Here is a 57,671-nt window from a genome sequence, read left to right as displayed (position 1 = left end):
AATTAAACCACGCGCATTGTCTTCATTAAAACGCGGATTATCAAATCTTTGTAGTTCCTCAATTGCTATCGTTTTTGTCATAGCTTTGCTCCTTAGTGTAATATATCAAAATGACATTGCTACTTTACAAAAAAAAACAAATCAAGGGTAAATGTATAAAATGCATAATAAATATGAAAAGTAGAAAATGTGAGATTCTATATCTCAATCTTATCATAGCTTCATGCTAGGGGAAATGTCAAAAATAATGTTTAGAATCAAAGCGACATAAAGCAATCTTTAAGTTATCAAAAATAAATAATTTTTTGTTAGAATAACATGAGTTTCAGTATGTGCAAACTATATTTTTATATAAGATATAAATTTTATAATTTATTATATATAAAAATATAAATTTGAGAGTTTTATAAAAAGGATTTCTATGCAAAGCACACTTGATACCACACTAATCCACGCAGGAGCAACCACAGACCCACGCACAGGGGCGGTAAATACGCCTATTTACCAAACCTCCACTTACGCTCAAGATGAGTTAGGTAAGCACAAAGGCTATGAATACTCTCGCACCAAAAACCCCACAAGAGATGGGATTGAAAGTCTTATAGCCGAATGTGAGGGCGGGAAATATGGCTTTGCCTTTGCCTCTGGTATGGCAGCCCTTGGCACGATTTTGAGCCTATTTAAAAGCGGAGATTCTATCATCATCTCACAAAATGTCTATGGTGGGACTTTTAGAATCTTAGATAAAGTCTTTAAAAACTTTAACATTGGCTATAAAATCGTGGATACAAGGGACTTAGACGCTTTGGATTCTGCCCTAACCCCTGAAGTCAAAGCCGTGCTGATTGAAAGCCCAGCAAACCCACTTCTAAGCGTTACGCCTTTGGCAAAAGTCGCTGAAATTTGCAAGAAAAAAGGAGTGCTAAGTATCGTGGATAATACCTTTATGACGCCCTATCTCCAGCAGCCCTTAAGGCTTGGCATTGACATTGTGGTGCATTCTGCGACAAAGTATCTCGGCGGACATAGCGACCTTGTAGCCGGGCTTGTGGTGGTAGATGATGAGAATCTAGCTGAGCGAATAGGATTTTTGCAAAATAGCATTGGTGGTGTATTGGCTCCATTTGATAGCTTTTTGCTTATCCGCGGTATGAAAACACTAGGCTTACGAATGCAGCGACATTGTGAAAACGCCTTGTTTCTAGCAGAATCTTTAAGCGAACACAAAGCGGTGGAAAAGGTGTATTACCCCGGGCTAAAAAGCGATAGCGAATATGAAGTGCAAAGCTCTCAAGCACGCGGTGGCGGGGGAATGCTAAGCTTTATATTAAAGCCAGAATATGATTATAGAATCTTTTTTAAATCCACGCGTATCATCGTTTTAGCCGAAAGTTTAGGGGGCGTGGAGAGTTTGCTTTGCCACCCTGCGAGTATGACCCACGCCTCTATCCCTAAAGATTTGCGTGAATCTATGGGGATAGCTGAAAATCTTATCCGCCTATCCGTTGGCATTGAGTATGCTAAGGACTTGCTTGAAGATATAAATCAAGCGATTGAAAAAAGTCGTGTGTAAGCGTGTCGTCGCCTACATACTTCATATTTAGCTATTTCCAGTCACTTGTGTTTTTAACCATGTGACCAACACTTATTGAAAATGGTTTAGTGTACTAGCATCTAATTTTCACGCCGAAAACTTAGCCGACTTTTTTACTTGCCAACTTGCTTTATATACTCTAATTTGAAATAGAAGATTAGGGTTAGTAAAATATTACATGCTCATCTCATTACTATTCGCAAACCTCCAAATTCCCAAAAAAACCGAAATGGATACAAATTCGCTTATTGTGTTTAAAAAACCGCTTTTAAGATTCTAAGTTGCTAAATTTTACAAAGATACTCTAACTTATGGTTGTATGTTTGAATCCCTAAAGATTGTGATACATAGCATAATGCTATAAAAATTACTCTCAAAATGCCAATAAGCTATTTTTCAGAATCTCTAGGCTTTGTTTGCTTTTTTGGCGGTGGATTCCATAATCTTAGCTTCATTGTTGTGCTATTAAATGCTCTCTCCATTCTGCCTTCTGCTTGATAGTCGATGCTAAATCCAGCTTTAATATCGACTTGCCCATCTTTATCGACTTTTAAGGCGTAGATTCCATGTGTGCCAATGGGTATGGTATTAATATTTGTGATAGTTGTGCCAGCAGGGATTGTGAGTGGCTTTTGACTACTTGCGATTAAGTTACCATTAAGATATAAGCCTGTATTAAAGATAACCAAAGGCTCATTTGTAAGATTTCTAATATTAAAAATAACCGCACTATTTGTGATTTTAAACGCACTTGCACTTACCGCAAGATTGTAGTCTTCAATGATTATTGGGGGGATTGTAATCTCTCTCATTGCAATTTGAGCGGGAGTTATGCCCTGAAAATTTGGAGTATTCATATCGCCTTGTGCGTTTGTAAGGATATTAAGCGTTTGTCTATCGCTATTTAATGCCGCATAATGCAAGGGCGTGTTACCATCACTCTCATCTTGTATATTTACTTTTGCCCCAGCGGTTACTAAGAGTTGCGTTATGTAGGCATTTTTATTGCGTGCTGCTTCGTGTAATGCAGTTTTGCCATGATTTATCGCATTTACATCAGCCCCACCCATGATAAGCAGGTAAGCGATTTCTAAATGATTATTTTTTACTGCGGTATATAGCGGCGTGTTTCCCTGCCATCTCGCATTGACATCAGCTTTTAAGTCAAAGCCACTTTCCACATCGCTTAAAACATGGCTAAACAGCAAATAATCATATTGATTTGCCTTTAAGATTCCAAAAATAAAACATAAACAAACATAGATTTTTTTCATTTTATTCCCTTTTAGTTATATAAATGCTTCTTTGCAAGAGATGAAATTTTATCATAAATAGAATCAAAATCAACACCATACACACGACTATTTGCAATGCTGGTAATAAAATTTGTATCGCCTATAAAACGCGGGACAAAATGCAGGTGTAAATGCTCTGGGATACCTGCCCCTGCTGCTTTTTTGATATTTATCCCCATGTTTATACCGCTTGCCCCATACTCTTCTAGCATGGCGATAGCCTTTTGTGATAAGGTATTTAAATGCTGCCATTCTTCTTGTGATAGAAGTGTTGGGGTATCAATATGTTTATGCGGGATAAGCATGAAATGTCCGGGCATATATGGATATAGATTCATAACGCCAAAGCATATAGAATCTCTATAAAAGACACGATTATTTGTATCATTATGTGGATTATGTGCTATATTACAAAATACGCATTCTTCGCTGCAATCTGATGAAAAGTAGCCACTTCGCCATGGTGAATAAATATGTGATAGCACAACAACCCCTTAACTTTATAATTTATTGTGTTTTAGCAAATGTTATTCCATATTTAAGTTTTAATGGAATGCTAATTGCTTAAGTTGTTGCTAATACTCTAAACAGAGATAAACACAAGCTGATTAGCCTTGTGAAAATTAAGAGAAGGTTGCGATAATGAGAGTAACATTTGGGACAAAATACAATCAAATGCTAAATAATAATGGCAAGATTACCTCAAACCTTAATGATATGAATACAAAGATTGCAAGTGGCAAAAAGATTCAATATGGTTGGCAAGATGCAAGTGTGTCAAATCAGAATCTAAAGCTAGAATATGATGAGACGACTTTGCAGCAAGGCATAGATGTAGCACGCACAGCAGAAACTCAAACTCTAAATACAGATAAGGCTTTGCAAGAGATTTCACTTGCGATGGTGCAGTTTAAAACAAAGCTTTTACACGCGGCAAATGACTTGCATACGCCAACTTCAAGGGAAGCATTAGCAAGAGATTTAGAGGCTACAAAAGCACATATTATCAGCATTGCAAATACTTCTGTGGGTGGGAAGTTTATCTTTGCGGGAAGTAAAGTCGATGTGCAGCCTTTTGATTCTGTGGGGAATTATTATGGCAATGATGAAGAGTTAAGCGCACTTGTGAGTTCTAAGAATCTAGTCCCATTTAATATTACAGGTGAAGAGCTTTTCTATGGTTTTGATAATGATAAACACAGACTCATAACAACAAATGGGCGAATGCTTAATCAAACGCGACTTCACCCAGCAATTATGGATAATTCCGAAAAGCATAGTGAGCCAACTGAAGTGTATATTAAAGAAGATGATACGCTTAGAGACTTAATAGGCGATAATGATAATAATCCACGAAATAACGGAAAAGAGTATTTCTATGTGCAAGGGGTAAATAGTCGCGGTCAAAGCTTTAAAGAGAAGTTTGCCCTAGATGTGGGCTTTACAAATCCAAAGAATGCTACGACGGTTAGAGATTTACTCGATAGAATCGGCAAGGCATTTGGCAATACACATGCGACAAAAGTCGTTGATGTGCGGTTGAATAACTGGGGGCAAATTGAGATTAAAGATTTGAAGCCCGGTAGCTCTAGTATTGACTTTCACATGATTTCTAGTGAAGCTGATGTAGAGAATCTAGCCGACCTTGAGAAGCTTGGGGCAAGAGTGCAGGTATATAGCAGTCAGAATCTTACTTCAGAATTTAGTGCGAGTAATCTTAAAGGTGTGAATGATTTATATGATAATCGCCTTACACATATCCCAACGACACTTATCCGCAAAGATAATGTAATGACAGAGATAGACACAAAGCTAGAGGATATTCTATCCGTGCCAACAAGATATATTAAAATCACAGGCACACCGCCAAATGAAAAAGATGGCACGATTAGCAATAGAGAGTTAGGTGAGCCTTTATTGTTTGATATAAGAGGGCAGGAAGTAAGAGATTTATTTGATGCGATTAAAGAGTATTTTGGTGGTAATATTGATGTGGAATTAGACCATGGGCAAATAAATATCTATGATAGAAATGTGCGAAATAAAAGCACAGATACACTGAAGCCGCCATTTGATGGAGAAAGGGGCTTTTCTATACGCCTTGAAACGCTTGGTGAGAGTGAAGAGGAAGTAAATGGCTTTACCTCAAGTCTTGGTGTGAGTTATACAAAGACTGGATTCCAACAACTAGGCTCAAAGATTAGAGGCAATATCTCACAATCTTTATCTGGGACTTCTGTGCTTGCAAATGATCACACAAAGCTTATTGAAGTAACAGATGGATCACTTAATGGCAAAACCTATGGCTTTAAACTGCACGATCATAATGGCATAGAGCTTGAAGCAAGTATTACTTTCACAAAGCAAGGAAGCTTTTTAGAGTTACCCGCACAACATAGCGATAAAACTATAAAGATTCCATTATTTGATCCCTATGATGAGCCACCAGCAGTAACTATTAGCGATGGAGATTCTGTAACTTATAGGCAGCTTATGGACGCTATGTCTATTGCACTAAATTATAGTAATGAAGATGATAAATCTCTTAGTGCAGCACAAGTGAAAGGCGGAAAGCCCACTCAAGCACAAAAAGATGCCTATGAAGAATTGCTAGATAGAGCAAAATCAAACATTACCATTGATTTTGATAGTGAAGGAAAAATTGAAATACAAGATAATTTGCGTGCAATTACTCGTATGACAATGATGTTTTATGACAAAGCACAAGATGATTTTAGCCCGGAAGCTATCCGTTATTCAAATGCGAATGTAAGGCTTAATGCAAATGGCTCTCTTGTAGTAGATGACCCAAAGATTCACTTCTTTAGAGGGCTAGATGATGCGATTCAGTCTGTAAGAGATGGAATCTATCGTGCAGGGGCATTGCATGGGCAAAGATATGATGATACGATGAAAAGTCTTGGTATCCAAAACTGCATTGAATTAATCGATCATTTAAGCGATCATATAGAAAAAGTCATATCTAAAAATGGAGCACACACTCGCACATTCCAAAACTCTGTGGCAAGAAATGAGATTATTAAAACGCAAGTAAGCGGTATTAAAGGCGATACAATAGGAGCAGATTTAGCAGAAACTTATAATAAATTTACAAATCTAAGTAATAACTATCAAGCCGTGCTATCATCAACAAATCGCATTAATAACCTTTCACTTGTGAATTATCTTAATTAAGATTCTAAACACTGCTAATCACAAGGAAGTGAAGGGTAAGGAAATGCAAAGGTGAGGACATATATGTATAAAGCCATATTATTAAGCATAGGCACGCCAACGACACTTGGAATCTATTATGAAGATATGAGTCAAAATAAAGAGAATCTGGAAGAAGCGGTATATACTGCTAAAGTGGATAATGAAAGCACACTAGAAAATAAAGCCCCAAAGCTTATTTTCATTTTGCGTATAGATGGGAAGACAAGCGATGTTTTACCCTTACTTTTTTTATCACATAATTTAGATAAAAAGACTGCTTATAAAAGTTTAGAATCTTTACTCACACCTGAAGTGCTATCTAAATGCAGTTTAGCTGAATGCTTGATTGATTCTAGTTTTTTAAAAGAGAATAAAGAGATAAAGCACATTTTAGAATCTCTTGATATAAAAGATTCCATAGATTCTATATATAGTAATCAAACTAATTCAGCCAATCGCTCAAATTATATAGACAAAGGTGCGAATTTAGAGAATCTAGACACTAAACACAATATATACTTTAATGAAAAAATAGATTCTAAAACTAACATAGATTTTATAAAACTTGATTGTAGTCTCACTAAAGCCTTATATCTACTTTCATATTTTATGCCTTTAAATGCGATCTATTATTCCCGTGGGGTTGGGAGTTTGAGTGCTATAAAGCTTACGCATGTATTTTTACATACCCTTGCTTTAAGTAGTGATATTAAGATATATGCTACAAATAGCTTTTACTTCAGTCAAACAAATGAGATAAAGGCATTTGCAAATATGTCTTTTTATCTTAAACCAGATTCTAAACATGTGGTTATCACGGATTCTAATGTTAAAGATTATATTCATATTGCCCCAAGTAACATAAATGATAGTTTAGATTTATCAACACTATTTTTACCACACAGACTTATACATGATGATTTTTTAGAATCTTGCACACCACTTTATGTAACCCCAGCAGTTTGAAGCAATACCCATAAACTCACAAAAACATGCTAAAATCACACAATACTTTACATATATAAGGCAAATTCATGCAAAGCGTAAATACACAGCAAACAACAAAGCCAGATTCTCTAACACTTAATAATAAGACAATACTAATCACAGGGGCAGCAGGATTTATAGGCAGTAATCTTGTAGAATATTTTGCTACACATCATAAAGACTGCAAGATTCTAGCCCTTGATTATTTTCGAGATTCAAAGACTTTTCCTAATGGCAATCCTACAACACTAGGGCATTTTAAGAATCTCTCTCTTTACCCAAATGTTGAGGTCTTATCGCTTGATATTGCAAATGAAAAAGAGTTAAAATCATTGCAAAGAGACTATGGTAAGATAGATTATATCCTGCATGAAGCCGCAGTATCAGATACCACTTGCATGGATATGCGGCATGTTATGCAGGTAAATTTCAATGCGTTTAAAGCCCTAATCAAACTTGCTATGAAGCACGAAGCACATATTATATACGCAAGTTCAGCCGCAGTCTATGGTAATACAGAGATTCCAAATAGCGTTGGGACAAATGAGATTCCAGAAAATATCTATGGCTTCTCAAAGCTTTGCATGGATAAGGAAAATGTGAGACTACAGAAGAGTTTGCAAGAAAAAGGCATAGGGCTTATAGGTTTGCGTTATTTTAATGTATATGGCAGATCTGAGTTTTATAAATATAAGACTTCATCTATGATACTTCAGCTATCATTGCAAGCATTAAATGATAGAGTAGTCAAGCTATTTGAGTTTGGAGAACAACAAAGAGATTTTGTCTGTATCCATGATGTCGTGCAGGCAAATGTAAGGGCTATGGAGCTACTTATGCTAACCTATGGTTTAAGAGATAAAAATAAACAAGCAAAAGAATGGCATAGAATCCACAAGACCTTCAACGACATAAACATGCAGCAAACACCACAAACACAAGATATTGTATTGCAAAAGTTATTTGGGCATGACTTCTTAGCAGAATCACAAAATATTATGCAGTCATGGCTAGAGCATGGGGCAATATATAATGTCGGCAGTGGAATCTCGCGTAGTTATAATGATATTGTTGAGATTCTAAAAGAGAATCTAAAAGTAAGCTTTGAAGTGCAGTATATTAAAAACCCATATCCATTTTTTCAAAATCACACTTTAGCAGATAGCACAAACTTTTTACCAAACTACACACCAAACTACACATTAGAATCTGGGATAAAAGACTATATTCCATATATAGAATCTATCTATAATGACATAAAAGAAGGGAAGAAAACATGGCAGTAGAAAGAATAAAAATCCTTGTTATCGGGGATTTAATGCTTGATAAATATATATGGGGAAGTGCGAATAGACTCTCCCCTGAAGCCCCTGTGCCTGTTGTGCGAATAGAAGAAGAGAATTTTAGTCTAGGTGGGGCATGTAATGTAGCAAATAACCTAATCGCAATGGGGGCATTTGTATCTATATATGGCGTTGTAGGCAATGATGCAGAGGGCAGTTTATTACATGATTTTCTTGTGAATAAAGGCATAGATTCTCACTGCTATAAATCAAACCGCCCAACGACTACAAAAATGCGTATCATGGCATCAAAACACCAAATGCTAAGACTTGATAAGGAGAGTAATATCCCTTTAGAATCTAATATATATGAAGCCATGTTTGAAGATATACAAGGAAATATTACAGCATATCATTGCATGATTCTAAGCGATTATTTAAAAGGTGTGCTAAGTCCAGCTTTCACACAAAAGCTAATCAAACTTGCAAATAGCTTTGATATACCAGTATTATGCGACCCAAAAGGCAGCGACTATGCAAAATACAAGCACGCTGCACTGCTTACACCAAATAAAAAGGAAGCAATGGAAGCCACACATGTAAATATACATAACGATAAAACCCTGCTTGAAGCCCTGCAAAAAATGCGTAAAATCTGCAATTTAACTTATCCTTTAATCACGCTTAGCGAAGAGGGCATTGCCTATCTTGATAGCGATCTAGCATTACATAAAAAGCCCACAATCGCAAAAGAAGTCTATGATGTAAGCGGGGCCGGTGATACCGTTATTGCCGCCCTTGCCTTGCAACTTGCAAAAGGTGAGAGTATAGAAGAGGCTACAAAATTTGCAAATGCTGCCGCTGCTGTTGTGATTGGCAAAATTGGCTCTGCTACTGCCACACTTAAAGAAATACAAGACTATCTCGCCCCAAAAAGAATATTAAAAGACGCACAAACAAAGATTATTACAAACTTTTTAGAGATAAAAGAAAATGTAAATGGTAAGAAAATAGTCTTTACAAATGGCTGCTTTGATATACTGCATTACGGACATGTAAGCTATTTAGAAAAGGCTAGAAAGCTAGGCGATGTGCTCATAGTCGGCTTAAATAGCGATGATTCTATAAAAAGGCTAAAAGGGGAAAATAGACCTATTAACTCACAAATTGATAGAGCATTTATCCTAGCAAGTCTTGCATGTGTGAGTTATGTCATTATCTTTGATGAAGACACGCCCAAAAATCTTATCTCACAAATTAAACCAGATATTTTAGTCAAAGGTGCAGATTATAAAGACAAAGTTGTAATTGGAGCAGAATATGCAAAGTCCGTGCAACTCATTGACTTTATTGATAACAAAAGCACGACAAATATTATAGATAAGATTCAAAAGCAGGTAAAAGAATGAAACAATGTATCTCACGCAACAAGTATTATAAAATATGAAAATATTGCAAAAAAGATCACAATAAATCGCTTTGTTAAATTCATTTGTGTAATAAAGAAACATATTTTGTAGATTTATAAACTTTATAAATAAAACTTTACGAAATTTAAAAATAATTTAAACTCATCTTATAGAATACACTCTTGGTTTATCGCGTAGGCTACAAAGATACTGCTTCATCTACTCACAATATATTATGTTTATTCAGTCTCAAAAAACATTCATTGTGAAAAAGTAAGTTGATAGCATACAAGAAAATATTTCATTGTGAAGGGAGATAATTGTGAATTTAGCTGTTAAAACTCGGGTGGCCCTCATTGCTAGTTTTATTATTGCTGTGGCGATTATAGGACTTAGTATCGGCAATATGATAATGAATAAAAAGGTGTCAATGGGGAATACCCTGCATGCACAAGCAGATCAGCTACATACCGTTGATTTAATGTTGCAAGATGTAAATATTCGATCTGCTACCGCACTGAAGGGACTTGCTACCATGATAGAATCTATGCCTTATGAAAAACTAGATTCTAAAGAAAAGATTATTGCCAATGTTGGACCATTATTAAGGGGACACAGAATCACTGCAGGACTACTTGGAAGTTATATTGGTTTGCCAACGGGTGAAATTATAGAAGATAATATTACAAATACAACCAAGCTTTTTGGCGTAAGGGGTGGTCAAGGGCAAAGCTATAATGCCGCACAACGCAGCTGGTATATCGGGGCAGTAAAAAATAATGGATTATTTCAAACAGAAGTGTATCAAGATGATATTACAGGAGAACCAAGCATTACCTATGCTATACCAATACATAAAAATGGACAGCTAGTAGGTGTTGTTGGTATTGATATCTTACTGACTTCATTACAAAAAGTCTTTGATGATCTTAGTGCCACAGGTAGCAATATATTTGCGTTAGATAATGCAAATATCCCCTATGTTGCCACAAATAAGGACATTATTTTAAAAGAACTTCCTATTTTTAAACAGATTGCTACAATATCAAGTCAAACAAAAGATTATGAAGATTTTGTAGTTAATGACAATGGCGTTGATAAAATAACACAATGTAAGACAAGCAAAAGCAATGAGTTTGCCACATATACGCTATGTTCTTTTGAGCCTATCGAAAATATAGAGGGTCCTATCACTCGTATAGGCTATATTCAAATAGGCGTTGGACTTGTATCAGCATTAGTTATTAGCCTTATGTTATATGCTGCTGTTGGATACTATCTTAAACCGCTTACGCAAATTTCTCGTGGTTTAGTTGATTTCTTTGCCTTTCTTAATCATGAAAAAAGTCATGCCGCAAAGATTGGAATCACAGCAAATAATGAGTTTGGTTTGATGGCTCAAGCCATAGATTCTAATATTGAGAAGACACAACATTCACTGAAGCAAGATTCTATGCTTGTTGATGAAGTTATGGAGATTGTCAATGAAGCAAAAGAAGGGAGATTTGGCAAAAATGTAACACATGAAAGCCATAATCCACAAATAAATAAGCTAAAAGATTCTCTAAATGAAATGTCTCATACACTTTTCTTGCTTGTGGGCGACAATCTTGCTGAAGCGAAAAAGGTATTTGAATCATTTGAGCAAAATGACTTCACACCAAGGATTGAGAACGCACAGGGGCTAGAAGCAGGATTAAATCAGCTTGGAGATTCTATTGTGTCTATGTTACAAGTATCAGCACAATATGCAAAAGAGCTAGATTCTAAGTCAAAAGAGTTAGAAGAATCAGTGCATACACTCTCACAAGGTGCTACAACACAAGCAAGCTCCCTGCAACAAACAGCAACTGCAATCGAACAAATCACTTCATCAATGCAAAATGTATCAGGCAGAACGGGTGAAGTTATCAATCAAAGCGAAGATATTAAAAATGTTATAAGCATTATTAGAGATATAGCTGACCAGACTAACTTACTAGCACTTAATGCAGCAATTGAAGCAGCAAGGGCTGGAGAGCATGGCAGGGGCTTTGCAGTCGTAGCTGATGAGGTAAGAAAACTAGCAGAAAGAACACAAAAGTCTTTAGGTGAAATCGAAGCAAATACAAATATACTCGTCCAAAGCATAAATGACATGGCAGAATCTATAAAGGAACAAGCACAAGGCATAGAACAGATTAATGAATCTGTCTCACAACTAGAGAGTATTACACAACAAAATGTAAGCATTGCAAATCACTCACAAGAAATAGGTGTAGCTCTTGATGAAGTGGCAAAAAAGATTCTAGAAGATGTCAATAGAAAGAAATTTTAGATAGCTTATAAATCATGTATTTAAGGTTTGATATTATAATGCTAACCATTTTTAGTTTTATAATATAGTATTAAATAAATTTCTTATACAAGGACAAAATATGCAAAGAAGAACCTTTATTAAATATAATACATTAGCTGCTATAAGCTTTATGCCACTTTTTTCAAATCCACATAACCATCATATAACACATGCAAATCATCATCAACACAATATGCAAAATACACCTATTGATACCTCTTTTATCACCCTTGAAAATGAGAAAATAGCCCTTCTTAATGATAAAGATTTTCCGCAAAATAATACACACAAAGAATTGCCACTATTATCAAATCAAAATAAGCAAAAAGGTGTATTTGAAGCAATTATTGAGATAAGAGAAATGGATATTGAAATCATTAAAAATAAAAAGACAAAGTGTTATGTATATAACGATGGCAATAAAAAAATACAAAGCAGGGTTGCTCCAAAAATTGAGGTATATGAGGGAGATAGAGTAAAAATTTGGGTGAAAAATAGATTAAAAAGCCCTACAACAATCCATTGGCATGGGCTTCCTGTGCCGCCACTTGAAGATGGGAATCCAATGGATATAATCCCTGCAAATGGTGATAGAATCTATTCATTTCAGTTACCAGATAATTGTGCGGGAACATATTGGTATCATCCACATCCGCATAATATCACAGGCAAACAGGTTTATATGGGATTAGCTGGGGCATTTGTCGTAAAATCTAGAAATGATCCTTTAGATAAATTTATAGAATCCGATTGGTTTATCACTGACTTAAGGCTTGATTCTAAAGCGCAAATACCACCAAATACTTTAGCTGACTGGCTTGATGGCAGAGAGGGTGAATTTGTGCTTATTAATGGTGAGTATAAGCCTAAGATTACAATAGATTCTATGCAGAGAATCCGCATTTACAATGCTTGTTCTGCAAGATATTTAAACCTAGAAATACAAGGGGCAAAGTTTATTATCGTTGGCACAGACGGGGGATTAATAGAAAAGCCTATTGTAAAACAAAAGCTTTTTATAAGTCCAGCCTCAAGGCTAGAAGTCTTCATAAAAAATGATAAAAAAGGAAGTTTTAGTCTAGTAAGCCATTTTTATGATAGAGATAAAATGATGCCAAAAAGTGAGCCAAAGGAATTGAGACTTGCTACAATAGAATTAAATGCGATTTTTAATCAAAATGAAATACCAAATACCTTGAGAATCTTACCTATACACAAACATATAACACAAGAATCTCCAACACCAAAAAATCCAATACAACAACTTGAAATAACCATGAGTGAAGACCATAGTAAAATGCACAATCTAACAAAGAAAGACAAGAAAAGCATAAGAGAGAATCTAGCGAGTATGTTTTTAATGAATAATAAAACTTTTGATATGAATCGCATTGATTTGCGTGTAGATATTGGAATCGTCCATGATATTATCGTTACAAATAAATCGCATATGGACCATCCATTTCATATACATGGCACACAATTTGAAGTGATTGAGAGAAAGCTTGGGAGTGTAAATGAAAAGATTGAGTTTAGAGCCTTGCAAGATACTATTAATGTAAGACCAAATGAAGTAATTAGACTTAGAATGAGACAGGATTTTAAAGGGGTAAGAATGTTTCACTGCCATATCTTAGAGCATGAAGATTTAGGCATGATGGGGAATTTATTAGTTGATTAGTCTTTAAAAAATGAATTTCTTTGATAATTCTAGCTTATAAGCTAGACGCACTTAAACGCCATATTTATGCAAGCTTGCTATAATAGCAGACATTTTACTCACAAAGGATAGATATGCGTATTACCACACTAAAGCCTTTTAATAAGCAAGAATTTGAACATATGGGACTACTCTGGCACACAGACCCCGATAACACAGATTACATTAGTAATGAACTCATACATGTAAGCGAAGCAGAAGCTGATGCCTATTATGAAGCGTGTAATGAGCTATATGATATGTATGTGGAAGCGGCAGGTTATGTCATTGAAAATAATCTTTTCTATGAGCTTGATATACCAAACTCACTTGTTGATACAATCGTGCAGAGTTTTGAAGAAGATGTGCATTGGCATATTTATGGTCGATTTGACTTAGCTGGTGGGCTTGATGGTAGCCCTATTAAGCTTTTAGAGTTTAATGCTGATACGCCGACCATGCTATATGAAAGTGCAGCGGTGCAATATGCGCTTTTAAAGGCGAATGGCTATGATAGCGATGCACAATTTAATAATATCTATACAGCAATTTCACAAAATTTTCAACGCCTTATTACATTGAGTGATGATGTGAGTAATTTCCATGAGATATATGAGGGCTGGAAGATTCTATTCTCAAGTATCCGCGGTAGTGATGAAGAAGAAAAGACTATTAGATTCCTGCAAGATATGGCACATGATGCAGGTTTGCATACAGATTTTTGCTATGTTGATGAAGTGCAGCTAAGCCCTACTGATGGAATCTTTTATAATGATACAAACTTTGAATTTTGGTTTAAGTTTATCCCATGGGAGAATATCAGCATTGATGAGCCAGAACTAGCCTTGATTATCAATGATATTATGGCAAATCAAAAAGCGATTTTTCTAAATCCAGCTTACACTATCCTTTTTCAAAGCAAACGCATTTTAAAGATTCTGTGGGATTTATATCCAAATCACCCGCTATTACTTGAGACAAGTTATAACCCACTCAATAAAAAGCAGGTTAAAAAACATGCCTTTGGTAGAGAAGGGGCAAATGTCAGCATTCTCGATGCAAATGGTAAGCCTATCAGCTCAAAAGATGGGGAATACGCTAATCACAAGGCAATCTATCAAGAGTTTTATCCACTTAATACGCATAATGGCTCATTTTATCAAGCAAATGTATTTTTTGCGTATGAAGCATGTGGCTTAGGCTTTAGGAAAGGCAGTGAAATTATTGATAATTATTCAAAATTTGTAAGTCATGTGATTGATTAGATATGATTAGACATGTTTTAATGGCTTTGCAACAAGTTTTGTGTATAAGACCATTAAGTGGCAATCACAACAAGGTATTCTAAAAGGCAATATGCCATTAAAATCATAAATTCAAATATATGAGATTTGCCAATACAGAATCTACGCATTAAAACCCATAAAAAAGTAAAAAAACTATAAAAGTTTGCTAGAATAAAAACTTATTGCAAAAATTACGCATAAGGAACTGAATGCAAAAAGATTTTGGAAAGATTGGATTTATTTTGGCAGCACTTGGTAGCTCTATTGGCTTAGGACATATTTGGCGGTTTCCTACAACTGCGGGTATGAATGGTGGCGGGGCATTTGTGTTGCTTTTCTTAGGTATTGCCTTGTTTGTGGGTGTAGCTATGCTTGTAGCAGAAATGCTTGTAGGGCAGCAAGGTAGAAAAAATGTGCCTGATAGTTTTAAAGAGATTGCGCAAAATCCTAAGACTTCATGGCGTTTTGTGGGCATTACTTTATTTGCTGGTCCCTTTATTTTGACATTTTATTGTGCGGTGCTAGGCTGGGTTTTATACTATCTTGTGTCAGTCAGTTTTAATCTACCCGCAGATTTTGCACAAAGCAAGGCTATCTTTGAGACTTTTAGCTCACATACAGAACAGATTTCCTATCAGATTCTCTGTTTTGCTATCATTCTAGCGATTACTGCATATAGCATTGTGTATGGGATTAAGAGTATTGAGAGATTAAACTATGTATTAATGCCCCTGCTTTTTATTATCTTTTTTGGATTGCTGTTTTATGCGATGAGTTTGCCTAGCTTTGGTGAGAGTGTGGAGTTTATGTTTAAGCCTGATTTTTCAAAACTCACTTCAAATACTATTATTGATGCTATGGGACAGGTCTTTTTCTCTCTCTCGCTTGGGGCTGGGACAATCATCACTTATTCATCACATGTGAATAGAAATCAGAATCTTTTTGCAAGTGCATTATGGATTGTTATCCCGGGTATTATTATCTCTATTGTAGCAGGGCTTATGATATTTACATTTGTATTTGCCTATGGTAGCAAGGCTGATGTGGCTGGTGGTCCGGGGCTAATCTTTATTGTATTGCCTGTTATGTTTGGGCATCTTGGCGCGCTTGGTGGCTTTTTGTGTGCGTTATTTATGATTGGGCTATTATTTGCTGGATTATCTTCTACCGTGTCCTTGCTTGAGCCATGTATAAAATATCTTACTGATAAGACAAAGTATAGTCGTGCAACTCTTACATATATGGTGAGTTTTGGTATATTTTTAGTAGGTATTATTGTGATTTTATCGATGAATACGAATTATCAAGCAACTCTTACTTTCTTTGAGAAGAATCTATTTGATTGGATTGATTGGATAAGTGCGAATATGCTACTTACTTGGGGGAGCTTCTTTAGCTCTTTATTTATTGGCTATTTTGTATCAAAGGATAAATTGCGTGAATGGACTAAAGGCTATCTTAAAAGCGATGTTACCTTTTACTTTTGGCTGTATAGTTTGCGTGTATTAGCACCATTGATGGTTATTGTGATTTTTATTAATCGTATTCAAAGATTCTAGGGATATGTATGGAAGTAAAAGATTTTATCACTCGTGATGAAAGCACTATGTATTATCTGTGTGGTTATAGTGCGGATAATGCCATTCTTATGCGTTTTGGCAGTGAGTTTAAGTTTATAACAGATGCGCGTTATAGCACAGAGGCAAATGAATTATGTAAGAAAAATATCGCATTAGAGATTATTGAATCTAGCGATCTTTTGGGAGAGGCAAAACGGCAAATCACACAGCATAATATTAAGAATCTTAGCTTTGATCCTATGCGTATGTGTGTGGAAGAATATCATAACTTAAAAGATATTGTATCACTTACACCCATGCCAAACTTTACACAAATCATGCGTATGAAAAAAAGCGATGAAGAACTCAAGATTCTACAACAAGCACAGATTCTAAACTTAGAGGCAATACATACTTTTAGTAAATATGTATCAAAAGAGGGCAGGAAAAAAAGTGAGAAATTTTTATGGTATAAAATCGCTGATACTTTGAGTAACTATGGGCAGTATCCACTAAGTTTTGAGCCGATTGTAGGCATTGAAGGAAATGCAGCAAAGCCACATGCCCTGCCAAGCGATACGACTTTTTTACAAAATGGCGATACACTTTTGCTTGATTGCGGATTGAAGTATAAAAGGTATTGTGCTGATTGCACTCGCACCGCACTTTTCTTTGATGATTCTATAATTTTTCAAAAAGACCAAGATTTTATGGTATTAGATGAAAGCACAAATAAGGATAGACTAAGCATACATGAAAAGCAAAAGATTTATGATCTTGTCAAAAAAGCACAAGTAGCTACAATTGAGAATCTCCGCTCTGGTATGAGTGGCAAAGAGATAGATTCTATCGCAAGAGATATTATTGAAAAAGGTGGATATGGCAAGTATTTCACACATAGCACAGGGCATGGCATAGGGCTAGATATACATGAGATGCCCTTTATCTCTCGCCGCTCTGAAACAATCATTGAAGATGGCATGGTTTTTTCTATTGAACCCGGAATCTATATCCCACAAACCTTTGGTGTGCGTATTGAAGACTTAGTCATGGTAAAGCAAGGCAGGGCTGTTGTGCTTGGGTAGGCTACATTGTGTCTTTGTGTATTTTAGAGCTACATATTAAACGAAACTTTCACCACAAGAACTGCACTCAATTTTATTGTCATCAATTGTTGAATATGTATCTTAAAATCTAGAAAATATATCCCAAATTCGACAACCTACTTAAAGTTTAAGAATAAGGCATAATCTACTAAAAATATGCCAAAAATGCTTTTAATAAGGATTGTATAGCTTGTCCGCGGTGTGAAATCTTTGTTTTTTCTTCTAATGGGAGTGTGGCAAGGGAGTGTTGCAAAGATTCTAAAATTGTTATTTTGTTATTAGTGTTATTGGTAGGCAATGTGAAGTCAAGTGTTAGAATCTCATCTTGCGAGAAATCTCTATAAAACATAGAATCATATCCAAATCCATGCGTTCCACTCTCTTTAATCGCTACAATGCCATGACATTGTCCGCTGACAACATTTTGTATATTTTTCTGCTTTGCTTCATCATGTATAATGTAGGCAATGCTGCATTGAAAATAGGCTTTGCTACCCCAGATTCCATGCTCTTTTAATGCAGCTTTTAGGGCTTCTCTATTATCCGCATCACTTGAGTTTCCACATTCTGTATTGCCATTTTGCATATGTGCATATCGTGCAGAGAATATACCGGGCAGCCCCTGCAGTGCTTCTACGCATAGTCCGCTATCATCAGCGATAACAATGTAGTGTTGGGGTATATTTACATGTGTTTGTAGTATGTAATAGAGTGCTTCTGCTTTAATCATTGCGTTTGCTTCAAATGTCTCTCCGCACTCAATAGGATCAAAGTCTAATATACCCAAATCATTTGGGGTTAGAATCTCTGTGTTTAGGGTATGTGTAAATTCTTGTTTTTTATGCTTATTATTTGTAGCTAAAATTATACATGGGATATTCATAAATAGTATTCCTTGCTAAGGCTATAAAGCCTTAGACTTAAGTAGGGATTAGTTGGATAGAATCTTAATTAGTGTAAGTCTCTCCAAATCTTGCTTTTCCACATATATGCAAGGGCTGAGAGTAATACAAAGAAGCCAACAATCCATAATCCAAGAGAATCTCTTTGAGCTTTTTTGCTATCGCCGATTGTCTCAAGGTAGTTTATAACTTGTGTTTCTGCTTCTTTTGTAAGACCTACTCTAGGCATAGCTTTGCCTTGTGGCATTACACCCATATCTTTTGCCATATTTGTGTAATCTTCATTGCTTTGCCATGAATCTTTCATAGAATTTTCAGGCAATTTAATACCATAATAGGCTGCATCTCTAGCATTTATCTCTTTGATTTTTGCCTTTCTGTCATTCTCACTTAAATCAGTAGGCAATGCAGCTTTCTCTTCATCTTGCTTATTTTTTACCAATTTATTAATAACCGCTTGTTGAATGTCAATCAAAGGCACTTTTTGTGGATTATTAATAAATGCGGCTAACTCTGTGCGACCTTTTACCCTAATCATCATGGATAGATCAGGTGGTGTGTTGCCTAGATACGCCTTAATCATTTCAGAATCTGTTGCTGCATGAAGCCCTGCTTTATTAAAGCTAGATTCTAAAAGTGAAGCGTTAAGCACACTTAAAGCACCACCAAAGTCTTCAAAAGTCTTTGCGTTGATAGCGTCATTTTCATCATTAAGCTGGTCTTCACTCATATCTTTCTTTTCTTTTGCTTTAGCCATACCAAGCAGGGCATTCATAAACGCTTTGTCTTCATCATTAAGAGATTCTATGAACTCTGCTTCTTCTTTGCCTTCACCTTGTTTAATAAGAGATTCTATCTTTGCGTTATGGTTAGCAAAAAACATAGAATCATATTGATTCTTATCATACACAGCACTATGACATCTGCTACATGCTTCTACAAATACTTCTTTATCACTTAAACTTTTAGGTGCGATTGACTTAAGATAGGCTACAACATCAGCGATTTCAGTATCACTCATTATGCCATTAAACGCATTCATAGGATAAGATTCTTTGCCCTCATTAGATATGTCGCATTTCTCAAGTGCTTCATTCTCTAAGCCATCACATGAAACTGCAAACTTAGATTCCAAGCGTGTAGCACGGACTGGGTCTTTAATAAAATGTGCTAGATAAGTAGAATCATAAATAAGCCCCGCATTTGATAAATCAGGGGGTAATACACCGCCTTCACCTACTGGCTGCAAAGTCTTTGGATTTCTTATATTGAGATCTGCATCTGGTTGTGAATTAAGAGTATGACAACTTGTACATTGTGCTGCAAATACACTTTTACCATTCTCAACATCACCATTTGCTACATCTATATTACCAAGCTTTTCTAAGTCTTTAAAAGCATAATCACTAGCCGCAGTAGGCGGGTGCATTGCATGGTGTGCTAAAGGCTCAACGCCATAATACATAACGCCTATAATAAAGGCAACTATAATAAATATCTTAAACTCTCTCATTATTCACCGCCTTTTTTATTTTCTGCCATAGTTACCATAGGCAATACGATAAAAAGCAACACAAGGAAGCTAACAGAGGCAACTAAGCCAATGTATTTTGCATTACCATCTGGTGGTAACTTCCCATACACAGTAAGCACTATCAAGTCAATGATAAGTAACACAAAGAATATAAGGAATCCGGGTCGCTTATGTGCAGGTTTTACAACATTACTTCTATCAAGCCAAGGAAGTAGCAAGAATACAACTTGTGCGATACCAAAGAATACTAAGCCAAGATTCGCACTAAAGAAGATACCACGCAATACTTCATAACTCCATAAGAAATACCACTCTGGATAAATGTGGGCTGGTGTTGCCAACTGATTTGCACGCTCAAAGTTAATAGGATCCATAGCAAAATCAAAATGATAACAAGCTAGGGCAAAGAATAGAATCATAAATAGCGATATGATAAAAATATCCTTACATAAGAAATCAGGCCAAAAGCGGATAACTTTAGCTTCTTTCTTATTTCCTGCCATGTATTTTTCTGCTTCTGCCTCAAAGTCGATTTCTTCACCCTCTTGATTATTAACATGCGGTTTTCTCAACGCATAAAAGTGCATAGCAATAGCACCCATAATAACTACTGGCAATAAAAACACATGTAACATAAAGAATCTTGTAAGTGTAGAATCTGCCACAACATAGTTACCACGCACCCATTCTACAACATCGCTACCAATTAAAGGGATACCACCAAAAAGATTTGTAATAACCGCAGCCGCCCAATAGCTCATCTGTCCCCATGGAAGCATATAACCACTAAACGCTTCAGCAGAAAAGATAACAAAAAGCACCATACCGCTAATCCAAATCATCTCACGACCATTCTTATAAGAGCCATAATAAATAGCCACAAACATGTGAATGTAAATAATCACAAATACCATACTAGCCGCAACAGCATGTATATGTCGCCATAGCCAGCCAAATGCAACTTCCTGCATAATCGTATAATTTACAGAATCATAGGCAAGATTCTCATCAGGCTTATAATACATAAGCAAGAAGATTCCACTTACAACAAGCAGGGTAAAAAGTGCGGTTAAAACCACACCCATAGCCCATAGCCAGTTAATATTTTTTGGAATCCAATATTTTGTCATCATTACTTCAATAAGCTTATTAGTCCCAAGTCTTTGGTCAAACCAATCAGCTAGATTTTTCGCTTTTTTTACTTGTGCCATACATTCTCCTTACGCATTACCTGAAGCTTTAAGCATTGCTTCATACTCTGTGCCACTCTCACCTAATATTAAAGTCGTATCGCCTTTAATCGCAAAAGGAGGAATGTCAAAAGGTCTAGGTGGCGGTGTCCCCTCGATATTCACACCATCACCGGTAAATTGTCCGCCATGGCATGGGCAATGGAAGATATTCTCATTTGCTTTCCAGTTTGGAATGCAGCCCAAATGCGTGCAAATCTTAATACCTATGCAATAATACTCACCAGCTAACTCAAAATCCCTAGCAGGTGAAACCTCATCGCCAGACTTCTTTTTCATAATATATACAGGCTTACCACGCCATTGTGTATCGCGTATCTCACCCTCTTGCATACCCGCAACATCAACGGTGGTAAAACCAGCTGAAACTACGCTAGGTAATGGATCCCAAGTTTTTTTCATAGCAACAAGTGCAGCGATAGCACCAGCACCAGCTACACCGCCAAGTGCCATGCCAAGAAAATCTCGCCTTTTCACATCAGCCATTATCTTCTCCTTCAAAGAAATAAACAAATCTCAAATTCTTGCCTTTGCGTAGAAAAAACGCAAAAAAACTCTAATATTCTAATAAAAAAACACTTAAAGCAATATTATATTCGCATACTTATTTGAGAAAAATTGTTAAAATGGTATATTTCTTAACTTAAAATCATTTTCATTATTTATTACAATAAAGGATTTACATGCAAAAGATTACACAAAAGACTCTAGATTCTATATTTACATTTTTACAAAATGAAGTTAGCAATCGTGGCTTTAAGCAAGTAGTTATTGGGCTTAGTGGTGGTATTGATAGTGCGGTTGTTACGCTTTTATGTCATAAGGCTTTGTGTGGTAATGCTAAGGCTTTGCTTATGCCCTCAACAAGTTCTAGCAAGGAAAGCATTGAAGATTCTATACTTTTGTGTGAATCTTTTAAGATAGATTATGCCATTTTGCCAATTAAAGATTTTGATTCTCTTTTTTGCAATCTTTATAAGGATCACACAAGGCTATCTCGTGGTAATTTCTGCTCGAGAATGCGTATGGCAACACTCTATCATATCGCACAAATGGAGCAAAGATTAGTCATAGGCACAAGCAATAAAACAGAGATTATGCTAGGCTATGGCACGATATTTGGCGACTTAGCTTGTGCGATAAATCCAATAGGCAATCTCTATAAAACACAAATCTATATGTTAGCAAAACTCTTAGAGATTCCAAAGCAAATTATAGATAAAGCCCCGAGTGCTGACCTATATGCAGGGCAAACAGATGAAAATGAGCTAGGATATAGCTATGATGAAATAGACCCATTTTTAGAATCTTATGAAAAAGCTAAGGGGGATATAACAAAGCTCACACAATATAATAAAGACATGATTACTTCTTTACATAAACGCATACAAAATAATGCTTTTAAACAAAACATGCCTATGATTTTTATGGATTTAGAGTATTGATTATCGATACAAATATATGTTAAACTTATAAACACACTCTATAAAATTTTTAGATGATATTTCAGGTGATTTAAAACATGATGGGCGAGATTAATCTTTGCTTGACTTATTGTCTTTTGATGTATGGTATTGCAATTTAGTGTGGGAGATAAATATAAATCTAAATAAAAAGATTAGCTGATGTTTTGCTAGTATCTAGTATATTGCGTGTATTATCGCTTACTGCATGTGGAAATAGATCCAATACGCCAAAATGTGTTGATAAAGATGTGTAAGAAGAAGTTGCAAATTTCATGAAAGAAAAAACAAAACAAGAAATCATAAGAAACCATGTAGCCAAAATTGATAAACATGAGGATATGGGGTTATCTAGTGAGGCAAGAAAGATAATGGAATTATTTCTTAAAGAAACAAGTGTGAAACTTGAAAAAATTATGACCGAAAAAACAGATAATGAAAGAAAAAGAATTATATGTAGTGCAAATGCACATATAAACACACCAAGAGAAGTGGCTGAAAGGGTTTTTATTTTGGGTAGGAAATACGATTTGCTGCAATACCCTGAACCTGGAGAAAAAATGACAGATACGAATTTTGAAAAACTCATAACAAAACGATATGGTAGTAAATCAGCTTTTAATAGAGAAGTGAATGATGAATTAGATGCAATAATGTATGAATTAAAAGAATTGGTAACAATAATAGAATACATAGCGCAAAGAACAGATGATGGCAAGTTAATCGTAAATATTGAAGATTAAACCACAAATAACAGCTTGTTACATTATTGTAGCAAAATTACAATAAAAAATACTTCTTGGGCCTACTACAAAATCTAAATTTATTGGAAACATCACTGTTTCAATGTATTAATCATGTGTTTAGAAACTAAAAATTGAAAATGATAGATATAATCTCCTAAAAACAAAGAGAGAATTTTTTAAAATGCTATTCTCAACAAAAAAATGCTACAATCTTAAAATCATTTTTTCTTAAGGAATTTAATGCGAACACATTATAACACAGCGTTAAGCACAGATGATATTGGTAAAGAGGTTACACTATGCGGTTGGTGTAATAGCTATCGTGATCATGGTGGTGTTGTCTTTATTGATTTGCGTGATAAAAGCGGTATTATACAGCTTGTAGCAGACCCAAGTAGCAAGGCTCACGCGATAGCTTCAAGTGTGCGTGATGAATATGTTTTATTAGCAAAAGGCAGGATACGGGCTAGAGGCGAGGGCTTAGTCAATCCAAAGTTAAAAACAGGTGCAATAGAAGTCGTGCTAGACACTCTCACTATTGAAAACAAGGCACAAACAACACCCATCATCATAGGTGATGAAAGCGTAAATGAAGAGTTGCGATTAAAATATCGCTACCTTGATTTGCGTAGTCAAAAAAGCCTTGATATTTTTAAATTGCGTGCAAAAATCGCAAGTGTTACGCGTAATTTTTTAGAATCTCATGGCTTTTTAGAGGTCGAAACACCCATACTCACAAAGGCAACGCCAGAGGGTGCGAGGGATTATCTTGTGCCAAGTCGTGTGCATGATGGCTCTTTTTATGCGCTTCCACAAAGCCCGCAGTTATTCAAGCAATTACTTATGATGAGTGGCTTTGAGAGATATTATCAAATAGCAAAATGCTTTAGAGATGAAGATTTGCGTGCTGATAGGCAGCCAGAGTTTAGTCAAATCGATGTTGAGATGAGTTTCTGTGAAGAAAAAGATGTCATGCAAATCGCAGAAGATTTAATCCTTGAGATTTTTAAAGCATGTGGCAAGAGTATTTCCTATGAGATTCCGCATTTAGACTATATCGACGCGATGGAGTGCTATGGGAGTGATAAGCCTGATTTGCGTTTTGATATGCCTTTGGTTGAAGTGGCTGATTTATTTGTTAGCTCAAATAATGATATATTTAAAGAGATAGCCCTTGACACAAAGGCTAATCGCATAAAAGCCCTATGTGTGCGTGATGGAGATTCTAAATTTAGTCGCAAAAGTCTTGCTGATTTAGAGAAATTTGTGCGTAATTTTGGTGCAAAAGGATTAGCTTATATCCAAGTAAAAGAAGAGTGCAAAAGCTTTGATAGAGAAAGCATTGATGAGAGTTTGAAAGGACCGCTTATTAAATTTCTTACAGAAGATTCTATAAAGGCTTTGTTGCAAAGAGTTGGTGCGAAAAAGGGTGATATTATCTTCTTTGGGGCTGGAGAGAAGCATGTCGTTTGGGATTATATGGGGCGATTAAGACTTGAGGTCGCAAGTCAGCTTAATCTCATTTGCGCTGATAAATTAAGCTTTGTGTGGGTTGTAAATTTCCCTATGTTTGAGAAAACTAATGAGGGTATTAAAGCACTTCATCACCCATTTACAATGCCAAAAAATATCGATGAAAATGATATAGAATCTATACAATCAATCGCCTATGACATAGTCCTAAACGGCGTGGAATTAGGCGGTGGTAGCATAAGAATCCATAAAAGCGAGATTCAGAGCAAAATCTTTGACTTACTACAAATAAGCAAAGAAGAAGCGACTGAAAAGTTTGGATTCTTACTTGAAGCATTACAATATGGCACACCGCCACATGGCGGTTTTGCAATCGGCTTTGATAGGCTTGTAATGCTTTTAAGCGGTGTGACAAGCATTAGAGAAGTCATTGCCTTTCCAAAAACACAAAAGGCAAGCTGTCTTTTAATGGAAGCACCAAGCAGTGTTACAACATCGCAATTAAACGAATTGCATATTAAACTTCAACATTAATTAAGGAGAAATTCATGAAGAAATTGTTTTTAATCATCGGCGCACCGGGCAGCGGTAAGACAACTGACGCACAAAGAATCGCAGAATCTAATGCGAAAATCGCACATTATTCCACAGGTGATTTATTGCGTGCAGAAGTGGCTAGTGGCAGTGAGCAGGGCAAACTCATTGAGAGTTTCACATCAGCAGGGAATCTCGTCCCGCTTGATATTGTGGTGCAAACTATTGTTGGTGCGATAAATAATTCGCCAAAAGATATTATTTTGATTGATGGCTATCCGCGTAGTGTCGAACAAATGCTTGAGCTTGACAAGGTGTTAAAGCAGGATTCTAAAGTGCAGCTTGTCAATGTGATTGAAGTGCAAGTAAGCGAAGAAGTGGCAAAAGATAGGGTGCTTGGTCGTGCAAGGGGTGCTGATGATAATGCTGAGGTATTTAAAAATCGTATGCGTGTGTATCTAGAGCCTTTGAAAGAAATTCAAGACTTTTATACAAAAAATGGAATCTTGCATGTGATAGATGGCGAACGAAGCATTGAGGTTATTGTTGCTGATATGCGCGAGTTTATAGAATCTAGGATGTAGTTTTCTGTTATATTGAGCCTTTGAAAAGGAGAAATACCTTTTTAGAATCTAAAGTCAATCAAAGCACACAATGGAAGAGCGTTTCTACATATATTGCAATTAGGCATTTGCAGATTGATAAAAAGGGGAGGTTTTGGAGAAAGGCTACTAAGAGATATTTTTGCAAAGGAGAGAAATATTAGCCTTGTGTATAAGGACGGAGACCAAGGAGATTGGGATATACAAAAAGTGGAAGTAAAAACAAGTAGCCTTGATGTGAATAAGAAATTCCAAAACGAACATATTAAACAGACTGATTTATGCGATTATATTTGCTTTATAGGCGTTGCACCTAATAGCATTTATATGAGACTTGAAAAAATAGATGAAATTGACTTTACCAAACTACACAATAGGGGTGCAAGAGACACTGGGGCTGGATATAAATGGGATTTTAAAGCAGACGAGATGACAGAAATTTTCACGCGTGAAGATGTTGTGAATCTTTTTTATGACAAAATGGGGATAGATAAGAAAAAGATTAAACAAAAACTTAGCAACACAAGATAAAGTGTTACTAACTTTTTGCTTAAACATAAATTTGAAAGGAAAAGAAAATGGCAAAGAATGACTTAATCGGTGGTGCGTTATGGGACGCATATTCAAACAAAGTAAGTGAGAGAATGGACAATCCCACGCATTTAGGCGTTTTGACACAAAAGGACGCTGATGAAAAGGGAGCAAAACTCATCGTGGCAGACTATGGCGCGGAAGCGTGTGGCGATGCGGTGCGGCTGTATTGGCTTGTGGATTCTAATGACACAATCATTGATGCAAAATTTAAAAGCTTTGGCTGTGGGACGGCGATTGCAAGTAGTGATATGATGGTGGAACTCTGCCTTGGCAAAAAGGTGCAAGACGCGGTAAAAATCACCAACCTTGATGTAGAGCACGCCTTGCGTGATGACCCAGACACCCCAGCAGTCCCGGGGCAGAAAATGCACTGCTCTGTTATGGCGTATGATGTGATTAAAAAGGCGGCTGGAATCTATCTAGGCAAGGACGCAGCGGACTTTGAGAGTGAAATCATCGTGTGTGAATGTGCGAGGGTAAGCTTATCTACGATTAAAGAAGTCATCAGGCTAAATGATTTAAAAAGTGTAGAAGACATCACAAACTACACAAAAGCAGGGGCATTTTGTAAAAGCTGCATTAAGCCGGGCGGACACGAAAAGAGAGAGTATTACCTTGTGGATATTTTGCGTGAAGTGCGAGAACAAATGGACAAAGAAAGTCTAAAAAATGTCGCACAAAAAAGTGTAGAAGGGAATCTCGCATTTGCAGAAATGACAATGGTGCAAAAAGTCAAAAGCATTGATAAAATTATTGATGAAAATATCCGCCCTATGCTTATGATGGACGGGGGTGATATGGAAATTTTAGACATTAAAGATACAAGTGATGGATTTATTGATGTGTATATTCGTTATCTTGGAGCTTGCAGTGGGTGTGCAAGCGGAGCTACAGGCACACTCTATGCCATAGAATCTGTGTTGCAAGAACAGCTAGATTCTAAAATTAGAGTATTGCCGATATGATAGGCTAGAATCTAAGCGGGGCTTTTGCTTTGCTGGGATTCTAAAACACATAATTTATAAATTTATTTGATTAAGTTTCTACAAAATATACAAAACGAGTTAAAACTATAACAACAAAATTGCAAAGGAAAAAATATGAAAAAGTATGTAATGTGTTTTATCGCATATTTTGCCCTAATTAGTGTTATAAATGCTCAAACGCTTACTTTTTTAGAGCTTAATCCACAATATAAACCATACATGGAACATGCGGTATTGCAAAATTACATGCAAGATTCTGTGTTATTAAAGCAGTTAAAACACAAATGGAAAAGGCGTAAGGACTTGCGTATCCGTGTATTTGGAGATTCCCATGTTGCAAGTGATTTTATCACAAATGAGTTGCGAAGTATATTGGGAAATATTAATGCCATAGGTTTTACCTATCCGTTTATGCCCTCATATCATCAAACTTTGCTTTTAGAATACCAAAATGATGGCTTTTTAGTGCTAGATTCAAGAAAACCTAGCGATTATACAGACTATCCTATGGGCGGTGTGATAGCCTACCCAGAATCTTTACCAGCAAGTATCAAGCTTAGCATAAATCCAAAGCAAATCCGTGCTTGGAATAATAACTTTATCGCACAAATTGTATTTAAAAATAATGACACAAAAGAGGCATTAAGGATAGAAGATGCAGATTCTAAAAGTCATATATTGCGTGCAGATAAAAATGATACTTGGGAGATTGCGAATCTAAAGCTTAGATTTCCTATCACTATTCATGCTTTAAGCAAAGAGGTAAAACTTGGGGGTTATTTTATCTATAAGGAAAAAGAGAGTAATATTATCGAGCATTTGGGGATTAATGGGGTGCGTTCTGATATTTGGAAAAAGTGGAATAAAGAGATTCTAGAAAAAGAATTACAAGTGCTTGATTATGACATTATCATGCTTTGTTATGGATCAAATGATGCAATGTATAATGTGCTAAAAGAAGATCGCTTTATTGAAAATTATAGAGAGTTTATATCTATGCTAAAGAAATATAATCCAAATGCAATTATTATTTTAATGTCGCCGCCGCCGGTATTACTCCCTGTTGATGCCTCAAAAAAGCGATATAAGAGTGCAAAAACCTTTATGCCGGTAAAAGAGGCGATACTAAAGGTTGCAAAGCTAGAGAATATCATGCTATTTGACATTGATGAATTTATTGAAAAAAATGGCACAAAACCCGCATGGACAGAGCTTAATCTATCAAAACAAGATGTGCATTTAACTCCGCAAGGCTACAAACTCATCGCACATGGAATCTATCAAGCCTTAATCAATACAATAAAAGCAAATTAGGCATAATATAAGGAAATATAATGCAGCACATTGACTATGATATACAAGCCATTATATCACAACCACACATGACAAAGCCGCTAGAAAGATTCAGTAATATCTTGCTTCAATGGGCAAAGATTCATAATCTAACCGCTATAAAAGATTCTAAAGAGCTATATCATCAAATAGCAGATAGCTTGCTTCCCATATCGTTTTTAAAGCCATTTCACACCTGCATTGATATAGGAGTGGGGCTGGATTCCCTGCTTTGATTCTTGCGTGTTATTATACTGATAGCAAGTTTTATCTATTAGAGCCGCGTAAGAAAAGAGTATCATTTTTAGAAAATGCGATTATTAGCATGGGCTTATCACATGTCAAAGTGATTGCAGATTACTCATATAATATCAAGGATATAAAAGGGGATTTAATCACCTCTCGTGCAGTGTGTAGAAGTGATACTTTAGTGCGTGATAGCAGACATTTATTAGAATCTAGCGGACATTATCTGCTTTACAAAGGCACAAATACTGCAAATGAAAAAGATTTATTAGATGATATGCAAACACAAGTCTTTACAAACACCAATCGTGCGTATATTTATGCAAGTTTTGTTTGAGATTCTAAACTTGAGTTATGGCTATTTCTAAGTTGTATTTTAAGTAAATTTTATTTGCCTTCTAAGCTAAAACAAGTTTGAAATACTGCAATATCCCAAATGGATATCGCACCACATATAGATTCCAGAATCTACAAACAGGGATTAAATCACGCCTTGATCAATCATCGCTCCAGCAACCTTTCTAAATCCTGCGATATTCGCACCAAGCACAAGGTTTGTAGGATCGCCAAACTCTTTTGCTGTCTCACTCGCATTTGTAAAAATGCTTTCCATAATTTTATGCAAATGAGAATCCACCACTTCAAAACTCCACGGATTCATACTTGCATTTTGTGCCATTTCTAGCCCACTCACTGCCACACCACCAGCATTTGCAGCCTTGCCCGGTCCGTAGCAGATTTTCGCGTTGATAAATTGATGCACCGCCTCAATAGTTGAAGGCATATTTGCCCCTTCACTCACGCATTTGCAACCATTAGCAAGGAGAATCTTAGCGTCATTGCCATTAAGCTCATTTTGTGTCGCACTTGGGAATGCCGCAAAGCAAGGCACAGCCCACACCGGATTGCTATCTTTTGGATACTCGCTAATCGGCGTATAAACCGCTTGTGGTCGCTCTTTGGCATACTCGCTTAAAGAAGCTCTTCTTACTTCCTTAATCTCTTTTAGCAATGCCAAATCAATGCCATCTTTATCATAAATCATACCTTGAGAATCGCTTGCCGTTACGGGCTTTGCCCCAAGCTGATAGAGCTTTTCAATCGTATAAATTGCTACATTTCCAGCACCAGATACGCTACAAATTTTACCCTCTAAGCTCTCGCCTCGTGCTTTTAGCATTTCTTGTGCAAAATACACACAGCCATAGCCTGTGGCTTCCGTCCTTACAAGGCTTCCACCCCACGGAATCGCCTTGCCTGTAAGCACACCCTCAAAGCAATTTGTGAGCTTTCTATATTGCCCAAAGAGATAGCCTATCTCTCGCCCACCTACGCCAATATCACCCGCTGGGACATCGGTAGTCGCACCGATATGGCGATACAGCTCATTCATAAAGCTTTGACAAAACCGCATAATTTCACCTTCGCTTTTACCCTTTGGATCAAAGTCGCTTCCGCCCTTACCGCCGCCCATAGCAAGTGTTGTAAGGGAGTTTTTTAGAATCTGCTCAAAGCCCAAAAATTTAATCACGCCATCATTCACACTTGGGTGGAATCTTAGCCCACCTTTGTATGGTCCAATAGCGGAGTTAAACTCAATGCGGTAGGCACGATTTGTCTGAATCTTGCCCTTATCATCAACCCAACTTACACGAAAATGAATCTCTCTATCAGGAATCGTAAGACGCTCAAGTATGGCATAAGATTCATATCTCTTATCCTTTTGAAGTGCCGGCTCTAGGGACTCAAAAACTTCCTCCACAGCTTGATGAAAAAGCGTCTGTGAAGGATATTGCTCTTTTAATTTGTTGAGAACATTACTTGCGTATGACATAATATCTCCTTTATTTATTAATAAAATATGCTTACCACATTTTAATTATAACTAGCTAGAACTTAATAAAAACTAAAATTACAACTTTAATATAACTTTTCTTACAAATTAACGGAATATCTATTTTACAAAGTTATGAAAATGCCTATATATAGTCGTTTGTGAAATATTGCAGAATAATTATTTGGTGTGAATATTTTTCACATTTTGTTTTTATTGTGTTGATTTTTGAAATAAGGAAGTTAATACAAGTTATTAATTTTTATTAACGAAAGAATAATGCAATAAAAACTTTTTCAAAGTGCGTGCATATCTTCTGCCTGAACGAATAGGGTGTAGTTTGCTAATTAAAGCAGGTATTATCCACATAACCTTTAAATATCTATTTGCAGTAGAGTTTGTAGATGATGTGATAAAGCTGCAATATATTGCATTACGCGCAGTAACTATTGGATGCTGTTCTGGATTGACTGCCATTTGCGTAAAATCAACACCATCAAAATTTACAATATTATGTTTTTTATTGAGAATACTCCAAATACTTTGATCATGCCTATTTTCTATAAAGCTTTCATCATTGGGTATAGGGCTTGGACTATCATCAACAAGTTCAAAATGATGATAAAAGACATTGAGCCACTCTTGCATGATGGCTTGTGTTCTCTGTGTTTTGCATAGCATGACAAGACCACTAGCAATCTGTCTTGTATCTGTATAATGTTTGTCATTTAGAACGCCAAAATGCTGAAATACACTTGCTTTTGTCCATACTTTTTCGATGTGATGTCCACCCACCATTACCCCCATAATCTCATTTTTTCTTATCTCATCTATCATCTCTTGTAGTCGCTTTCTGCCCTCAATCTGAAATTCGCAACCTATATCAATATAGAATAAAACATCACCTTCATTCATTTGTTGTAGAGTTTGTAAGATAATCTGTGGTTTCCAGCACCAGTAGCCAAAGCCTCTGGTTTCCCCCCCCCCCCGTTTATACACGCTTGATTACTCATGGCGTCTCTAAACTCTTTATCTAAATTTGTCTCATTGTATAAGAAAATATAGTCAAAAACTTGCATAGCTTTTGCTTGCTGATAGAATCTTAAAGCTGATAAACAAAGTCTTGTATCAGCAAATGAGCATAAATATACTTTTGACATAAAATCCCCTAAATGCGGTTTGTCGTATTATATCACAAGTTATATAGAGACACCTTATATCACCATAAATATTTTGCCCCAAGAGTAAGCAAATGCAACTGCCCAAAACCATCATGAGAGACTATAAAGCTTTTTCTATTATCTTTTAGTGCAAGTGAATAAGCCAAACCTAAATCTAGCCTATCATCTAAGAATCTTTTCCTAAAGCCTAAGCCAAACATATACGCATTTGCATCAGGTATGCCAAACTTACCTTGTGGGGCGGGTGTCTCATCATAGGCGATACTTCCCATAATCTTATAAGATTCCCCAAAATATGTATATCCCAAGCGATACGCATTAGAATCTTTCCAGCCATTTCCATACGCCACTGCAGAATAGTCAGCCGCATCCAGCATTTCATCAGGTTTAATTTGTCCAGAAGCAAGATTACCAACATTTAGATTTGACATATCAAACACTTGATTTGCATAGCCAAACTCAAAGATTTTAGCTTTGCCCCAAAGCGTATGCTCCCACACAAACTCTACTCTATGATTCCCAAAATCTTGCGATAAGGCGACATTTATAATAGGTGGCAAATCAGTAGCAAGTGTCAAATCCGCATTCATACCGATATAGCCCTCAACCTTTGTGCTACCTATGATAGGAATATCTACACCTTGATAGATATAAGACTTCGCCGAGAGTTTGCCCTGCATATCCCAATGCACATTAGAGCGATAGGTAACCGCTAGTCTTAGATTCTGAAACATATTATTTTCAAGCTTTGCAAATGGTTGTAAAGTCGCTGCAAGATTATAGCCAAATCCCCACGAACTCGCATTTGAGACCTGCTCCACTCTTGTCGTGCCATAGCTATGAATATTACCAAGAGCTCCCATATTTACATCTTGTTTTATTGGCACAAAAAGCGTATTAGAAAAATCACCGAAGGCATAAATCGCCCTTACACCAGCACCAAAGGCAAAAATATTATCATAAGCTATAGATACAACAGGATTAAACTCCATCATAGCAATACTTACATCTTTTAGGAATCCACCACCGACACCATCCCACTGCATAGCAAGACCAGAAGGTGTAGTAAATGAAAAGCCAAAGTTTGTTTTCATGCCCAATGGTAACTCATAGGCACGAGATTTTAAAAAGAATTTTGGCACAGGTTGCAAGGTTGTAGTCGCATATCCACCAACCCTTGCAGCACCGCAAGGCACACCGTGTTCTGCTTTATTATTTACCTTATTTGAATGTCCATCTTTTTCACAGAAATGCCCATTAGCCGCTAAGCTACTAAGACCAGATGCCTCAACATTTATCCCCATATCCCTATTTTCAGTATCAAATGAAAAGCTAGGGATATAAATAAGCGTCCCATTCGCCTCAAACTCCCACTTATCACTATCCCTACCTAAACTCATATTTGCAGGATTATAGTAGGTAGAATCTGCTCCATAAGCCCCAGCGATAAACGCTGAATTAAGTGCTGTGCCATTTAAACTTTGCTCTGTTAAACGAAAGCCAGAAGCCTGCATAGATTCTATACTTAAAGCCAACCCACAAATAACGCCCACTACTCTTTTATGTCTTAACATACATTCCTCCAAATTTTATACTTTCCTTAAAAAGAACCAGAAATTATAACAGCGTCCCATTCGCCTCAAACTCCCACTTATCACTATCCCTACCTAAACTCATATTTGCAGGATTATAGTAGGTAGAATCTGCTCCATAAGCCCCAGCGATAAACGCTGAATTAAGTGCTGTGCCATTTAAACTTTGCTCTGTTAAACGAAAGCCAGAAGCCTACATAGATTCTATACTTAAAGCCAACCCACAAATAACGCCCACTACTCTTTTATGTCTTAACATACATTCCTCCAAATTTTATACTTTCCTTAAAAAGAACCAGAAATTATAACATCGTTTTTTTTGTAAAGCACTGCTGTCAAAATAAGCATATTTCCTAGAAATCAAACTATATCAATACCTCAAGTCTCTAGCGAAGTAATGAAAGATTCTAAAAAGCCCTTAAGATTATTCTCCACCTTCAAATAGCTCTGTTGAGAGATAACGCTCACCTGTGTCATTTAGCATTGTAAGAATGTTTGCATTTGGATATTTTTTCGCCAACATCTTTGCTGCATACACATTTGCCCCACTTGATATGCCTACAAGTAAGCCTTCTTTTGAAGCAATAGTTCTTGCCATGCCAAATGCCTCTTCATTTGTTACTTGCAATATCTCATTGAAAATTTTTGTATCAAGGATTGAGGGCACAAATCCCGCACCAATGCCTTGAATCTTATGTGGAGCAGGCACACCACCACTTAGCACAGGGGAGCTTGCAGGTTCTACAGCTACAATATGTATATCTTTATATTTTTCTTTTAAAACACTGCCAATACCAGTTAGGCTACCACCAGTGCCAACACCTGCTACAAATATATCAATAGAAGTGTCTTTAAAAGATTCTAGAATCTCTTTTGCGGTTGTTTCCTTATGGATTGCTACATTTGCTTTATTGTCGAATTGATTAAGGCTTAAAGAGTTTTTATAAGTATTACGCAACTCTTCTGCACGCTCTAATGCACCTTTCATGCCTTTTTCTGGTGCGGTTAGCTCTATCTTTGCACCAAGTGCTGCCATAACCTTTCTTCTCTCAATACTCATTGAGCTTGGCATAACAATGATTAGTCGCAGTCCAAGAGACGCACATACACCCGCTAAGCCAACGCCCGTATTTCCGCTTGTAGCTTCAACAATCGTGGTATTTTGCGTGATTGTCCCTTGTTTCATGCCATCAAATATCATCGCCATAGCGATTCTATCTTTGATTGAACTATTAGGATTCATAAATTCGCATTTACCGAATATATTTGCCCCAAACTTTTGAGAAAGCTTATTCAACTTTATAACTGGTGTTTTGCCTATAAGTTCTGTTACATTTTGTGCTATCATGATAAAAACTCCACTTGTAGTGATATGCAACCACTAAATTCCCAATGTTATGTGCTAAGATTATAGCAACTTAAAGTTAATAATGTTTGCTTATGCAAGTATTAATTAAGTGTCAATTTAAGGAGACATCATGGGTATGGAAAATTTTGTGAAAGAATATGAAAACAATGTTGCAGAAAGAAGTAAGGAGGGTGTGCCACCACTAGCTTTAAATGTCGCACAGACAAAGCAGGTAATTGGGATTCTAAAAGGTAGTGATGAAACTAACAAGGCTTTTTGTAAAGATTTACTTGCTAATCGCATTAATCCGGGCGTTGATGATTCTGCAAGGCTTAAGGCAGAGTTTTTAGGCAATATCGCAAATGGCACAGAAAAATGCAGTGTAATAAATAGTATAGAAGCTACAAAGCTACTTGGCACAATGCTTGGCGGATATAATGTCCCCTATCTTGTTAAGCTTATAGAATCTAGTGATAGTGCGGTTGCAAAAGAAGCAGCAAATGCGCTTAAACATACGCTTTTAGTCTATGATACATTTGATACTATCGCAAATATGAGTAAGACAAACGCCCTTGCAAAAGAGATTATAGAATCTTGGGCGAATGCAGAGTGGTTTCTCTCAAAGCCGAAATTGCAAGATGAAATCAAACTTGTTGTATTAAAGATTGATGGCGAAACAAATACTGATGACTTAAGTCCCGCAAGTGATGCTTTTACGCGAAGTGATATTCCCTTGCATGCTAAAGCCATGCTAAAAAGTCGCATAGAAAACTATGAATCTCGCATAGAAAACATTAAAAAAATCGCAAAAGATAATAACGCAAGCGTAGTATATGTAGGCGATGTCGTAGGCACTGGAAGCAGTCGAAAATCTGCTTGCAACTCTATCGTATGGCATTTTGGCAATGAGATTCCTTATGTGCCAAATAAAAAGAGTGGTGGCTTTGTTATCGGCAGTATTATTGCCCCTATTTTCTTTGCGACATGTGAGGATAGCGGCTGTTTGCCTATCATTGCTAATGTGGATTCTTTAAAAGAAGGCGATGTTATTACACTAAAGCCTTATAGTGGTGAGATTCTAAAAGATTCTAAAGTGGTAAGCACATTTAGCTTAAGCCCTGTTACTATCATTGATGAAATCCGAGCAGGTGGGAGAATCCCCCTTATTATTGGAAGAGGCTTAACAAATAGGGCAAGAAAGTTTTTAGGCTTAGAAGAATCAAAAGAGTTTGCACAAGCAGAAAAACCACAGAAAAGCACAAAAGGCTACACTCTAGCGCAAAAAATGGTAGGTATCGCATGTGGCAAAGATGGGGTAAGACCGGGTGAGTATTGTGAACCAAAAGCAACAACGGTTGGCTCTCAAGATACCACCGGTGCGATGACAAGAGATGAGGTAAAAGAGTTGGCAAGTCTTAAATTTAGTGCTGATTTTGTTATGCAAAGCTTCTGTCATACTGCAGCTTATCCAAAACCAGCTGATGTAAGCTTGCAGGCTACTTTACCAGACTTTATGACAAGTCGCGGTGGTGTTGCCCTGCGTCCAAAAGATGGCGTTATTCACTCTTGGCTAAATAGATTCTGTTTGCCAGATACAGTTGGCACAGGTGGAGATTCTCACACTCGCTTTCCTATTGGGATAAGTTTCCCTGCGGGTAGTGGGCTTGTCGCATTTGCCGCAGTTACAGGGTCTATGCCGCTTAATATGCCAGAATCTGTTTTAGTGCGTTTTAAAGGGAAGCTAAATCCGGGCATTACGCTAAGAGATTTGGTGAATGCTATCCCTTATTATGCGATTAAGCAAGGGCTTTTAACCGTGCCAAAACAAAATAAGAAGAATATTTTTAGCGGTAGGATTCTAGAGATTGAGGGACTTGAAGATATTAAGGTGGAACAAGCCTTTGAGCTAAGCGATGCAAGTGCGGAGAGAAGTGCAGCAGCTTGCACCATTACGCTGAATAAAGAGCCTATTATTGAATATTTAGAATCTAATATTGCCCTTATTGATGCGATGATAAAAGATGGCTATGGCAGTGCAGAAACACTGAAAAGAAGAGCAGAGAAAATGCGAGAATGGATTAATAATCCTGTGCTATTAAGAGCGGATAAAGACGCGGAATATGCAGCAATTATTGAGATTGATTTAAATGAGATTAAAGATCCTATCCTTGCATGTCCTAATGACCCAGATGATGTAGCAACTTTGAGTGAGATTCTAGCTGATCCAAAACGACCAAAAAATATTGATGAAGTCTTTATTGGTAGCTGTATGACAAATATTGGACATTTTAGGGCGTTTGGTGAGATTATGAAAAATGAGGGGCAAAGCGTTACTAGAACTTGGCTTGTGCCACCGACAAAAATGGATTCTAAGCAGTTAAGCGATGAGGGATATTTCTCTCTCTTTGGTGCGGCGGGTGCTAGGATTGAAGTGCCGGGCTGTAGTCTTTGCATGGGGAATCAAGCTCGTGTAAAAGATAATGCAGTAGTATTCTCTACATCAACTAGAAACTTTGATAACCGCATGGGTAAAGGCGCACAAGTTTATCTAGGCAGTGCGGAGCTAGGGGCAGTATGTGCGAAGCTTGGTCGCTTACCAGAGCTTAAAGAGTATCTAGAAATTGTGCCACAAAAACTAGGCGAGAATACAAACAAAGTGTATAAATACTTAGAGTTTGATAAGATAAAAGATTTTGCTTTGTAAGGTATTTTGTTGTTTTGAAGTTTTGCGGGGTGTTGCAAGATTGCATACTCTGCCGCAAGGCTTTACATATTATTTATTCTGCATTTTTCTACTATACAAAGTTTTCTAGCGAGATGGGCTTAGAAAGCTTTGTTTGTGAAACCTTTTATTCTTAATAGAATCTAGTTTCTAGCTTACCAACCAAAAACTCTAACTTCCAATAAAGTTATAGCTATTTTCAAGCGTTATATTCGTTAAAAACTATGGGAATTCCATTGTTGAAAAATAAGGATATGAAATCTAAATTTGCATAGAGTAGTATAACATAAAAGGTTGCTGCCGTAATAGGCATATCCACCAATGACAAGTGTTATAATAACTGGGGCTTTATATATTGCATATAAAAACTATACAAGACTAATCTCATACATGTGAAGCAGTAGATAAAGATATATAAATGTATCAAACTGCAACCTATCTTACAAGACATACTATGCCTAAATATCTAGATTCCAATACTAAGGCTCACTTGCAAACAAGCTGTGCATATATCACTTTTTTAGCTCAATGCTAGATTGTGGTTTTTGTGCGTCACTTAATAGCTTTACATCTTTATTATTGTTGCTTTTAGATTGTCCAAGGAACATACCTTTCTTCTCAATCACAAGCTCATCTGATGTGATTGTGCCTTCCAATCTGCCATTTGCTAGAATCTCAATCGCCTTTGCCTCGACATTGCCTGTAATCTTGCCACTCACAATAACCTTTTGCGCGAAAACATCGCCTATAATAATTCCAGTTTTACCCACCATGACGGTATTTTTAGAGTGGATAACACCTTCAAACTCTCCATCTGTGTGAAAATGGCAATCTGTGTGTATCTCGCCTTTAAACTTCGTATTGACTGCAATTATTGTTGCAGCGCCTCCTGTTGTTTCCTTCCCATTAGATTGTTTATTATCTGAAGCAAAGAATGCCATGATATTCTCCTTTCTCTTTCAAAAATAAGGTCAAAATTTTGCATGTTCCAATGCACGAAATTCATAGGATCAATAGGTTGCCCTAAAAATCGTATTTCATAGTGCAAGTGGGGACCCGTACTAGCTCCTGAAGAGCCAGTAAGCGCCACCAGCTGCCCTTTTTTTACAAACTGCCCCCTTTGCACCTTAATATCATTTAAATGTGCATAATATGTCCTAAATCCAAATGAATGGGAAATCTTTACAAGTTTCCCATAACCACCATTTCCGCTACTACTCGCCCAATCTACAACACCATCAGCAGTTGCATATACAGGCGTATTCATTGGAGCTACCATATCAGCCCCAGTATGTATATGATAAATGTGTAAAATAGGGTGATAACGCTTCCCATAGGGAGCAGACAAACGATAGTCGATATTAATGGGGCTACCATTAGGGATAAATTTCATAATAAAAGTTTTTTGCAACGCAGTAATTGAAGCCGTATCCATTCTATCCAATAGATTTAGGTCAGCATTATCTAATAAGGCTATTGTATCTGTTAGATTTTTATTCGTGCCAACAACATTTTCTATATCTTCAAATCTATCGCCAACAAGGGCAATTTCCTCATCTTTTTCTTGCAATACTTCATTTAGCTTCTCGTTGTGTTGTTGCATACTTGCAAATTCACTCATAAGATGAGTATGTCTTAATTGCATATTATATATTTCTTTCCGTATCACAACAATACTGATATAGGCAAACAAGCCTAAAGTAAGTAAAAAGACGAATAAATACGCACCAACTTGGCGAAATATCATATCAACATTAATAAACTTCGATCCATTTAAATCTGTAATCATAATGACAAGACGCTTATTTGCATTCATCACATACCGCCTTGTTTTGCTTCTGCATATCGTTGTGATGTAATATTGCTTACAGAATCTTGCATATTGTTAGGATTGCGTGTAACTTTAGAATCTAATGATTCTTTTGTAATATTTAATCTTTCTTTTTGTTGCGAATTTCCTTCATCAAGGGCAAAATGAGAAGACATATCATTAAGCTTTGCAATATCGTTTAACGCCCACATAAGACTATGCATATCTATATTTGCATTTTTTTCAACATTAAAAATAGATTGAAAATTCTGCGTATCCCAATCAATAAAGGATAGTGTATCTAAACCTTGACTTAGGAATCTCACTTCATAATACAAGCTTGTATGATTTTTGCCCGGGCTTGAAGTCGTATAGCCTATAATATCACCCCTACTTACAAAATCGCCAACTTTTACCGCTATCCTATCAAGGTTTGTATAAGCACTACTAAAACCTAACACATGCGAAAGTCTTACGATATTGCCATATCCATATCTTTGATTGCCATCGCGTGTAGATTCTACCAAGCCATCAGCTGTTGCATACACCGGCTCACTTTTGCTTGTATAATAGTCATATCCTGTATTGCCACCATGCGTTTGGATTGCTGCATATTGCATATCAATTAACCCATAATCCCTTGCATTTCTCTTTGTTTTATGCTTCATTTCAAACATAGTGAGTGGATTGCCATTTGGGATAATCTGCAAGATGGTTGCTTTTTGTGTGTCTGGAAGTGCTTGCAAGTCTATATGACTAATCTTAGTTTTATCGTTGTTAAAAGAGTTAAAATTTACCATTTTTTCTAAATCTGCAACCCTATCACGCATAGCTTGCAACTCTTCTGTTTTGCTTTGTATATCATCTTGTAAAAAAGCATTTTGCTGATACATGTCTTGAAATGCTTGATAAGATTCTTGCTTTGCAGTGTTAATATCATCAAGCTGTTCTATAAAAGAAGACATGGCAAAATAGCCAAGCACAATCACTACGCACAATATAACGCCACCATACATGACGACTTTTTGCATAACCTTTGCCATTGTAAATTGCTTTGAACCATTTTCATCAACTATTGTAATGGTTAAAGTCTGCTTGATTTTGCCTGTATCTTCCATACTACCTACTACCCATCATAGCATTGCTTTCCATGCGTATCGCTAAACCACAGCAAAAACTGCTCCACAAGTGAAAAGCTTCCAAAAATTAAGTATTTGTTATCTTTGCGTAAAACTTTCTCTGATTCTATCAATTTTTTTGGCAATAAGTCAAGTTTAGTTTTATAAGGGCAAAAAAAGCTATAAGGTATAGACATGGAATCTAAAATATTTTCCATTTCTTTAAAATCTATTATGCGCGGATTTTCTACCATAAAAATTATTATTTCACTCATATATTCTTTAAAAATACTTAGAATTTCTCTAATCTCTTTGTCTTTATAGCTATTGTAAATAAGCACAAAGGGCATATTGTTAAAATATGATTTTGCAGCAGAAATAGCAGCATTTGCTGCCATAGTATTATGTCCTACATCAACGACAACATTTGGCAATATAGCATGGAATCTGCCGATAATGTCTAGCTTATTTTTCAGTAAAGGAATGTTGAGTTTTCTTAGCACAAGAGAAGCTAGAGCTAGATTCTCTAACAAAAAATATGGAATCTTATGTATATCACTATAAGTCTTTATCTCTTCTGTATGCAAATCCTCTTCACATAAATAAGTAATACTTTGTGGCAGGATACGCTTTAGCTCCGTATCATTGACATAAACACTGATATTTTTTATATTTTCTATGAGTTTTAACACCTCTTTTTCTTGAAAATGTGTAAAAATATCACCCTGTGCCGCACGAAGTTTTGTTAATGCGATAGATTCTAAGGTGTTACCTAGCATTTCTTTGTGATCAAGTCCTATGCGAGTAAAAATGCTTATATCATAGCGTAAAATAGAAGTGCTATCAAACTCACCGCCAACCCCGGCTTCCATCACAAGATAATCACAATCTTGCCCCAAAACAAGTGCTAAAAATGTAGCGTATTCAAAGTAACTAGCTTCTTGTATAAAAGAAAATTGCTGTAAAAAGTTATGCGCATCAAGTAATGCCTGAATGCTTACAATGCTATTGTTTGTATAGAATCTCTCTTTAAAATCAAATACATGCGGTGATGTAAAATGCAAAACTTTATATCCAGATTCTATAATGCTTTGTGTGATAAACCTCCCTGTGCTACCTTTGCCATTTGTGCCAATAATATGGATATTATAGCTATTTAAACGCAAATGAGGCTGTAACAATAAAAATAGCTTTTTTGCTCTTTTGGGATCAAAGACCGCATATTCTTGTGCTTTGGAATCCATGTATTGATATATCATTTTAGCCCTTTTGTTGTGCTATTTTTGCCAAAAAGTGTATTCTAGTATGTTTATGTAGGGATTGCCAAATAAGTATATAAGATTCCATTAATATCATATTAGAATCTATTTTTGCGATAAAGTTTATGATATTCACTCATTATACAAACACATCAATGACTTGTTCTTTATTTTCTTCTTCTGCAGTTTTGTTTGGTGTGGTATTGTCTTTTGTTTCTGTGTTAGCAACTTTTTCTTTTGCATCATTTGCTTTATTGCTTGTGGATTCGGTAGAATCGCCCTTTTGCTCAGCATCTATTTTTGTGGAATCTTGCTTTACAGAATCTTGTGCTGCAATTTTGTTTTCATTGCTACTAGTTTCCTTGTCGTCTGTATTATCAGCTTGAGTGTCAGTCTGTTTGTTTTGTGAATCTTGCTTAGTTTCATCTTTTGTGGACGTCTCTTTTGTAGATTCTGTTGCAGCACTCGTTGTTTCTGTGTTATCTTGCTTATTTGTGCTGCTATCATCTACTTTTACAACTACTTCTTCTTTAGAATCTTTTGCCTTAGTATCTTGTGTTGCTGTGCCTGCAGCATTCCCTTCTTCTTTGACTTCATTACTCAAACTTTTTTCGCTAGATTCTTTAGAGATATTAGAATCTTCTTTTGTAGATTCTATGCTGGTAGCATTCGTGCTATTATTAGGTTCTGTATTTTTAGATTTCGCAGTATCAGATTCCATTGTATTAGAATCGGTGCTAGATTGAGTATCATTTGGTGTAGCGATTGTATCTTCTGTATTTTTAGCATTAGATTCTGTGCTATCTTGCGGTGTAAGGCTTCCTGCTTTATTTGAATCCTGTGTTAATGTTTCATTATCTTGGCTTGTAGTTGCAGTATTTTGTACTGCAGATGAATCTTGTGCTGCAGAAACTGGTGAAACACTAGGCATAGCTTGCTGTTGTGCTATTTCTGCTAATGCACTTGCTAAGCTTGGGGTTGCTTGGGCTGCTTTGAGTCCTGCATTTACCTCTTTTTGCTGCAAACGCACATTACGCAAATTCTCCATAGATAGCCATCTGCTTTTATTAATCTTATCGATTTTTTCTTGTAGCTTTTGGACATTTTCTTCTATCTGTCTGCTTAAACGATTGATATTATCAGAAAATATATTGATAGAGTGTTCATCTCGCAAATTCAACGCACTCATATCCTTTTTCCCTAAATCAAGGATAATCCCATCTTTTGCGTAATCCATTGTAAAAACATTTTTATGATTCAGCGTTGCTTTACTTAAAATATCTTTAATTTGCTGTGTTGCCTCATAGCGTTGTTGCAACATTGTATCATCGACTGGCGCCCAAGCATCATTTTTCTCTGTTTTATAATTACTCTTTATATCTTTTGAAATGCTTTGCACATCGCTTAAGCTTTTTCTTGCAACCTGCAAGGCTTTCAGCGTATTTAGCATGTCATTTACTTGTGTATCATACGCTGGATCATCATCTGTGGCTACAATATCAGTGGTGGGAATCTCATCAATAATGCTAAAAGTCTTTTGTATGTCTGCAAACTTTAAAGAATCATTTGCTACTGGTATTTTTTGCAATATAATAGGCGCTCCATCTACATTGATAGCCATGAAAAACTCCATTTTTAAATTCTAAAGACTATCAAAGCAAAACTTATTCCTAAACTTTTAACACCTTGAATAAGCATACATCTTACTTTGCTCTAGTGTAGCGAGTTATGATATTGCGTTACATGAAAAGTTTCTGGTAGATACATCGCATCACTTATTTCATAAATAAGTTTATGAAAAGCTTGCATGACATCTTGACTATACTGAAAAGTTTCTCCATTGATAATAATACTGCCGTTTCTATCATAGAAATCGCCTAACTCTATGCTTGTAAGGATATTTTGATCCTTCTCATCAAGCTTGTAATAGATTACTATTTGCGGATATATATAAGTTTGTCTTGTGCTAGGCATAAGGTGTATAGATTCTAAAGTATGTAATGTCGGCGAATATTGATAAGGCTGAAGCACAAAGTGTAGTAAGCCACTATCACCCCTGCGACACCCTTGCATTAAAGCCTCTTTTGTAGGATAAACATAATGGGTCATATCAGCAATAGCACAAACTTCCATAATTACAGGCATGGTAGGCATAAGCACATTTTGCTTTGGTGCTTTTGTGGCATAATACTCCCAGCTTTCTGGCAAACCAGTTGTATGATTTTGCATTAAGGCTGGTGGCTCTTGTAAAACATGTGATTTTAGTGAAAAATCTGGTGCATAAGGTATCTCTGCATAAAGCACACCACTCCATATCGTAGCACTTGCAATCATGCATTTCAAAATATTTTTCATGTTTGTTCCTTTCTATAAAGTAATGCCCTTAGAATCTAGTTTCCTATGTATGTTGAGCATTAGGCAAAATATCTCTTTCATACTCTCAGCTAGAGATTTTACTGCGTTCAGTATAACAACCGCTAGATTCCATATAATCTCCAAAAAGCTTGACTTTAAACATAAGGTAGCATTTTTTAGAATTCACAATGAGACATTTTGCATTATGTTTAACACAATAGCAAACAGAGTTCATAATCGGCGATTATTGTAAAAATTGAATTTTACCATGTCCCTATCATACCGAATGAATAACACAATATTAATTATGATATATTTTCATAGTGCCTATATGCAATATTTATTTGACAAAAACTTGTTACAATAATGCAAAGTTTCTTAAAGGGGAAAATATGTTTGAACGCATTAATCAAATCATAAAAAATATTGAAAATATTCAAGATGAGATTACGATCGCATTAAATATGGCAAAGATTAGCCTTGAAGATTACATTATGATTAAACGCGGTAGTTTGGATATTCCAGAGCATTTAAATATGAGCTTGTTTGCAGCAGTTGATGAACAAGTTATGGCATTAAAAAAAGAAATTGATGTATTGAATAAATTGAAAAAAGAATGGTTCGTGTATTAATTATTATATTTTTCTAAAGTTCTTAATTTCGAAATAATGGAATAGTGGATTATTATGAAGCTCATAGAGATTCTATATTCACTACTTATTGCAAGCATACTTGCTTCAAGTGCTTGGTTTGCCTATTCTTTTTCTCTGCCAAATAATACAAGGGCAGCTCTCACTACGCTTTATGCGATAAAACATACAAGAATGTTATCTTTAATCGATCACTCAAAATTAGGTTACATAGGATTTGGCGATATTTATTCGTTTGCTCGTGTAGATTCTAAACGATTGTTGCAAAATAATGCACCTTTTTATTGGCAGTTACAATTTCATACAAGTGGGGTTTATACAAAAAATAGTCTGTCAATTTACAGGGATACGCCGCGTTTTGCAAATACGACTGACTTTGATAAGCGTCCCCTTGCAGGCGATATTGTCGCATTGCATATTGGCACGACACAATGTTTGAGCGGTTATAACAACACAAATATCACAGGATTTTGCAAGGATAATGCACTTTTTGATTTTAGACTGCATGAAAGCACAAGATTGCAAACTTTAACACTGCGATCCCCTACTACTTGTCAAGAAAGAGATACTTTTCGCTTCTACTTTGATGATTTTAGCAAAGTATTATGCGGACAGAGACTACATACACCAAATAGCTTACAAAGGATTCTTGTGGGCAATATGATGATATTTATTGAGCCAAAAACTGGATATGCTTTTTTGTAGTTTAATGCACCAATATTATGTCTAGTAAAATCTGCAAGGCTATTATTGTCTGATGATAACTTTTATGTGATAGATTCTATAAGGTCTTATTGATGTATTCATGGGTAAAATACAGGATTAGAATCTATTTTACATTAGCTAATCCTTATGTATGCATAATAATTAAGTATCCCTATCTTAATTTGTAAGTATGAAGTATTTATGATTTATGCTCAAAAAAACCTCTCTCAACCATCTCACCCCAATATTAAATATGTATTGACTATACTATGCGTTTCGTCCATAAATATAGGCATTAAGCAACATCATAGCAATCATTCACAAACTCTCTGCCACTCATATTGCCTTGTAGATTCATTATATACTTGTGCTTGATGGCATGAAGTTGTGCCTAAAGGTGGGAGTTGTGGAGATTCTAAAGGTTCTAGACTCGGTGGAGGGATAGGGCATACTCTGGGTGTGCATACAGGACGAACTTCATAGGCATTACTGCATATTGCTTCTACATTGCCATTTACACAAAGACAATCACATTTTGCATATAAGCAACTAAACACAAAGATACTGGATAATAATACTATTCTCATAAAAACCCCTTAAAATATCGATCTATAATAAGTATCAGGTGCAACAAACCAAAAATCCCATTTTATAATATTTTTTATAATGTCGAACATATAAAATGTTAGTTTGCTTAGTTGGCATAGTCTAAAAGCATTTCTATATCACTAAACGATAGATAACTAAGGCTTAGATTGTATTGTTGCATAACGTTAAAAAGATTGCGATTTGCTTCATTTGCGTTACTATCTATTGCGTTGATATAGGAAGTGGGTATAAATATGCCAATATTTTTAGCATGGATAGTGTGGGCTTGTCTTGCATGAGAGAGTGGGAGGAAGCCACAATATATTTGTATTTTGTTTTGCGATGAAGCAAGGCTTAGATTATTTTTTGTGTATATTTGTATGAGATTCTTATAAAAAGAGTGAAAAGTTTTAAAATCTTTTGTTATCTGTGGTAAAAAATTAGGTAAGTTATTCTGCGTTTGTGGTTTATTTTCCTGCATATTTTGTGTTTGATAAAATGGCTGCGTGATGAAATTTTGCACACCATATTGAATCTTTTTGCATAATCCATGGCTATTACGCAATGATATCTTTGACTCTAAAGCACAATAAATTTGAAGTTGTCTTAAAAAAGTAGAGTTTTTTTGCATATCTTTTAGAATCTCTAGGGCATTATAGGTGGTGAGTGGATGAGATAGTGTTGTATCGCCACTAATAATTGCTACATGAGAGATATTCAGGTATTCTAGTGATAAAAACGCACTTTGCAAGGATTCTGCGGTATGCAAGCTAGTCTTTATTGTTGGTATAAAATGGATATGCTTTCGCGTTTTAGTTTGTCTTACTAAATCCCGCAGTGTAGCAACAATGCTTAGAGAATCTGGATATGGCTTTGAGACCGGGTTTGATGGGATAAGAATATGTGTGATCGGCAAAGCATTGCATACCAAACACAAACAATCTGTATCTTGTGTGATATTTGTGGGTAGATACTCAAAAATCAAAATCTATTATTTTTGTCCAAAAGATGCAATGAGTGCTTCAATATCACTTTCACTCGCAACTTCATCATGGCTATCACCCGCAATATATGTAGCTGATGCCACGCGTTTAGAGTCATCACCCCTACCTTCAAAAAGAGAGTTCATATACTGGCTTAATGCACGCATTACATTGATAACGCGTTCTATCTTTTGTCTATGAATATCTTGATACTGCATAATATCCATAGCCTGCATACATGCGTCATTACAATCCATAGCAGAATTTTTAATATTATCATTCACCTTTGCAATCTCTTTTGTTTGCTCTAGCGAAGCGCCAAATGCCTTAATTTTAGGGAAGCTTTCAACAAGTGTAACAAGCATTTCTTCTTGGGCTTTGAGATACTCTTTGATTTTTTTAGAATCTTTTTCGATTGAAGTAGCAAGTGATCCGATATTATCAATTTGATCGAAAACTTCTGTCATTTTCACTTCAGAGTCTCTAGTTACATCATCAAGCTGATGAACGACTTTGTGCTCCTCTGTTGGTGGTGGTGGTGGCCATTTCTTATCGGCTTCTGGCTTATATGAGTTTGGATCTACAAACTCGGCTTTAATTTCTTCTTTTGTATCTTCTGTCTGCACATCATCTAAGCCTTCACCCAAAGAATCTGCGTCTTGTGCCATAAGAGAATCTAACTCTTCTTGTGTCATCAAAGCTCCTAAGTAAATTTAATATAATCTCTGCAATTATAACATATTTTTTACAATATATTCTTAACATTCAAAATGATTTTAGCACACTTGCATGTATAATTAAGAATAATTAAAAGATCGAACGAGATTCCATATCAGCAAATTAAACCCATCAACAAGCACAAAAATGAGAATCTTAAATGGCAATGAAATCATGACAGGCGGCAACATCATCATACCCATAGCCATAAGCACCGAAGCAATAACCATATCAATAACTAAAAATGGTAAATACAATAAAAAGCCGATTTGAAAAGCAGTTTTTAGCTCACTGATCATAAATGAGGGTAAGATAATACTAAGTGAAACCTTATCTATCAGGGCTTCAAATTGCTCTTTTGTCGTGATATTATCCATTTGTGGTGGCTCTTCATTGCGTATCTTATAAAATAGCGCAATATCGCTATGACGAGTATTCATAAGCATAAATTTTTTGAATGGACGCATGGTCTCTTCAAATGCTTCTTCATAGCCGATTTTTTCTTCCATATATGGCTTTATACCCACATTATAGGCATCTTTTATCACAGGTTCCATAATAAAAAAAGTAAGAATCATAGCAAGGCTAACTAATACTTGCGTTGGTGGGGATTGCTGTGTGCCTAATGCAGTGCGTAAAAATCCTAGCACGATTAAAATACGCGTAAAGCTAGTCATCATTAGCACAAGAGATGGGGCAAGTATTAAGAGAGTGAGTAATATGACAATATTTAGCGTAGTAACAAGCTGCGTTGGTGTGCTTGGTGGATTAATGCTTAAATCAACTGAAGGTATAGGCACTCCATTCAGCTTTAGCTGATTATCTGCTGGAGCGGCTAGTGCGGTATCTATAAAGCCGATAAATATAAAAATAAAAAAGCAAGATTTTAATATCTTAGATACTTTCACGCCACCCTCGTAATGTTTTAGTTGTTTTTAATTATCAGGTTAAAAAGCCAAATTGTAGCATAAAATCATGAAATTTACTCCATGCAGCTTGCATTCTATGGTTTGAGACTCTCTTTATTTTAATAGCCTTGCGTAATAGATTCTTATAATCAAATCAATTTTATAAGTTAGCTTATAAAACTATTAAGGATTATTTAATTTATGCTTAATATTTTTATAAAAAAAGTTTAAGGTTAGATTAAATAATGCTATAATTACAAGACTTTTTGCTGGGAGACTTTTATGCGTATTTTAGTTGTATATAGTAAGAAAGATGTGTTAGATAGCATATCAAGGGAGTTGGGTAAGAAAAACTATCAAGTTGATTTGGCACAAAATGTGAAAGATGGGGAATATCACATTAGTGTGCGTAGTTATGATATTGTGCTTGGTGGATGGCAGCTTTCAGATGGTGGGGCGCAAGATATTATATCTATTGTCAAGGGCAAATATCCAAAAGTTCCAGTCATTATACTTGGAGACAATGAGCCAAAGCACGAGGTCCAGTCTTTTAAATTTGGTGCCGATGATTATATAGCATATCCATTTGATAACGAAGTCTTATTAGCAAGGATTCAAGCCAGACTAAAGCTTACAGATTCTAATCTTATAGAGATTGGGGATATAGTCATTATCCCAGATGAAGAAAGGATAACATTTAAAGGTAAAGATATCGAAGTAAAAGGTAAGCCATTTGAAGTGCTTACGCATCTTGCACGACAAAGAGATCAAATCGTATCAAAAGATCAATTATTAAATGCGATTTGGGACGAGCCAGAGCTTGTAACGCCTAATGTTATTGAGGTAGCAATCAATCAAATACGACAAAGAATGGATAAGCCATTAAATATTAACACAATTGAGACGGTGAGAAGACGCGGCTATCGTTTTTGCTACCCGAAGAAATAAAATAATTGGCAATAATACAAAGTCGCAGAATGCCAAATTGCTAGATTTTGTGTCTATTTTGCTTGTCTTTCTCTGTGCTTTGTGTGAATTCTATAATCTCATTTCACTCGCTTATCTAGATGATTTTGGATTGCACCATTGTAAAACATTAAAAATCATTCACAACAAAGCTAAAGCCATGGCCTTCTAAGTCAAATATATCTCGCAGATTTGTGTTTTTGAGAATCTGGACTTCTATATTCTATTTCATATACATTACTCGGATTATCAAAGCGATCCATAACGAACTAATATATCGTATGCTCAATGTTTTTGATGTCATAGGATTCTACATGAAAATACGCATTACACTCAAAACCCTTGTGTCTTTTCTAGAATCTCATCTATTGCTTTTTTGCTATCAAAATCATCATAAAAGACTAAATCACTTTGTGTTGGGGCAACTAAGCCTTGCATAAATGCCATATTATCGACACCATCTTTATAATAGCCCTTACTATCTCTTAACCGCAAAATATCTACATTAACATTGAGATATACTTCAAGATAGTTAGTAAAATTCTCTCTATTAAACTTCCTTATAGATTCAAACATAGATATTGTAGCTAACACCACGATAAAGCCTTGTTCTACTAGCATTTTTGCTGTGCGGACATAATACATTGACATCTTTTCCCTGCCATCTTTACTATAATCTGTATTGCCTACACATTCACGCAAACTATCACCATCAAGAAAAATCGCCTTTGTATTATAAACTTCATTGATTTTTTGTATCAGTGCTTTTGCTAATGTGCTTTTCCCGCTGCCACTAAGTCCAGTAATAAATATTAGTCCGCTTTTTGTCATGCTAACCCCTTATAAAATCAATATCTAAATCGCTTTTAAAATCAATCTCACACCAATTCCCAAAAGTCTCTACCATATAAGCATTATGATAGGTATCAATGAGTAGCTGCAAAAAGCTTGTCATATACATGTTGTTAAAATCTTTAGAATCATATTCTGCATTCCTATCAAGATTCTCATAACACTCTATAACTTTTGCTAGAAAACTATGCGAGATTCTAAAAAGTCCAATGTATTGCCCTTCTATCTCGCTATAATCCTTTGGCTTTTTGCCTAATTCAATGATTTTTTCACCACAAAGCCTCAAAGTCTCTGCATCACTTAGCGGATCTTCAAATCTCAAACTCCAAAGCTTACGCCATGCTTTATCTACAACGATACCTAAGTCATAATCACATATCATAAGCTTTTTTACAATATCGCTAAAATACACAATATCTGCATAAGATACGAGTAAATCCTGCCTTTTCTCTACACATTCAAGTAAAAATTCCTTCGCACAAAAAAGCGTTGTAACCATATTTGTGTTTGCGTAGTTTTCATTTTTATAGAATCTTATATTTGTTAAACCTTTAGATTCTATATATTTTTGCAATACATCAAACTTATATCCACCAACAATGCAAACCTCTTCTATCCCCGCCTCAAACATTGCATTTAAAGCATAATCGATAATGCGTTTATCCTTGTAGCACACCATACATTTTGGCACATCTTGCGTAAGGGGCATTAGCCTTTGTCCAAATCCTGCTGCTAGAATGATTGCTTTCATTTTATGTCCTTATTATTAGAGTTTGTATAAAGTGCATTTTTCCATTTTTGAAAAACTTCGCTATTTTCCATGCCCCTCTCTCTTTCTATATGCCACATAATCCCAAAAATATTGTGAGATTTATGCTTAAAAGATTCAATGCTGTAATCTTTTGTATCGCTGCTTATTGCTAAGGCTATAAGCCCATCGCCTAACTCTGTAATAGCATAATTATGAAATGAATTTGTGATAAATCTTTGTGTAGTTTCTAGATTCTGTAAAAATTCGCCCTTGTCTATGCAATTTGAACGATTGAGTGAATTGTGATGGGTAGTCATATCGCTTAGATAACTCCTACCCCCTAATTCACTCAAAGCCTCCAAAGCCATAGCGCAATTGCTAGAATTTGTGGCTTTATTTGCGTACTCTGTTGGTGTAGATTCTAGTTTCTTTGTCTTGTTTTCTAAAACTTGCAACCCGCCTACTTTAATAGTAGATTCTAAATTCTCATTATCTTGCACCCCTACGCCCTGCACCCGCCCAAATGGTTGAGATTCTAAATTCTGTGTAACTTCATGCAACCCTACATGATTTTTACAAGGGGTAATCTGTGAGTTAAAATAATAAGCGATCATTTGTGCTCCATGACAGACCCCAAGCAAAGGGATAGAATCTTTTATACATAAATCTATAAGATTTGTCTCAAAAATATCTCTTTCCTTATTCAAAGGCGTATCATTACAAACGCTTAAATCATTCCCACCACTAAGGATAACCCCCGCAATATCAGGCAAATAAGGGGTAATATCTTGCTTATAACTTAAAGGCAACATAAGAAAATCATGCAAGTGCATCGCAAAAAACTGCCCCCAATCTATTGCTAAAGATTCTCTTATTTCATTATATTCTTTCATGCTATAAAGTCGCTGTGAAATCGCTATATATCTTTTTTTCATGCTTTACCTTAATTTATGGCATGGATTTATAAACAAATAATCTGTTCGCTTTGACAATCAATCATTATCCTTTCAGCTTTGCAATACTTTTGATACTGCTCTTCGCCTACGCCAATGACTGCTGGCATGTTTTGCTCTGAAGCCCTTATTGCCATGTGAGAGTTTGCCCCACCATAGCAAGTGATAAATCCAGCAATATTTTTTGTAAAAAGATAGTCAAAGCCCGGATCTGCTGCATAAATCAAAACGATTTTACCCTCTAAGTTAGAATCTGTATGCAAGGCTTTTAGTGCGGTGATTGACTTTTGTGTGATAAAGTTTGGCATGACCTGTTGTGTCTGAAAGGCAAAAATTTGCTCTTTTGTAGTGATTAAAGGTGGCAATTTAATCGCTAGTGTAAGATTATATTCTTCCTTATGACGAGAGATAGAATCTAAAAGCTTTTGCTTTGGGCTTTTTGAATACAGACTAGCATAAAGCGATAAAATATCATGTATATCAAGATGCGCCATATCCTCTTTTGAAATACCATAATGCTCCCCTAACTCGCCGATTAAAACAAGTGTATAAGATAAAAGCTTACTGAACTCAAACTTCGCATACTCCCTTCCCTCAATCGCAATTTTTAGAAAATGGAAAAATTCAGTAGAATCTATCTTTAATCCATGCTCTTTTAAGATTCTATCTAGCTTTTCTAGTCTATCTTTGCTTAGAGAAAATGGTATGTGTTGTGCTATCTCATGCAATTTATCAAGGTTAAAATACCGCTCAAAATCCGCATCATAACGCGGACTTAAAATATCATAACTACCTGCGCGCAAATGTCCGAATTTCTCTAAAAATGCGGCTTTGTTTTCTGCATTTAGATTCATGCTGCTTTCTGCTAGTTGCTTACTTATCGTATTTAGTGTATGTAAAAAAGCATTCTTTTCATCTTCGCTTAAAAAGCCAATGCTAACTAAAGAATTTAGCATTAAAACCGCTACAAAACCAGCCCTAGCAATACCTGCAAACGGCAATGTCCCAAGCCTTTTGCATTCCTGCAAACTCCAATAGATTTTATCGATTAAGGAATAATCAGAGTTTTTAATCTTAGTAAAGGAATCTTGCAATTTTGCTACTTTTTCTAAATCTTTTGTGTAATAGCCATTTTTTGTGTTAATAATTTGATTTGTAAGCTCTAATAAAGCAAACTCTAGTCTTTTTATCTCATTGCTATTAAAGCCATGATTAAGAAGTGTTGTAAGGCTATTTGGCGTATTAAAATCATAACATGAAAAGACTATTTCAAACTCCACTTTATCATGGAATTGTGGATTAGAATCTAGCCTTTGCAAGTAGTAATTGGCAAGTTTTGAAGCAATTTTAGAATCTAAATCTTTTGGTATAAATGAGTTAAAAGACGCCCTTACATCAATATAGGGGATACCCAAAAAAGAGTGCATAAGCGGGTGTGAATGCAAGGCTTTATAGCCATAATTATCCCTTTGATATGCCCAAATATTATCTGTTACAATCTCTTTATAAAGGCTTAGGGCTAATCGCTTAGGACGCAATCCAATGATTTCTGCTGGATTCCAATCAGGCATAACACCAAAAATAGCCCTATCGCCCAGCACATTTGGTGTCTTTTTAAGGAAACTTGTAAGCCTTTTTTGAAGTCTTGTTAGGGCATCTTGTGGCAATGCGTTAAAGAGATTGATATTTGATTTTACTAAAGGTCGCACTTGCAAGAGATAGAGTGTTTCATTATCATTTAATTTATTTTTAGAATCTTTGGTGCATTCTTGCATAGAATCTTTTTGCTTTATGCTATCTTGCTTTAAATCAAGTCGATTAGAAGTCTCTTTTATATCTTGTGAAAAAGGTTTTGCAAAAGCAAACTCAATATCAATGAAGTTATATTGCAAGAGAGATTCTAACTCTTGCATAAGAGAGATGATTTGTTTGAATCTTTTGTTGTTAGATTCTAGATTCTGCGCTAAATTTGGGTGGGCTGCGGGGTTTAGGGCGTAATTTTTAGAATCTAGATTCCGTAAAAATTCGCCCTTGTCTATACAATTTGAACGATTGGCTGAATCGGAGGGATAGTCATTATCGCTTAGATAACTCCTACCCTCTAATTCAGTCAAAGCCTCCAAAGCCATAGAGCAACTGCTAGAATTTGCGGTTTTGTTTGTGTGCTCTGTTGGTGTAGATTCTATATTCCCAGCCGCTTGGGTGGGTGCAGGGTGTAAGGGTGCAAAATTTATAGAATCCAGATTCTTGTCATATTGATCCTTTGAAAAAGGCGAAATATCCTTATTTGAATTTATTTTATCATTTAAGCTTTGATGAGATTTTATATTAGATGTTTCGCTGCACTCAACATGACAAGATTTAGATTCTAAACCCCAAGTATTTGTATCTAAAGACATGCCATCTTGGGTAAAATCGGGCATATCTCTATACTGAAAATAGCTTATTTTCTCCTTACTGCTTCCATCAGTAATGCTGCTGCTTGAGCCGCTACTATCACATTCTATACAATAATATGGACTAAAATTGTCTTTATCTACACTAAAGCCAACGCCACATAAACTAATGTGTTGCAAATATGGCTGGATTAGAATCTCATCGTTACTATTTGGCATAGAATCTGCTACTTTTCGCAATGCTTCAATAATAGCTTTCTTATCATGTGCCACAATATCTGCGATACTAAGGAATGCTCCAGCATTTGAAGTATGTTTAGAATCTTCGCTTAGTGAAGAACTGCGGATAATAAGTCTTTGTATGCCCTCACTCTTGCAAAAAGATTCTATCAGATTTAGGGCTTCTTCTAAATTCGTCTTTACTGCCTCTTTTGTGAGTATTAAAAGCGGTAAAATCTCTGCATTCTTTAGCCTGTTTTGTAGCATATAAAGATTCTTTGCCTTACTTTGAAACTCTAATTTTTGCATATTATTCCTTACATTAATTCTTTAAGCCTACACTTTTCTAGCACTCCAGCACCTTGTCGTATATTTTATGCTAAACTCACTTGGCAGGGCTTCACGCATGGCATTGCTGATATTCTCAAACAAAGCATTGCCCTCGCTTGTCTCTAAATCCCAATAAGGATTTTTCACACTTTTCCATGCGTTGATATAGTTATCTATGCTTTGATGAAAGCAGAAATCTTCCTCTAGATAGATAATATTGTCAAATAAATCTTTTCTAGATTCTATAATCTCTCTCTGGTCCTGTCGTCTCACACCTCTATCATAGTTTGGCACAAATTTCACAATCACGCTTTCTGCCTTCTCTTGTATAGGATCAGCCAAATCCCTATGATTCCACATACATGAAAAATAGCAATTTGGCTTTAAGAGTCTATGTGCTTCTTGCATGGCAAAGTTTCTATCCATCACATTAAAGCTACTCCCAAAGGTTACATAATCAAACTCGCCACTTTGTAAAGTAGAATCTATACCTGTTGCCCTAACCCAAGTGATATTTTTACCCTGCGTTCTCTCTATCCCAATCTCACGCATTGCATCATTTGGCTCAACCGCCACAACCTCTAAGCCTCTCTCTAAAAGCATAATACTCAAGTTACCACTACCCGCACCAATATCTGCTACTTTCACCTTTGCCCTACCCTCTTTTGCTAAAGAAGTGAGCATATCAATGCTTTTTGGCGCATAATTTGGTCTATAACTATAAAATTTCGCATGTTTTGTGTAATCCCATACTTGTTCTACTATTTTTTCCATCGTTTTTATCCTTACCTATCTATGCACAAAGCAAGACAAATAAGGATAACAAACGACTTATGCCTTACGCACACTCCACGCACGAATCTTGTAAGGTATCGCAATCTCATCTAGATTTGCAATCTTAGATTCAATCATGCTAAGAATTTGTTGCCATCTTTTTTGTCCTGCTTGTGCCTGAATATCATTTACAGAATGCCACGCACCCAAATACCTTTCTTTACTCATTACTTCTAGGTAGTCGCATTCCATAAAAAAGCAGTCCTTGAAATGCCCTGTTGAAACAAGGATTTCTTCCCATTTTTTCACATTTTGTGTCCCACTACTCACACGAGTAAGCTCTGGAACAATATTCTTAATTTCTGTTTCAATCTCATGGAATATCGAGCCTTCTGCTATATGACGCGGATTCCATATTGCTGTAAAATAGGCTGCCTTGTTTTGTGTAGAGGAATTTTGATAAGGTTTGCCCCCCCCCCCCATTGTCAGCGTTATTAGCCACATTATGGTAATAATTATCATCTAAGATTCTAGCAAACTCTGGCAGGGATTTTTTAGGATCAGTCCAGTGAAATGAACTCGCCATAATCACCCAATCAGCACTACTAGATTCTATACCAGTGTCTTCACCACTACCCTTACACCATGAGATATTAGAATCTTTTGTATAGTTTTTTCCTTCTTCTCTCATAGAGTCATTTGGCTCAACCGCTCTTATATTCATGCCAAAATCATCAGCTAGAATCTTTGTAAGTTTGCCTGTGCCAGCACCAACTTCTACTACTCTTAGCTTATCTAAAGGCTTATTAGTGTCATTTACACATTTTATAAGCTTGTCTAAAAGCATCACACTATATGCGGGACGATTGTGATAGTGCTTTGCCACTTCTGTAAAATCACCTTGTTTCATACCTATCCTTTTTATTAGATTTCTTTGCTTGAATGCAAAACTTTAAGAATCTTAAAATGAGTTTAGATTCTTTGCTTTACTTATGTTCCACGTTTTTTGTGTTTTATTTTGCTAAGATTGCAACTCAACCACTTGGGTAGAGTGCGGGTTTTAGAGTGTAATTTACAGCATCTAAATTCCGTATTAATTGTGAATTGTCGATATATGCAGTTTCCATGCTTTCATTTTCTTTATTTTGTGTTTGTGGGGTAATAGAAGTTGTTGTGTTTAAAGTAGGATTATTTTGTAAATCTGTGTTGTTTTGATTTAGGCTATA

Annotated in this window: 49 protein-coding genes and 2 pseudogenes (1 of these 51 only partly in view); 22 read left to right on the top strand and 29 right to left on the bottom strand. The window is 36.0% G+C overall.

Annotated elements, in window-relative coordinates; genetic code table 11:
* Positions 1-81 carry the 5' portion of a hypothetical protein gene (locus T368_RS0112140; RefSeq protein WP_004086851.1) on the bottom strand. Its footprint begins 417 nt before the window's first position, so the window shows 81 of its 498 coding nt (coding positions 1-81); its start codon is at positions 79-81; the stop codon falls past the left edge of the window.
* Positions 82-421: 340 nt separating this feature from the next.
* Between T368_RS0112140 and T368_RS0112135 the strand changes: the two genes are divergently transcribed.
* On the top strand, positions 422-1,573 hold the full coding sequence (locus T368_RS0112135) for a trans-sulfuration enzyme family protein (protein WP_004086849.1): 1,152 nt from the start codon (positions 422-424) through the stop codon (positions 1,571-1,573).
* 410 nt (positions 1,574-1,983) lie between these two features.
* Here the strand turns inward: T368_RS0112135 and T368_RS0112130 are convergent, their stop codons facing one another.
* Together T368_RS0112130 and T368_RS0112125 are read right to left on the bottom strand one after the other, a co-directional pair.
* A complete protein-coding gene (locus T368_RS0112130) occupies positions 1,984-2,868 on the bottom strand; it encodes an ankyrin repeat domain-containing protein (protein WP_004086847.1) in 885 nt (294 codons plus the stop codon).
* Positions 2,869-2,879: 11 nt separating this feature from the next.
* Positions 2,880-3,374, bottom strand: a complete 495-nt coding sequence (locus T368_RS0112125; protein WP_004086845.1) for an HIT family protein — start codon at positions 3,372-3,374, stop codon at positions 2,880-2,882.
* A 157-nt stretch (positions 3,375-3,531) separates the two neighbouring features.
* Between T368_RS0112125 and flgL the strand changes: the two genes are divergently transcribed.
* The 9 genes from flgL to T368_RS0112080 all read left to right on the top strand — a co-directional run bounded on the left by flgL (position 3,532) and on the right by T368_RS0112080 (position 17,751).
* Positions 3,532-6,084, top strand: a complete 2,553-nt coding sequence (flgL, locus tag T368_RS0112120) for a flagellar hook-associated protein FlgL (protein ID WP_004086843.1) — start codon at positions 3,532-3,534, stop codon at positions 6,082-6,084.
* A 63-nt stretch (positions 6,085-6,147) separates the two neighbouring features.
* Positions 6,148-7,071 carry a hypothetical protein gene (locus T368_RS0112115; RefSeq protein WP_004086839.1) on the top strand — a complete coding sequence of 308 codons (924 nt, stop codon included), beginning with the start codon at positions 6,148-6,150 and terminating at the stop codon, positions 7,069-7,071.
* Positions 7,072-7,139: 68 nt separating this feature from the next.
* Positions 7,140-8,378 carry an NAD-dependent epimerase/dehydratase family protein gene (locus T368_RS14740; RefSeq protein WP_004086837.1) on the top strand — a complete coding sequence of 413 codons (1,239 nt, stop codon included), beginning with the start codon at positions 7,140-7,142 and terminating at the stop codon, positions 8,376-8,378.
* Positions 8,369-9,784 (top strand): D-glycero-beta-D-manno-heptose-7-phosphate kinase, encoded by a 1,416-nt coding sequence (gene rfaE1 / locus T368_RS0112105; RefSeq protein WP_004086835.1) that lies wholly within the window; start codon positions 8,369-8,371, stop codon positions 9,782-9,784. The genes T368_RS14740 and rfaE1 overlap by 10 nt, the downstream gene beginning before the upstream one ends.
* Positions 9,785-10,106: 322 nt before the next feature.
* The gene (locus T368_RS0112100; RefSeq protein WP_027338528.1) at positions 10,107-12,101 is read left to right on the top strand and encodes a methyl-accepting chemotaxis protein; all 1,995 of its coding nucleotides are present in this window, start codon (positions 10,107-10,109) and stop codon (positions 12,099-12,101) included.
* Between the two features lie 100 nt (positions 12,102-12,201).
* A complete protein-coding gene (locus tag T368_RS0112095) occupies positions 12,202-13,803 on the top strand; it encodes a multicopper oxidase family protein (RefSeq protein ID WP_004086831.1) in 1,602 nt (533 codons plus the stop codon).
* Between the two features lie 113 nt (positions 13,804-13,916).
* Positions 13,917-15,086: a glutathionylspermidine synthase family protein gene (locus T368_RS0112090; protein WP_004086829.1), complete on the top strand. Its 1,170-nt coding sequence runs from the start codon at positions 13,917-13,919 to the stop codon at positions 15,084-15,086.
* 230 nt (positions 15,087-15,316) lie between these two features.
* Positions 15,317-16,666 carry a sodium-dependent transporter gene (locus tag T368_RS0112085; protein ID WP_004086827.1) on the top strand — a complete coding sequence of 450 codons (1,350 nt, stop codon included), beginning with the start codon at positions 15,317-15,319 and terminating at the stop codon, positions 16,664-16,666.
* A gap of 8 nt (positions 16,667-16,674) precedes the next feature.
* Entirely contained in the window at positions 16,675-17,751 is a 1,077-nt protein-coding gene (locus tag T368_RS0112080) for a M24 family metallopeptidase (RefSeq protein WP_004086825.1), read from the top strand.
* Positions 17,752-17,920: 169 nt separating this feature from the next.
* Here the strand turns inward: T368_RS0112080 and T368_RS0112075 are convergent, their stop codons facing one another.
* The 4 genes from T368_RS0112075 to petA all read right to left on the bottom strand — a co-directional run bounded on the left by T368_RS0112075 (position 17,921) and on the right by petA (position 21,944).
* Positions 17,921-18,655 carry a non-canonical purine NTP pyrophosphatase gene (locus tag T368_RS0112075; RefSeq protein ID WP_004086823.1) on the bottom strand — a complete coding sequence of 245 codons (735 nt, stop codon included), beginning with the start codon at positions 18,653-18,655 and terminating at the stop codon, positions 17,921-17,923.
* A gap of 68 nt (positions 18,656-18,723) precedes the next feature.
* Positions 18,724-20,187, bottom strand: coding sequence for a c-type cytochrome (locus T368_RS0112070; RefSeq protein WP_004086821.1), 1,464 nt, complete (start codon positions 20,185-20,187; stop codon positions 18,724-18,726).
* Positions 20,187-21,419, bottom strand: coding sequence for a cytochrome b (locus tag T368_RS0112065; protein ID WP_004086819.1), 1,233 nt, complete (start codon positions 21,417-21,419; stop codon positions 20,187-20,189). The genes T368_RS0112070 and T368_RS0112065 overlap by 1 nt, the downstream gene beginning before the upstream one ends.
* Positions 21,420-21,428: 9 nt before the next feature.
* On the bottom strand, positions 21,429-21,944 hold the full coding sequence (gene petA, locus T368_RS0112060; RefSeq protein WP_004086817.1) for a ubiquinol-cytochrome c reductase iron-sulfur subunit: 516 nt from the start codon (positions 21,942-21,944) through the stop codon (positions 21,429-21,431).
* Positions 21,945-22,141: 197 nt separating this feature from the next.
* Between petA and T368_RS0112055 the strand changes: the two genes are divergently transcribed.
* The 8 genes and pseudogenes from T368_RS0112055 (at position 22,142) to rsmG (ending at position 29,771) form a co-directional block, all read left to right on the top strand.
* The gene (locus tag T368_RS0112055; protein ID WP_004086815.1) at positions 22,142-22,903 is read left to right on the top strand and encodes an NAD+ synthase; all 762 of its coding nucleotides are present in this window, start codon (positions 22,142-22,144) and stop codon (positions 22,901-22,903) included.
* Between the two features lie 293 nt (positions 22,904-23,196).
* Complete coding sequence (locus T368_RS0112045) at positions 23,197-23,664, top strand: hypothetical protein (protein ID WP_004086804.1); 468 nt, start codon at positions 23,197-23,199, stop codon at positions 23,662-23,664.
* A 243-nt stretch (positions 23,665-23,907) separates the two neighbouring features.
* On the top strand, positions 23,908-25,674 hold the full coding sequence (gene aspS / locus T368_RS0112040) for an aspartate--tRNA ligase (RefSeq protein WP_004086803.1): 1,767 nt from the start codon (positions 23,908-23,910) through the stop codon (positions 25,672-25,674).
* Between the two features lie 14 nt (positions 25,675-25,688).
* Positions 25,689-26,258, top strand: coding sequence for an adenylate kinase (locus tag T368_RS0112035; RefSeq protein ID WP_004086801.1), 570 nt, complete (start codon positions 25,689-25,691; stop codon positions 26,256-26,258).
* Positions 26,259-26,372: 114 nt separating this feature from the next.
* Entirely contained in the window at positions 26,373-26,807 is a 435-nt protein-coding gene (locus tag T368_RS14280; protein WP_004086799.1) for a hypothetical protein, read from the top strand.
* Positions 26,808-26,854: 47 nt separating this feature from the next.
* Positions 26,855-27,835 (top strand): iron-sulfur cluster assembly scaffold protein NifU, encoded by a 981-nt coding sequence (locus tag T368_RS0112025; RefSeq protein WP_004086798.1) that lies wholly within the window; start codon positions 26,855-26,857, stop codon positions 27,833-27,835.
* Positions 27,836-27,970: 135 nt separating this feature from the next.
* Positions 27,971-29,170 (top strand): GDSL-type esterase/lipase family protein, encoded by a 1,200-nt coding sequence (locus T368_RS0112020; RefSeq protein ID WP_004086796.1) that lies wholly within the window; start codon positions 27,971-27,973, stop codon positions 29,168-29,170.
* 20 nt (positions 29,171-29,190) lie between these two features.
* Positions 29,191-29,771 (top strand): annotated as a pseudogene (gene rsmG, locus T368_RS17440) (16S rRNA (guanine(527)-N(7))-methyltransferase RsmG).
* 144 nt (positions 29,772-29,915) lie between these two features.
* On the opposite strand, the gene gdhA reads toward rsmG, so the two are convergent.
* From gdhA to cysK, 5 genes are all read right to left on the bottom strand, one after another.
* On the bottom strand, positions 29,916-31,268 hold the full coding sequence (gene gdhA / locus T368_RS0112010) for an NADP-specific glutamate dehydrogenase (RefSeq protein ID WP_004086791.1): 1,353 nt from the start codon (positions 31,266-31,268) through the stop codon (positions 29,916-29,918).
* Between the two features lie 255 nt (positions 31,269-31,523).
* Positions 31,524-32,183 (bottom strand): hypothetical protein, encoded by a 660-nt coding sequence (locus T368_RS14730; RefSeq protein WP_004086789.1) that lies wholly within the window; start codon positions 32,181-32,183, stop codon positions 31,524-31,526.
* Complete coding sequence (locus T368_RS14725; RefSeq protein ID WP_155266245.1) at positions 32,180-32,428, bottom strand: hypothetical protein; 249 nt, start codon at positions 32,426-32,428, stop codon at positions 32,180-32,182. The genes T368_RS14730 and T368_RS14725 overlap by 4 nt, the downstream gene beginning before the upstream one ends.
* 59 nt (positions 32,429-32,487) lie before the next feature.
* Positions 32,488-34,023 carry an OmpP1/FadL family transporter gene (locus tag T368_RS0112000; protein ID WP_027338527.1) on the bottom strand — a complete coding sequence of 512 codons (1,536 nt, stop codon included), beginning with the start codon at positions 34,021-34,023 and terminating at the stop codon, positions 32,488-32,490.
* Between the two features lie 442 nt (positions 34,024-34,465).
* Positions 34,466-35,389, bottom strand: a complete 924-nt coding sequence (gene cysK / locus T368_RS0111995) for a cysteine synthase A (protein WP_004086784.1) — start codon at positions 35,387-35,389, stop codon at positions 34,466-34,468.
* 136 nt (positions 35,390-35,525) lie between these two features.
* On the opposite strand from cysK, the gene acnB reads away from it, so the two are divergent.
* Positions 35,526-38,093 carry a bifunctional aconitate hydratase 2/2-methylisocitrate dehydratase gene (acnB, locus tag T368_RS0111990; RefSeq protein ID WP_027338526.1) on the top strand — a complete coding sequence of 856 codons (2,568 nt, stop codon included), beginning with the start codon at positions 35,526-35,528 and terminating at the stop codon, positions 38,091-38,093.
* Between the two features lie 530 nt (positions 38,094-38,623).
* On the opposite strand, the gene T368_RS0111985 is transcribed toward acnB, so the two are convergent.
* From T368_RS0111985 to T368_RS0111960, 6 genes are all read right to left on the bottom strand, one after another.
* Positions 38,624-39,052 (bottom strand): bactofilin family protein, encoded by a 429-nt coding sequence (locus T368_RS0111985; protein ID WP_005217884.1) that lies wholly within the window; start codon positions 39,050-39,052, stop codon positions 38,624-38,626.
* Entirely contained in the window at positions 38,983-39,927 is a 945-nt protein-coding gene (locus T368_RS0111980) for a M23 family metallopeptidase (protein WP_004086781.1), read from the bottom strand. Before T368_RS0111980 ends, T368_RS0111985 begins: the two co-directional genes overlap by 70 nt.
* Complete coding sequence (locus tag T368_RS0111975) at positions 39,927-41,039, bottom strand: M23 family metallopeptidase (protein WP_004086780.1); 1,113 nt, start codon at positions 41,037-41,039, stop codon at positions 39,927-39,929. The genes T368_RS0111980 and T368_RS0111975 overlap by 1 nt, the downstream gene beginning before the upstream one ends.
* Positions 41,040-41,047: 8 nt before the next feature.
* Positions 41,048-42,298: a Mur ligase family protein gene (locus T368_RS14265; protein WP_004086779.1), complete on the bottom strand. Its 1,251-nt coding sequence runs from the start codon at positions 42,296-42,298 to the stop codon at positions 41,048-41,050.
* A 139-nt stretch (positions 42,299-42,437) separates the two neighbouring features.
* Complete coding sequence (locus tag T368_RS0111965) at positions 42,438-43,919, bottom strand: midas domain-containing protein (protein ID WP_004086778.1); 1,482 nt, start codon at positions 43,917-43,919, stop codon at positions 42,438-42,440.
* 92 nt (positions 43,920-44,011) lie between these two features.
* The gene (locus T368_RS0111960; protein ID WP_004086777.1) at positions 44,012-44,653 is read right to left on the bottom strand and encodes a hypothetical protein; all 642 of its coding nucleotides are present in this window, start codon (positions 44,651-44,653) and stop codon (positions 44,012-44,014) included.
* Positions 44,654-45,045: 392 nt separating this feature from the next.
* Here T368_RS0111960 and T368_RS0111955 point away from each other — a divergent pair, with 392 nt between their 5' ends.
* Positions 45,046-45,285, top strand: coding sequence for a DUF2443 family protein (locus T368_RS0111955; protein ID WP_004086774.1), 240 nt, complete (start codon positions 45,046-45,048; stop codon positions 45,283-45,285).
* Between the two features lie 54 nt (positions 45,286-45,339).
* Positions 45,340-46,008 carry a hypothetical protein gene (locus T368_RS0111950; protein WP_004086772.1) on the top strand — a complete coding sequence of 223 codons (669 nt, stop codon included), beginning with the start codon at positions 45,340-45,342 and terminating at the stop codon, positions 46,006-46,008.
* A 314-nt stretch (positions 46,009-46,322) separates the two neighbouring features.
* On the opposite strand, the gene T368_RS0111945 is transcribed toward T368_RS0111950, so the two are convergent.
* From T368_RS0111945 to fliP, 4 genes are all read right to left on the bottom strand, one after another.
* Complete coding sequence (locus tag T368_RS0111945) at positions 46,323-46,595, bottom strand: hypothetical protein (protein WP_004086770.1); 273 nt, start codon at positions 46,593-46,595, stop codon at positions 46,323-46,325.
* A 107-nt stretch (positions 46,596-46,702) separates the two neighbouring features.
* Entirely contained in the window at positions 46,703-47,581 is an 879-nt protein-coding gene (locus T368_RS0111940) for a hypothetical protein (protein WP_004086767.1), read from the bottom strand.
* A 6-nt stretch (positions 47,582-47,587) separates the two neighbouring features.
* Entirely contained in the window at positions 47,588-48,274 is a 687-nt protein-coding gene (locus T368_RS0111935; RefSeq protein WP_004086765.1) for a hypothetical protein, read from the bottom strand.
* A 102-nt stretch (positions 48,275-48,376) separates the two neighbouring features.
* Complete coding sequence (gene fliP / locus T368_RS0111930) at positions 48,377-49,204, bottom strand: flagellar type III secretion system pore protein FliP (protein ID WP_004086763.1); 828 nt, start codon at positions 49,202-49,204, stop codon at positions 48,377-48,379.
* Positions 49,205-49,486: 282 nt separating this feature from the next.
* Between fliP and hsrA the strand changes: the two genes are divergently transcribed.
* Positions 49,487-50,152, top strand: coding sequence for a homeostatic response regulator transcription factor HsrA (gene hsrA, locus T368_RS0111925; RefSeq protein WP_004086761.1), 666 nt, complete (start codon positions 49,487-49,489; stop codon positions 50,150-50,152).
* A gap of 351 nt (positions 50,153-50,503) precedes the next feature.
* Here hsrA and T368_RS0111920 read toward each other — a convergent pair whose 3' ends face one another.
* The 7 genes and pseudogenes from T368_RS0111920 to T368_RS16060 form a co-directional block, all read right to left on the bottom strand.
* Positions 50,504-51,001, bottom strand: a complete 498-nt coding sequence (locus tag T368_RS0111920) for an adenylyl-sulfate kinase (RefSeq protein ID WP_004086759.1) — start codon at positions 50,999-51,001, stop codon at positions 50,504-50,506.
* A 1-nt stretch (position 51,002) separates the two neighbouring features.
* A complete protein-coding gene (locus T368_RS0111915; protein ID WP_004086757.1) occupies positions 51,003-51,773 on the bottom strand; it encodes a phosphocholine cytidylyltransferase family protein in 771 nt (256 codons plus the stop codon).
* Positions 51,770-52,708, bottom strand: a complete 939-nt coding sequence (locus tag T368_RS16990) for a gamma-glutamyl-gamma-aminobutyrate hydrolase family protein (RefSeq protein WP_004086756.1) — start codon at positions 52,706-52,708, stop codon at positions 51,770-51,772. The genes T368_RS0111915 and T368_RS16990 overlap by 4 nt, the downstream gene beginning before the upstream one ends.
* A gap of 26 nt (positions 52,709-52,734) precedes the next feature.
* The gene (locus T368_RS0111905) at positions 52,735-55,650 is read right to left on the bottom strand and encodes a PEP-utilizing enzyme (RefSeq protein WP_004086754.1); all 2,916 of its coding nucleotides are present in this window, start codon (positions 55,648-55,650) and stop codon (positions 52,735-52,737) included.
* A gap of 27 nt (positions 55,651-55,677) precedes the next feature.
* Positions 55,678-56,445: a class I SAM-dependent methyltransferase gene (locus tag T368_RS0111900; protein WP_004086752.1), complete on the bottom strand. Its 768-nt coding sequence runs from the start codon at positions 56,443-56,445 to the stop codon at positions 55,678-55,680.
* A 57-nt stretch (positions 56,446-56,502) separates the two neighbouring features.
* Positions 56,503-57,355 (bottom strand): annotated as a pseudogene (locus T368_RS14260) (class I SAM-dependent methyltransferase).
* 124 nt (positions 57,356-57,479) lie between these two features.
* Positions 57,480-57,671: hypothetical protein (locus T368_RS16060; protein ID WP_027338524.1), on the bottom strand; the 192-nt coding region annotated here is incomplete at its 5' end.

The sequence above is a fragment of the Helicobacter bilis ATCC 51630 genome (genome assembly GCF_000686565.1).
GTDB classification, from domain to species: domain Bacteria; phylum Campylobacterota; class Campylobacteria; order Campylobacterales; family Helicobacteraceae; genus Helicobacter_A; species Helicobacter_A bilis.
This window is presented reverse-complemented; position numbering and strand designations above follow the sequence as displayed.

What these genes read in the sequence shown, in the direction of transcription:
- T368_RS0112135 (WP_004086849.1), top strand. Translation starts at nt 422, where the DNA reads ATGCAAAGCACACTTGATACCACACTAATCCACGCAGGAGCAACCACA.
- T368_RS0112130 (WP_004086847.1), bottom strand. Translation starts at nt 2,868, where the DNA reads ATGAAAAAAATCTATGTTTGTTTATGTTTTATTTTTGGAATCTTAAAG.
- flgL (WP_004086843.1), top strand. Translation starts at nt 3,532, where the DNA reads ATGAGAGTAACATTTGGGACAAAATACAATCAAATGCTAAATAATAAT.
- T368_RS0112115 (WP_004086839.1), top strand. Translation starts at nt 6,148, where the DNA reads ATGTATAAAGCCATATTATTAAGCATAGGCACGCCAACGACACTTGGA.
- T368_RS14740 (WP_004086837.1), top strand. Translation starts at nt 7,140, where the DNA reads ATGCAAAGCGTAAATACACAGCAAACAACAAAGCCAGATTCTCTAACA.
- rfaE1 (WP_004086835.1), top strand. Translation starts at nt 8,369, where the DNA reads ATGGCAGTAGAAAGAATAAAAATCCTTGTTATCGGGGATTTAATGCTT.
- T368_RS0112095 (WP_004086831.1), top strand. Translation starts at nt 12,202, where the DNA reads ATGCAAAGAAGAACCTTTATTAAATATAATACATTAGCTGCTATAAGC.
- T368_RS0112090 (WP_004086829.1), top strand. Translation starts at nt 13,917, where the DNA reads ATGCGTATTACCACACTAAAGCCTTTTAATAAGCAAGAATTTGAACAT.
- T368_RS0112085 (WP_004086827.1), top strand. Translation starts at nt 15,317, where the DNA reads ATGCAAAAAGATTTTGGAAAGATTGGATTTATTTTGGCAGCACTTGGT.
- T368_RS0112080 (WP_004086825.1), top strand. Translation starts at nt 16,675, where the DNA reads ATGGAAGTAAAAGATTTTATCACTCGTGATGAAAGCACTATGTATTAT.
- T368_RS0112075 (WP_004086823.1), bottom strand. Translation starts at nt 18,655, where the DNA reads ATGAATATCCCATGTATAATTTTAGCTACAAATAATAAGCATAAAAAA.
- T368_RS0112070 (WP_004086821.1), bottom strand. Translation starts at nt 20,187, where the DNA reads ATGAGAGAGTTTAAGATATTTATTATAGTTGCCTTTATTATAGGCGTT.
- T368_RS0112065 (WP_004086819.1), bottom strand. Translation starts at nt 21,419, where the DNA reads ATGGCACAAGTAAAAAAAGCGAAAAATCTAGCTGATTGGTTTGACCAA.
- petA (WP_004086817.1), bottom strand. Translation starts at nt 21,944, where the DNA reads ATGGCTGATGTGAAAAGGCGAGATTTTCTTGGCATGGCACTTGGCGGT.
- T368_RS0112055 (WP_004086815.1), top strand. Translation starts at nt 22,142, where the DNA reads ATGCAAAAGATTACACAAAAGACTCTAGATTCTATATTTACATTTTTA.
- T368_RS0112045 (WP_004086804.1), top strand. Translation starts at nt 23,197, where the DNA reads ATGAAAGAAAAAACAAAACAAGAAATCATAAGAAACCATGTAGCCAAA.
- aspS (WP_004086803.1), top strand. Translation starts at nt 23,908, where the DNA reads ATGCGAACACATTATAACACAGCGTTAAGCACAGATGATATTGGTAAA.
- T368_RS0112035 (WP_004086801.1), top strand. Translation starts at nt 25,689, where the DNA reads ATGAAGAAATTGTTTTTAATCATCGGCGCACCGGGCAGCGGTAAGACA.
- T368_RS0112025 (WP_004086798.1), top strand. Translation starts at nt 26,855, where the DNA reads ATGGCAAAGAATGACTTAATCGGTGGTGCGTTATGGGACGCATATTCA.
- T368_RS0112020 (WP_004086796.1), top strand. Translation starts at nt 27,971, where the DNA reads ATGAAAAAGTATGTAATGTGTTTTATCGCATATTTTGCCCTAATTAGT.
- gdhA (WP_004086791.1), bottom strand. Translation starts at nt 31,268, where the DNA reads ATGTCATACGCAAGTAATGTTCTCAACAAATTAAAAGAGCAATATCCT.
- T368_RS14730 (WP_004086789.1), bottom strand. Translation starts at nt 32,183, where the DNA reads ATGAATGAAGGTGATGTTTTATTCTATATTGATATAGGTTGCGAATTT.
- T368_RS14725 (WP_155266245.1), bottom strand. Translation starts at nt 32,428, where the DNA reads ATGTCAAAAGTATATTTATGCTCATTTGCTGATACAAGACTTTGTTTA.
- T368_RS0112000 (WP_027338527.1), bottom strand. Translation starts at nt 34,023, where the DNA reads ATGTTAAGACATAAAAGAGTAGTGGGCGTTATTTGTGGGTTGGCTTTA.
- cysK (WP_004086784.1), bottom strand. Translation starts at nt 35,389, where the DNA reads ATGATAGCACAAAATGTAACAGAACTTATAGGCAAAACACCAGTTATA.
- acnB (WP_027338526.1), top strand. Translation starts at nt 35,526, where the DNA reads ATGGAAAATTTTGTGAAAGAATATGAAAACAATGTTGCAGAAAGAAGT.
- T368_RS0111985 (WP_005217884.1), bottom strand. Translation starts at nt 39,052, where the DNA reads ATGGCATTCTTTGCTTCAGATAATAAACAATCTAATGGGAAGGAAACA.
- T368_RS0111980 (WP_004086781.1), bottom strand. Translation starts at nt 39,927, where the DNA reads ATGAATGCAAATAAGCGTCTTGTCATTATGATTACAGATTTAAATGGA.
- T368_RS0111975 (WP_004086780.1), bottom strand. Translation starts at nt 41,039, where the DNA reads ATGGAAGATACAGGCAAAATCAAGCAGACTTTAACCATTACAATAGTT.
- T368_RS14265 (WP_004086779.1), bottom strand. Translation starts at nt 42,298, where the DNA reads ATGATATATCAATACATGGATTCCAAAGCACAAGAATATGCGGTCTTT.
- T368_RS0111965 (WP_004086778.1), bottom strand. Translation starts at nt 43,919, where the DNA reads ATGGCTATCAATGTAGATGGAGCGCCTATTATATTGCAAAAAATACCA.
- T368_RS0111960 (WP_004086777.1), bottom strand. Translation starts at nt 44,653, where the DNA reads ATGAAAAATATTTTGAAATGCATGATTGCAAGTGCTACGATATGGAGT.
- T368_RS0111955 (WP_004086774.1), top strand. Translation starts at nt 45,046, where the DNA reads ATGTTTGAACGCATTAATCAAATCATAAAAAATATTGAAAATATTCAA.
- T368_RS0111950 (WP_004086772.1), top strand. Translation starts at nt 45,340, where the DNA reads ATGAAGCTCATAGAGATTCTATATTCACTACTTATTGCAAGCATACTT.
- T368_RS0111945 (WP_004086770.1), bottom strand. Translation starts at nt 46,595, where the DNA reads ATGAGAATAGTATTATTATCCAGTATCTTTGTGTTTAGTTGCTTATAT.
- T368_RS0111935 (WP_004086765.1), bottom strand. Translation starts at nt 48,274, where the DNA reads ATGACACAAGAAGAGTTAGATTCTCTTATGGCACAAGACGCAGATTCT.
- hsrA (WP_004086761.1), top strand. Translation starts at nt 49,487, where the DNA reads ATGCGTATTTTAGTTGTATATAGTAAGAAAGATGTGTTAGATAGCATA.
- T368_RS0111920 (WP_004086759.1), bottom strand. Translation starts at nt 51,001, where the DNA reads ATGACAAAAAGCGGACTAATATTTATTACTGGACTTAGTGGCAGCGGG.
- T368_RS0111915 (WP_004086757.1), bottom strand. Translation starts at nt 51,773, where the DNA reads ATGAAAGCAATCATTCTAGCAGCAGGATTTGGACAAAGGCTAATGCCC.
- T368_RS16990 (WP_004086756.1), bottom strand. Translation starts at nt 52,708, where the DNA reads ATGAAAAAAAGATATATAGCGATTTCACAGCGACTTTATAGCATGAAA.
- T368_RS0111905 (WP_004086754.1), bottom strand. Translation starts at nt 55,650, where the DNA reads ATGCAAAAATTAGAGTTTCAAAGTAAGGCAAAGAATCTTTATATGCTA.
- T368_RS0111900 (WP_004086752.1), bottom strand. Translation starts at nt 56,445, where the DNA reads ATGGAAAAAATAGTAGAACAAGTATGGGATTACACAAAACATGCGAAA.